This is a genomic window from Sphingomonas sp. TX0543 (assembly GCF_048565505.1).
Taxonomy (GTDB): domain Bacteria; phylum Pseudomonadota; class Alphaproteobacteria; order Sphingomonadales; family Sphingomonadaceae; genus Sphingomonas.
Window position 1 is genome coordinate 3,305,847 of record NZ_JBLZUS010000002.1, and the last position, 46,654, is coordinate 3,352,500.

A 46,654-nucleotide genomic window follows, 5' to 3' on the forward strand; every position below is an offset into this window, starting at 1 on the left:
TGTTGGGCTTGCGGGGCGTTGAACCACAGGAAAATCGGGATGCCGCGCACGACAATGCCGCGCGATGCGACTTGCAGCCCGGTGATCCCGATCGGGTTGGGATCGAGCCCGCCATAAGTTATGATCGACGCGCTGTTCGCGATTAACGGGTCGAGTTCGGTCAACAAGGCACCGGAAACGCAATCGCCCAGGACGGCGAACTGCCGCCCCCCGGTTTCGGCTTCTAGCGTGTTCAACCATCCGCTGGTCGCCGTCGCAAAGAACCGGACGCCGGGTACGAGCTCGGCGGTGCGCCGGGCGGCCGCTTCGCTGCGGGTCAGACCGATCACGTCCAGTCCGGCTTCCCGCGACAGATGCGCCAATATCCGTCCCACTGCTGAGCTGGCGCCCGTCAGCAGGACCGGCCCATTGAGTCCTTGCGCCTGCAGTGCTTCCCTCATCGCGCGGAACACCATGAAAGCGGTGACCGTGTTGACGTACAATTGCGCAGCAACTGTATCGGGTATGTCGTCGGGCGCTTCCAGGATCAGCGCTTCGGGACACTCGACCTGTTCCGACCAGGCGTATGACGCGAGATATGTCGTCACCCTGTCGCCAACCTTGAACCGCGACGTTCGGGCCGCATTCGACCCTATCGCGGCAATTCGCCCAACGGCTTCGTTGCCCCGCATCGCATAGCCCGGGCTATCCGGGATCGCCGTTTCCTTGCGCGACATGAACAGGTCGCCGTGATGCATCGACGCCAGGTCGATATCGATGATCACATTATCGTCGCCGGGATGTTTCGGCGCCGGAATATCGCGTAGTTCGAACGTCGACGGCGGCTCCCCGACCCGCACCTGCACCACAGCTTTCATGCTTCACCTATTCGCTTGCGCCAAGCATCGTTCTCGATGCAGCTGCTCAGAGCCCGCCCGTCACCGTGATCTCCGCGCCTGAAATGTAGGCCGACCGATCGGAGATCAAGAAAGCGATCAAGCCTGCCAGGTCCTCTGCCAGGCCAAGCCGACGCAGCGGGATGCCGTTGATGAAGCTATCAGACCTCACCATCGCATTTCCGTCGAGCATCGCGGTGTCGATCGCGCCGGGATAGACCGAATTGACACGGATACCCATCGGCCCGAGCTCCCAGGACGCTTGCTTGGTCATGCCGCGCACGGCCCATTTGCTCGTCGCATAAGCGAAGATGCCCGGCGTACCGACCTGGCCGGCGAGTGAGCTGATGTTGACGATCGATCCCCCGCCGCTGTCCTTCATAAGCCCGGCGGCGCTTTTCATGCCGAGGAAGATGCTGAGCTGGTTCACCCGATAATGTCGATCCCAAAGCTCGACGCTCGTATCCATCATGGCAGCCGGAATGAACAGGCCGGCATTGTTCACCAGACCGTCGAGCCGACCGAACTTGTTCGCGACGAGGCCCGTGAGCTTTTCCCAGTCGCTCGCTTCGCTGACGTCGTGCTTGAAGAACGTGACGTCGCCGGCGATCGACTTGACCGCGTCTTCCCCCGCTGGATTGAGGTCAGTCACGACGACCGATGCGCCATCCTGGGCCAGCAACTTCGCTTCGGCAAAACCCTGTCCACCCGCGCCGCCGGTGACGATGACAACCTTGCCCTTCATTTAGTCTGCCCTTCCCATTTTTTGGTTCGGCGCCTGCCGCCGCCGATGCATTTGTCGGTACCGTCCGTCCAACGCGCTAACCGAGCGCCTTCGTGAACCAGCCGTCCACGCCATGCTGATCGTGTTCGAAGGATTTGATATCGACGATCTTGTCGCCCGCTTCATTGAAGCGAAACAGGTTGATGCGAAGCCACGAGAATGTTTCGCCGTTCTTCTCGTCACGATAGCGGATCAGGGCCGCGCCGTGAGTGTTGCCGAACATCATGTCGAGCAACTCGAGCCGTTGGCTGCCCTCTGTCTTTTGCATGCGCGTGATGTTGTAGTCGTAATAGGCCTGTTTGCCGCCGGAGAACGCCTGGGGGCCGCGGCCAGGAACGGCGAACTGGACTTCCGGCGCATAAACCGTCTCGGCCATGTTGCGCAGCCGGGTCGGAACGCCGTCCGCGTCGATCGGGTCGCTGCCATCCGCGGGACGCCGGACCATATCGAACATTTTCTGGACAGTGGCCTGCATCATCTCGCGGCTCGCCATTCCAAGAGCTCCTCTCTCAATCAACACGCGCCCGATCCTTGTTGCGGGCATCGATTGTCGCCAGCCAGCTGGCTGGCCGTATAAGTCACCAGGCGCATGAGCGGACTGCCATGCGCTGACTCGAAATCAGTCTACCCATTGCGCCACCCGGCACCCGTCTTTTTTATGCGAAGCGGGCTTGCACAAATCACCGCCAAACCGTGGCGCCACGCTTCGCTGCGACGCGAATTCGCATAAATCTCCATCGCAGCGGGACCAAGACTCCCCCTATCGTTCGGTCGAAGTCGAACGCCCGTGGAAGCAGGTCGCCAAATGACCCACGCGCCGGCTCGATCGATTGCAGGAGATGGATATGTCAGTCGTCGATGAAGTTCCCTGGATCAAAGAGCATATCGCGCTCTACAAATCGGATCCGGAGCGCGCGCACTATTTCGTCATTCCTGGCACGGACGGCAAAGGGCGACCGTCCCTGCTGCTGACGACGATCGGTGCAAAAACCGGCCAGCCGCGCGACATCACGCTGTTTTACGGCAAATCGGGCGGCAATTTCATCATCGTCGCGTCGCTGGGTGGCGCGCCGGTCCACCCGGCATGGTACAAGAACCTAGTCGCGCACCCGACAGCCGAAATCCAAGTCGGCAAGGATCATCACATTGTCAAGGCACGTGATGCGAAGGGCGAAGAACGTACGGCGTTGCTGCAGGTCATGGTCGACCAGGTCATGGATCGATACAACGAGTATGAAAGCATGACCCAGGGGTTTCGAGAGATGCCGATCGTGGTGCTCGAGCCACAAGGCTGAACCGCGGCACCGAGACCCGCCAGCCGAAACGCAGGAGAAGATTGCATGTCGACCCAGAACATCAACCGTGTCGATCACGTCATGTATATTGCTTGGCCGGAAAACCAGGCGGAATACGTCGAGAAACTCTCCAAGCTTTGCCGCGTCAGATTCTACGGCCCAGTCGACAAACCCGAGCTAGGCGTGCGCCTGTACATAAGCTGGGCTGCGGGTCTTGAGGTCGTCTCGCCGATATCCGACACGCTACCGTGGTCGCTGCACATGAAGGATTATCTGCAGCGCCGCGGCGAGGGTGTCATGAACGTCGTTTTCGGCGTGAGAGACATCAACGAGGCAAAGGATCATGCCGCGTCGCTGGGCTATACGCCGAGCGAGCTGATCGAGAACAGCGGCGACGAGCCCTATGCGGCCGAAACCGAGATCATGAAGGAAACCGTCGTCGGCGACTTCATCAACACGATGTTCACGTTCGGGGAGATCAAGCTGGGCCCCGACCCGCTGATCTGAACCGGTTGGGGCCAACGTCGCCGAGCGCGAAATGCCGGGGAAGGCGGGATGCAAATCAAAGGGAAGGTCGCACTGGTAACGGGTGCCAATCGTGGGTTGGGCCGCCAGTTCGCACTACAATTGATCGCGCGCGGCGCCAGCAAAGTCTACGCCGCCGTTCGCGATCCCGCAAAGGCCGACGTGCCAGGCGCCGAGGTCATCGCGCTTGACATCACCGATCCGGTATCGGTCCAAGCCGCAGCAGCGACGGCGGCCGACGTCCAGATCCTGATCAACAATGCCGGCGTCGCGACCTATACCAACTTTCTCGATGGCGATCTGGCAAAGATCCGCCTTGAGATCGACACGCATTATTTCGGCACGCTGTCGATGGTCAGGGCATTCGCTCCCCTCTTGGCAAGCAATGGCGGCGGCGCGGTTCTGAACGTGCTGTCGGGCCTGTCGTGGTTCTCGCTAGACGGCGCGAATTCCTATTGCGCCGCAAAGGCCGCCGAATGGAGCTTGACCAACGGCCTTCGCCTGGAATTGATAAAGCAGGGAACGACGGTCACGGGCGTCATCTTGGCCGCGGCCGATACTGACATGACGGCGGGCTGGGATATCGAAAAAGCCAATCCGCGCGACATCGTCCGCGAAGCGCTGGACGGACTGGTCGCGGGCAAGATGGAAGTGCTGGCTGACGAGCCGGCCAAACAGTCCAAGAGCTTGCTGGCGGCCGATCCCAGCGTCATCTACCCGCAGGCGGTGTTCGCGCACTGATCGCTAGGGTTCAGGCAGCTACGCCGATTTGATCGGCCGTAAAGGCGTAACATGTGTCGTCCAGCGCTTCTACCACGGTCAGCTGATGCTGCGCGGTCGGCAACATGTAATTGAAGCAGTAGCGACACGCCGCCAGCTTCGCCTCGTAAAAAGCACGCTCCGAATCAGCAGTCTCCAGCGCCGTTGTCGCAACGATGGCCTGCCACAGCCACAGCCAGGCGACGACGATCGTCCCCGCCGCATCCAGGTAAAGCGTCGCGTTGGCCAGGCCGCGTTCGGCATCGGCCTCCGACGTCGCTGCCGCCGTCGCCCGCTTCAGATTGTCCAGCGCATTTGCCAACGCCGCGGCAAATGCCGTCAGCGACATGACAGCGGTTGCGGCGGCGATCGTTTCCTCGATGCGTGCGACCAGCAATGCCAGTCCGCGCCCGTCTGCAAGACGCACCTTGCGCCCCAGGAGGTCCAGTCCCTGAATGCCGAACGTCCCCTCGTGGATGTGGTTCAGCCGATTATCGCGATAGAACCGCTCGACCGGGTGATCGAGCGTGTAGCCCGCACCGCCCAAAACCTGGATCGCGAGCTTGTTGGCTTCGAGGCAATGTTCCGAAGGCCACGATTTCGCAATCGGCGTCAAAACTTCGAGCAGCACGCCGATGTCCTCGCGTGCAGCGCCGTGCACAATCGCTTGCTGGTCGACCAACAATGCGCAGAAGTGGGAAAGCGCGAGGCCGCCTTCGACGCATGTTTTCTGTGCAAGCAGCATACGACGGATGTCAGGATGCGCGATCAGCGGCACCTGCGGCGTCGTCAGATCCTTGTGGCCGAGCCGCCGCCCCTGCACGCGCTCCCGCGCATAGTCGCGCGAATATAGATAGCCCGCCAGGCCCGACATGACCGCCATATGGCCGACCGCGATCCGCGCCTCGTTCATCATGTGGAACATGTACCGAAGGCCTTGGTTGGGCTGGCCGATCAGATACCCCGTCGTCGGACCGGCTTCACCGAAATTGAGCATCGTGTTTGTCGTGCCGCGCTGCCCCATCTTGTGGTTCAAACCGACGAGCGTGATGTTGTTGTCAGCGGTCACCGTCCCGGCGGCGTCCACCAGTCGCTGTGGGACGATGAAGAGGGAAATGCCGTTGACCCCGGCCGGCGCTCCCCGAATCTTCGCCAGCACCAGATTGACGATATTTTCGGTCATCCGGTGCGCGGCCCCCGATATCCACATCTTGGTGCCGCGAATATGATAGGTGCCGTCCTCGGCCGGAACGGCTTTCGTGGTGATGTCGGCGAGCGAGGATCCCGCTTGGGGTTCGGACAAGCACATCGTTCCTCCCCACAGACCCGCAATCAAGGGGGGAGCGAAGTGGATTCGCTGATCGTCAGTACCGAATTCCAGCAACAAGTGCGCCGCTGCGCTGGTAAGCGTGGAGTAGTTTGAAATCCCCTGATTTGCTGCGATGAACATCCCGACCGCCGCCATCGCGACGGTGTGCGGCAATTGCAGGCCGCCGTCGCGCATCGAAAAATTCTGCGCGGCAAATCCAGCTTCCGCATAAGCGGTCAGCGCCGTTCGGACGGCAGGCAGGATATCGATTTCACCACCAACGAGAGCGGGCGGACAGGCATCCAGCTGAGCAGCGACCGGCAAATAGCGCTCTTCCGCCAGTCGTTGCGCCGTGTCGAGCAATTGCGCGACCATGGGCCGATCGCAATGCGCATAATGCTCCGTGGCAAGAAGACTCTCGATACCAAGCATTTCGAACAGAACGAAGTCGAGGTTTCGCCGGTCGACGATGTATGTCACGAATTGCTTATACCGTTCAGATGGACCGCCCAACGTTCGCCCAATAAGGCTCCCGCAATTTCCGTTTGAATATCTTGCCCGAATCCTCGCGCGGCAAGTCTTCCACGATCTCGATGTATCGAGGAACCTTATAACGGCTCAACTGCTGTTCAAGCGATGCACGGATTGCGGCAGCGTCAGGTCCGCCGGCATCGACCTGAACATGGGCGCAGATCGCCTCACCGAATTCGTCGTCGGGAATACCGAACACGGCGCTGTCGCGAATGCCAACAATGCCTTGCAGCGTTGCCTCGATCTCGGCTGGATAGATGTTCACGCCACCCGAGATGATCATATCGCGACGACGATCGCGTAGGAACAGGAACCCGTCCTCGTCCACAAACCCCATGTCGCCGAGCGTCAGATACTTGTCGTCCCGGCGGTCGTTTTCCCGGCCGATATATTCGAACGTCGCACCTGGCTCCGAATGGATGAAGATATCGCCGATCGTTCCCGCGGGTACTTCATCGCCAGATTCGTCGAGTACCTTGATCGACACGTTGGGCAACGCCTGTCCCACGCTCCCGGGGTGGGCAAGTGCGTCTTCCGGGCGGCTGATCGAGATCAAGCCGGCTTCGGTCGCGCCATAATATTCATAGATCACGGGACCCCACCATTCGATCATCGCGCGTTTGATGTCCGGCGGGCACGGCGCGGCGCCATGTGCGACATATCGCAGACAAGAAAGATCGTAGCGCCCCTTGACGTCCTCCGGGAGACGGAGGAGGCGAACAAACATCGTCGGCACGATATGCATGTGCGTCACGCGATATCGTTCGATTAGCTGCAACATCTCCTCTGCATCGAAGCGGGGTTGAAGGACGATGTCCGCGCCCGAGGCAAAAGCCATCGTTCCGTAGCTATTGGGCGCCGCGTGATACATCGGCCCGTTCATCAGCACGACCCGGTCCTCGCCGGGCACCAGGCCGTAACCGATCGCGGCGGTGGCGGTTAACGCCGCCTGCGACTCGCCGGGCGCGCGTCGAACCCCTTTGGGGCGACCGGTCGTTCCCGACGTGTAGATCACGGCGCCACGCGGTGCCGTCATGGGCTGAGCGATGGGATCGAAACGGCTCAGCCAACTGTCCCACCCACGATGGATGCCGTTGTGGGGCGCGGACTTGATGCCATAGGCGCGCCGAATTTCGGCAGGCGTATCGACGACCAGGATGCGGAGATCCTCCGGCAGGCCCGCGACGATCTGGGGAAGGAGGTCGGTGTGAACGACCAGCACCTTGGCATCGCTATCGCGAAGAATATATCCCGCCTCTTCGGCGGTTGCGTGCCAATTGATCGCGACGGGATAAGCACCCGCCAGCACGGCACCTTGCATTGCCTCGAAGAACGCGAAATCGTTACGCAGGAACAACGCGACGGTGTCGCCCTCGCGCAATCCCATCTGCCGAAAGCCCTCAGCAGCCAGCGCTGCACGCCGGCGAATCTCGTCATGCGTCCGGACCCGCTCCCCGGCGATCATCACCGGAGCAGTCGCGTCGGGCTGGCGAACGAAATTGGCGTCGAGTGCCGCCTTGGCTGCGATATATTCGCGCGCGAGGCGATCGATATGCTGCGCTGCCGGCATGATGCCGTTGACCGCGCCGATACCTTGCCCGCACCCCCAGATATCGCGCCACGCCTTCTTCTTACTCGATCCGCCCGATCCAAAGCTGATCGAACTAACATCTCCCTCGGCAAGGGCGTCAGGGTCCAGCCCCGCGGCGATGATGGACGGTCGCAGATAGTTGCCATGCACGCCCGTGAAAAGATTGGAGTAAACGATGTCGGCAGCGTTGGAATCGACGATCATCTGCTTGTAGCGATCGTCGGCATTGGCTTCGGCCGCCGTAATGAACAGCGAGCCGACGTAAGCCAAGTCGGCCCCCATCGCTTGCGCGGCCAGAACCCCCCTTCCCGTCGCGATCGATCCCGACAGGGCGATCACCCCATCAAACCATTGTCGCAATTCCTGCACCAGCGCGAGCGGCGAGAGGCGCCCCGCGTGCCCGCCGGCACCCGCGGCAACCGCGATCAGCCCGTCCGCGCCCTTCTCGATCGCCTTTCGCCCGAACCGGTCGTCGATCACGTCGTGCAGGGTGACCCCGCCCCAATCGTGTACCGCTGTATTCAGGTCCTCGCGTGCGCCGAGCGAGGTGATGACGACCGGCACCTTGTATTTGGCGCACAACGCGAGGTCCTGGTCGAGCCGGTCGTTGCTCTTGTGAACGATCTGGTTGACGGCGAACGGTGCCGACGGCTGGTCGGGATGCCGACGGTCCCACGTGGCCAACGCTTCGGTGATCTGCGCCAGCCATTCGTCGAGCTGCCCAATGGGCCGCGCATTCAACGATGGGAGAGCCCCCATGATCCCGGCCGTACACTGCGCAATCACTAGTTCGGGATTGGAGATGATGAACAGCGGCGATGCGATGACCGGCAGCCGCAGCCGGTCGAAGAGCGAGCCCGTCGTCATTCTATCCTTCTCCGAAAAGCGCCCGTGCAGAATGGACGTGACGAAACTAAGCGCGGAGGAAAGCGGCTCGCCAGCCCCTCACGTCAACGAGGCGGAATACCAGGCATCGACACCGTATTGGTCGTGCTCATACGTGCGAATCTGGACGATCTGGTCGCAACTCTCATTGAACTCGAACGCGTTGATGCGCAGCCAGGAGAATGTTTGATCGCCACGCTGGTCGCTGTAGCGGACCAGCGCGGCGGCGTGCTTTTCGCCGACCAGAATGTCGAGCAACTGAAGGTCGAGGTTGCCCTCGGTCTGGCTCGCCAGCCGTTTGTTATATTCGTAATATTGCTTCTTGCCGCCGGTAAAGGCATGCGGCCCCTTGCCCGGAACGTTGAACTTGACCTCGGGCGCATAGACTTCCTCGCCGAGCGCCTTCAACTGCTTTGGGACTCCATCCTCGTCCAGATCCAGCCCCTTGGTGGCCTTGTCCGCCTTCAAGTCGTCGACGAAGCTGAACATCTTGCGGACAGTGGCAAGCATTTTGACGCGATTGGCCTGACTCATCGACCCCTCCTCATCTCCAGCAAGCCTTTCGCCAGCTGGCCCAACCTGCATACAGGTCGATTATCGATGCGCGGACCGTAACCTTGGCTGGATCGGGTCTGAAATTGATTATGTGCGAACCTGATTTGCACTTTTTCCCGCGATAGCTCCCGGTCATTCGCATTATGCCGCTTCAATAGGATCGCCTCGAGCCGATCGCAGGGAGAGAAAGGGCGCTGCATGAATAACGTTGCGGTACAGGAAGCTTCGGACTTCCGTTCGGCCGGCGCCTTGTTGAACGGCGTGATGGCAAGTGGCGCGATACCCGGCGGGATCGTCGGTATCGGCTACGGCGCGGAGCCGGCGACTTATCTTCGTACGGGCACCATCGCGTTCGACGATCCGCGGCCGGTCGATGACGATACGCTGTGGCCGATCTATTCGATGACCAAGCCGGTGGTCGGCATGGCCACTATGTTGCTGATCGAAGAAGGCGGCCTATCGCTCGACCAACCGATCGCCGATTTTCTACCGGCGTTCGGAAAGATGCAGGTTCTGACCGACCCGCTCAACAGCCTCGACAGCCGCCCGGCGCGCACGTCGATCACCGTTCGGCATTTGCTCACCCATACCGCTGGCTTCGGCTATACCTTCAATATCGCCGGCCCGCTGCTCGATGAATATCTGCGGCTGGGCATTACGCCGTCCCGGATGGGCGCGTCAGCCGCAGGCGACAACACGCCGCCGACGGCATCCGGCCTGCTCGAATTCTGTAACCGCGTCGCCTCGCTGCCGCTGCTGAACGAGCCCGGAACGCGGTGGTTCTATTCGATCGCGCAGGACGTTCTTGGCGGCGTGATCGAACTGGCCTCGGGGATGGCGTTTGACCTATATCTGTCTGAAAAGCTGTTTGCCCCCCTCGGCATGACAAGCACCGGCTTTCAGGTGGCGGCGAAAGATGCGGCGCGACTCGCATCGCTGTACATGACGATCGACGATGAAACGCATGCGGCGGATCCGGGATCGGCGTCGGTCTACGCCACGCCGCCCGCCTTCGCCTTCGGCGGAACCGGGCTGGTATCGAGCGCGCGCGACTATGACCGGTTCCTGGTCATGCTGCTGAACGAGGGCAGGTATGACGGCCGCGAAATCATGCCGGCTCGCGCGGTCAAACGAGGGATGTCGAACCTGTTGCCCGATGGCACCGACCTGTCATCATTCATCTGGTGGCCCGATCCCGCGACGATGGGGATGGGCCCCAGTGGCAAAAACGCCGGGTTTGGCGCTTGCGGCCGGGTCGCGCTGGCTGGCCCGGACAAGGGCACCTACTCATGGTCCGGCGCGGCATCGACCAACATGTTTGTCGATCCGGCCCGCAACCTGCGGGGATCGGCCTATATCAATTCGATGAGCACGGCCTTCACGTTCTCGCATCTCGTGAACAAGGCGCTGGTCCGCGACAGCAATGCCTTGAACAGATGAGCTGAACGTCAGTCGGTGCCCCTGGCCGACGTCGTCACGACAGGATTGCTCGGAAGCGCCGACAAGTCGACGCGAAAGCCGTCTTTGACAACGCAATGTAACTTTCCGATATTGGTGATGTCGTCCAACGGGTCGGCGTCAACGATGATAAGGTCGGCTACTTTACCCGGCTCGATCGTGCCGTAATGCTCCGCCTTGCAATAAGCTTTGGCAACGTTGCTGGTGGCGGCCAGAATAGCGTCCATCGGGGTCATGCCCTTTTCGACCATCGCCTTCAGCCAGACGATATGGTCGTGCCCCATCGTCCACGGGCGCTCGCCCTGCTCTTCGATGGGCAGGTCGTTGATGATATCGGGGTCGGGAAACCCGGCGTCGGTGCCGAGAATGATCGAAGCGCCGGCCGCCAGAAGCCGGAAGATATTGTCGTTGTGGACCGCGCCGGCATAGAGAATGGCGGGGTTGTTCGTACTTTCCAGATAACACTGATAAGCAGCCGTCGTCGGTTGGATCACCGACCACCCCGGCCCCTTCGCCATGCGATCGATCAGGTCGTCGGGGATCGGCACCTGTGCCGTCACGTTGACGTGCATCATGGCATCGGTCTCCAGATCGACGGCGGCCTGAAGGCTTTCCACCGACGTGGTGTGGGAAGCGAGCGGAATGCCGGCCCGACGTACTTCATCGGCGATCGCCTCGAGCACGCGCTTGGAAAACACCAGATAGGATGAATCCCATCCCGACACGCCGATCAAATGGTCGCTGATGCCGATTTTGACGAAGTCCACGCCCTGCGCAATATAGTCCCTGATGATAGGACGGATGTCGACGGGGGGCAGCGTGGTGAGGTAACGTCCCACGCCTGCCTCGAATAGGCGATCCATCCGGTCCGCGAAGGTCGTGCTGACCGACTGGCGCGATCGTGCGGAATAGTCCGGTGTGAACGGCCCGCCACGACCGATGATGTTTCCTGCAGCAAAAATGCGCGCGCCGGGGACCTCGCCGGCATTGATCCGGCCTCGCGCGCGAAGCACGGGGCCTAGCGCGTTCCACGTATCGAACAGCGTCGTGAATCCCGATCGCAACGCGATCTGCGCGGCTTCCTCGATGACTTCCTGATACCGCCCCTCGAACCTAACCAGATATTCGATGCCGCCGACATGCGCCATCATCGTGCCGTCGATCAGATGAACGTTTGCGTTCATCAAACCGGGGAGAATGAATTTTCCGGTTGCATCGAGCACTTGGGCGGTCGGCGGCGCCGCGCTCTCGTCATCGGATATCGCCGAGAACTTCCCGTGCTCCACGAGGATGCGCGCGTTTCGCGTCGGTGCGCCGCCGCGACCGTCGATGAGCGTGCCGCCGCAAATGACCAATACGTCGCTGTCCATCATCGATCCCACCTTCAACACGCCTCGATTTCACCGCCAGCCGACAGCGAGGCCTAAGTTTCTATTTTCACAGGCCAGGGGCCACCAACGGATATCTGTGCGAGTGACGGTCGCGATATTTCGCGTTCATCCGGTTCGCGTAGCGATTTAGGTTTCTTGCATCCCGTTATCACCGCAGGCGCTGGGCCGCCGGCGAGAAGGAGCCGCACGATGGGCTATCTCGAAGAACATGCATGGATCGGCGAGCATATCGCTCTCTATCGCAAGGATCCGGCCAAGGCACATGACTGGCAGAGCTTCAGTGGTGGAATCAAACCCACGCTCCTGTTGACGACCAAGGGCCGCAAGACCGGCAATCAGATCGATAGTCCCCTGGTGTACGGGAAACAAGGCAGCAGCTTTGTGATCGTCGGGTCCAAGGGCGGAGATCCGGAGCATCCGAGCTGGTACAAGAACCTGCTGGCGAACCCCGACGCTGAGATTCAGGTGGCGCTCGACCATTATCTCGTCAGCGCCCGCACCGCCACCGGTGATGAACGCGACACGCTGTTCGCCATCATGGTGGAGATCCTCCCGCACTATGCCACGATGGGAAAGGCGGCCGCCGGTTCGCGCGAAATTCCGGTGGTCGTTCTCGATCCCCGATAACCAGCCGTCATTCGGTTCAGTCTGCAGCCTTCCGCATGGCGAACCGCTTGGCCAAGACGGCGCATACGATGAGCTGGGTCTGGTGAAACAACATCAGGGGTAGGACGACGAGCCCCAATTGAGGCCCGGAAAAAAGGATCGACGCCATCGGCAGGCCGCTCGAAAGCGCCTTCTTGGAACCGCAGAATTGTAGGACGATCTCGTCTTCGATCGACAAGTGCATCAGGCGGCGCGCGATGAGCCGCGTGATTATCAAGATGACGGCGAGCAGCGCCGCACTCACGCCGATGAGTTCGACCAGGTCGACCGCATTGACTTGGCTCCATACGCGATCGACCACGCCTTTGGAAAAGGCCACGTAGATGATCAGCAGGATCGATCCGCGATCCGTATAGCCCAGCACGTGCCGATGAGCCTGCACCCATCCGCCGATCCATGGCCGCAGCATCTGGCCGATCAGAAACGGCGCGAGTAATTGCAAGCTTATGTCGCGAAAGATGTCGAACGACAGCACGACGCCGCGCGTCGTCAGCAGCCAGCCTGCCAATAACGGGCTGATGAACACGCCCAATATGTTCGAGGCCGACGCGGCGCAGAGAGCCGCCGGGACATTCCCGCGCGCGATCGACGTGAAGGCGATCGACGATTGGACCGTCGAAGGCATCAGGCAAAGAAACAACAGGCCGGTCACCAGCGGCTGGGGAAGACTGCCCTCGACCGCTTTGGTCAAAACGGTTCCAAGCATGGGGAAGATCACGAACGTGCACAGCAGGACCGCCAGCTGCAATCGCCACTGCATGATGCCGCTCACCGCGGCCTGCGGCGACAACCGAACGCCGTAAAGGAAGAACAGGAATACGATACCGGCGTCGGCAGCGACATCAGCCACTTTCGCGCTGGCGCCATGAGCAGGAAAGATCGCCGATAGGCCGACGGTCAGCAGCATCAGCAGAATATAGGGATCGATGAAGCGGAAGATGCGGTTCATGAGATGTCCCTGCGGCGCGCGGCCAAGCGATCCCACCGCGTAGTGGGCCGCAAGCAACGATGAGGATTTGGCGGCGCGCGATCGCGTCCGACCGATTGCGCAAACCTTCTCGGCCGGAAGCTTGCGCGATCGCGCCCTGTCAGAACCGCGATGTCAGGCTGATGCCGCCATAAGCGTGAAAGTCGCGCGGCAGGTAGCCGGCCGGCAGGCCGACCGAGGCGACCGCGACCCGCGATGTGTAGTAGAATTTATCCAGCAAGTTCTTCCCGAATAGTTCGATCTGCCATCGACCGTCGGCGGTCTTCAACCCGATCGATCCGTTCAACGTGCCGTGCGGTATCAACAGCGTGAGCGGATTGTTGTCCGCATTGGCGTAGCTCGAACTGGTATGCGCATAGTCGCCCCCGGAGAAGAAGCGCAGCTTGGTGCCCGCTATGTCGCTTTGATAATTTGCACTCACCGTAAAGCGAAATTTCGGCGCAAAGATTGCCCTTAGCCCGTCGCCGTTCTGGACGCCCGTCTGGCCGTTGAAGTTCGGACACGTGCCGGTGCCAACCTGGATAGTGTTGCAAGGCAGGATGAACCCGCCATAGGTGGCATCGTTATACGCGCCGGAGAAGCCGAGCTGTAGGCCCCGCGCCGGCATGACGGTGATGTCACCTTCGACACCCTTGGTCAGCTCGCGTCCAGCATTCTTCAAAATCGTGACGACCCCGACGCGGGTCGGATCGATAGCGCTGACCTGCAGGTTTTTGACGGTCTCCGAGAATGCGGCGACGTTGATCACCAGGCGATTGTCCAGCAATCGCAGCTTGACGCCGATTTCGTAGGCCGTAGCGATTTCGGGTTCGAGCGTCACGTTCTGGCCAGGCGCGAGCCCGGTATTGTTGTTGGCCGCTGGCCCTTTGTAGCCTCGCGAGAACGATCCGTAGAAATTGATGTTGCTCGTCGGCTGATATTGCGCGCCGGCGCGTCCAGACAGGTTGCCGATGCGACGCTTACCCGTCAAATCGACGATCGTGCTGGGTGCCGCGGAGATGACCCCGGTAACCGGATTAAACGTTGAATAAGGGGCGAAATACGTATCGCGGTGATAAACCTGGTTCAGCGTCTCATTGGTGTACCGCGCACCGCCGAATATCTTGAACGCCGGCGCCAGCGCAATCGTAGCGTCGGCAAACACGGCGGCTGTCGTATTGGTGTAATGCGACGCGATCCGGTCGGCGCTGATCGCCGGTGCGCCCGCCGGCGGCGAGAAGGCCCCGGCGAATTTGTACGGGGTATATTGGTTGAATTGAAGCTTCACGTGCTGATAAAATCCGCCGACCACGATGTCCGCGGGACCCAGCTTCAAGTTGCCGCGCAGTTCCTCGGAAAAATACTTTGTACGTTGGCGATAGCCGTACCCGATATATTGGCCTTGGAAGGGATAGGTCGCGCCGGGAATGCTCTCACCGATCCCCAGGATCGACCCGAACGGCGTTCCGTCACCATCGATGTAATATTTGTCGGAAAAGTCGGTGTAGTTTGAGATCGACGTAATCGTCAGCGCATCGGACACTGTCCAGTTCAACGTCCCTCGTACCGTTTTCGTCGAGTAAACGTCCGCGGCGGGGCTGTTGGTGTTGACGACGGTCCCGCCCTCGCCGGTAGGAATGAACACCCCTGCAGCGGCGGCCGCAGCATTGAGGCTGCTTTTGCCGACGATCGTGTATTGGTTCTGATTACCCTTGTTGAAATTATACGCGCCGGACAGGATAAACGTCGCGTTGGGCGTTAGATCTACGGCCAGCTTTGCCTGGACGCCATAAGCGCGCAGGCCAAAGACGTCATTGCCCGTGAGATTCTTCACTTGTGGGCTCAGGTTCTGATAAAATCCGTTCACACGCAGACGTATACCCTCTGACAGCGGAATATTGATCATCCCCCGCAGATACGTTTCGTTGTCCGAGGTTTGAGACGCTTGAAACTCGCCCGCGAGATCGGCCGTGGGATTTTTGGTCACCACACTGATCACGCCAGCGGTTGAATTCTTGCCGAACAGTGTGCCTTGCGGGCCGTTGAGCACCTCGACCCGCTCGATATCCCCTAGCCCGGTGATGAATTCAGCCTGATTATAGACGGGGATGCCGTCGACGACCAATCCGACGCTGGGCTGCACGCCAGGCGCCGTCGCCTTCGACGACACGCCGCGAAGGCCGAACGTCGAGACCATGGCACCCGAGCTGTACGCGAAATTAACAGTGGGCGTGAACCGGGCGAGGTCGCGAGTGTCGATCACTTGCTGTTGCGACAGGGCCTGACCACTCAAAACCTGGATAGAGATAGGGACTTTCAGCGCGGATTCGGAGCGTCGCTGCGCCGTGACGACGATATCCTGAATCTGACCGCTGTCCGCATCAGGCGTCGTGGCCTGCGGCTCTACCGCCGGGGGTTTGGCCGCGCTCGGGCTGGTCGAGGCGTCCTGTGCATGCACTACGTTCGGGCAAGCAAGAAACACCACGGCGGCCGATCCCGCTGCCAAATGCCGAAGATACTGTCGGTAGCGTACGCCCTGCAGGGCACCCCTCCTCTGTGTGGGATCAGTCACCGTCTACCGGTCCCGAATGTTGCTGACCTCGACTTGCGCGAGGTTCATCCTGGCAGCGGTTGTTTTCCGGACGTCCCATCAAACAAGCTGACGACGTCAAGGGGTCAGAGAATTCGACAAACATCCATGAGGATTTTTGCGAAATATCGTCGCATCGACCATTTTCCGATGCACGGACGGATTTAGTGTCGAGCAGTTCGACTATATTTCTCAATGTGTTGGTAGGGCATTTGTATCGTCTTGCCGATGCCGTTCTATCACGTCGCTGACCCCTTAGGATAATGACAACTGCTGCTGCCTACGTCGCTTTTTCACGGCGGGATTTGCGCAACGGCTGTTTGCAAAAGAATGATTGGTGCTGTCGGAATAAAGCGACCTAACTCGCCGTGTGGGCGCTACGGACCACCGTGTATGAACGCCCAGACCGGGCCGCTGACCGTGCAACTTACCAATCGGCTGTCGAAAGGCGCCGAAACGAACATATTGCGTCGGAGAGAATTGATGACTGAACATCGTCGCGAAATGCTCGTGAAGCTCGTCGAGAAGATGTTCGAGCTTCGCGAACGCACGGCGGAAGGCGATCGCCTCACCGCTGACGGCGTTCCGCAGAGAGTCGTCAATCTGGCCCAGGAAATCTTCTCCCCAGACGTCCGATTCAATGTGCCTGGCAAAGGACCGCAGGCGTTCAGCGGCGGCTTGGAGGGTTATTTCGGCTATCACGCCGAGCGCGTGACGAAGACCACCGACAAGCTCGACATGAAGCTGCTCGACATTCTGGCGAGCGATGAGAGCGCTGCGGCACTGATCCTCTATCGCGACGAAATCGCCGGCGAGCCGTTCGAGTGGCTACGCATCAACGCATTCACGTTCAACGATGCCGGCGACAAGATCGTCGAGGTACATACGTTCGAGCACGACCAATATGGCGTCGATGCCCTGTTCTCCCAAAACTACGGGAGCGCGAGTTGATCGCGCACGGCTAACTGGCCACAGCACCGTTTGTGTATCCCGTTTTTTTGGGGGCGTCATCATGGGAGAAAATTTGAGGGGCGAGGTCGAGAGGACGTCCCAATGGGCGGAAATCAGGCGCGGATGGCGAGTCTTGCTCGGCTGCACGATCGGCCTCGGCATGGGTGCCTCGATCCTTCTCTATATCAACGGCGTCTTCGTAACTGCTTTCAAGACCGAGTTTGGCTGGACGCGCAGCCAGCTCGCGATGATCAACGTTATCACGGTCCTGACCGTCATACCGCTGGCACCGCTTGCCGGCATCATCGTCGATCGCTGGGGCCCACGCCGGCCCGCTGTCATTAGCATGGCGTTGATCGCCGTCGGTTTCACGGCGACCGGCTGCATGTCAGGCAATTTCCTCGAGTATCTTGCTCTTTATCTGGCGACGAGCGTCACGGGTCTACTGTCATCGCCGATCAGCTATACGCGGGCGATAAACGAGAATTTTGTTGCGGCGCGCGGGTTGGCGCTCGGCCTCTCATTGACCGGGCTCGGTATCACCGGCGTCATTGCCCCGCCCGCCATGGCCGCGATCATGGCCGCTTACGGCTGGCGAATGGCTTATTTCGCGCTGGCGGGGGCGATCTGTCTGGCCATTTTGCCAGTATACCTGTTGTTGAAGCCATCTGTCGATCAGCCCTCCTCAAATCATACAACGTCTGTCGTGGACACAGATGCCGCGCGGATTGCGCGGATACCGTTTCGCCATCTGATCGGCGACAAGCGCCTGTTGCGGCTCATGGCGCTTTTCTTCTTCATGGCGATTGGCGTGACCGGGTTCACCTTGCATCTGATCCCGATGCTGACTGACGGCGGCATGGCCCCAATAAAAGCTGCCGCCATCCAGTCGATTTTGGGCATTGCGATCATATGCGGACGTTTGGTGACGGGCGCCGCAGCGGATCATTTCTTTGCCCCGCGCGTAGCCGCGATTTCAATGTCGATCACGGTGTGCGGTATGATCGCGATGGCAACCGGTGGCATGGCATTCGCACCATTGTTTGTCCTTGGCATCGGGCTCGCCCTAGGCGCCGAGTCCGACTTGATCGGGTATCTGACGGCGCGATATTTCGGAATTAACGGCTACGGTCAGCGGTATGGCGTCCTGTATAGCTCGTATCTGCTGGCCAACGGCTTCAGCCCGCTTCTTATCGCGCTGGTTTCCGAACATTTCGGGTCTTACCAGCCAGCCCTGTTGATGTGCGCGGCGTTCGCCAGCATGGCAACGATATTGCTTCTAACGGCGCCTCGGTTCCCGCCGCAGTCTGTTTAGCGTCGGCTGGAATGAAATAGGCAATCAGCGCGCCGTCCAGCCACCATCGACCGGTAGACAAACGCCGGTCAGGAACGTCGCCTGGGTGGAGCAGAGGAACAGCGCGGCTTGAGCGACTTCCTTAGGCTCGCCCAAGCGATCCATCGGATGGTACGCGTTGACCCGCGCTCGGGCGATGTCGCGTGCCGCCTGATCCAGACCCATCTGGTCGAAGCTGCGTTCGAGCATGCCCGTGTCGATGACACCTGGGCATAGGGCGTTGATCCGAACGCCCTTCGGCGCGCAATCGATCGCAGCCGACCGCGTCAAACCGACGACGCCGTGCTTGCTGGCCACGTAAGCGGCTTGATCAGGGGTACCCCGGACCCCTGCAACCGAGGCGATGTTTACAATAGAGCCTGCCGCACGAGGAAGCATCACACGCAACAAAGCCCGCATTGTCAGCCATGTGCCAGTGAGATTGATCGAGATCACGCGATGCCATTCCTCGAGGGAAATTTCACCGACAGATGTCAGCGTCTGCGCGACCCCCGCACTATTCACCGCGCTTTCGATATGCCCGAACTCGCGTTCTATCTTTTCCACAGCGTCGTCGATCTGCGTTGCATCTGTTACATCGCAGCGATTTGAAAACACCTCTGTGCCGCGATCGCGTAGAGTCGTAGCGACAACATCGATCGCTACTTCGTCAAGATCGAGCAAAGCTACCGAGGCGCCGTCTTGTGCAAAACATTCCGCAACTGCCCTTCCGATGCCACTGCCTGCGCCCGTGATTAACACTACTCTCGAACGTGCAGTCATGCGGAGCCTCGTGTCCATTATCTTCGGATTATCCGAAATTGCCTATCTCGATCACGATCTAAGGACTGCCTTAATGACAGGCCGCCCTATGATCCGCTACGGCCTGAAATTACGAATGACGGTCGCATTCTTGCACGAGCTGACGTGCTCCCCAAAGCTCCTTCACTCATAAGTAGAGTCCGGGGTTGCCAGGATGCCCTGGCGGGCTTGGTTGTGCAACGCGCCTGGCAGCATCGGCGGGCGTCAGCCCGCCTATACCGCTATGCGGCCGCACGTGGTTGTAGTCGTCGCGCCATGCGCGCAGCACCGAGCGGGCATGGCTCAACGAAGCGAACAGCGTCTCGTTCAGGCATTCGTCGCGCAAGCGACCATTAAAGCTCTCGACGTAGCCGTTCTGCTGCGGCTTGCCCGGCGCGATGTAATGCCACTCGATCTGCCGGTCCTGCGACCAGCGCAGGATCGCCAGGCTGGTCAGCTCCGTTCCGTTGTCGCTAACGATCATCAGCGGCTTGCCGCGCACCGCGATAATCGCATCGAGCTCGCGCGCAACACGTGCCCCCGATAGCGACGTGTCCACCACCAGCGCGAGGTTCTCGCGCGTGAAGTCATCTACCACGGCAAGGATGCGGATACGCCGGCTGCAGACCAACGTCACTCACGAAGTCCAAGCTCCAGCGCTGGTTCGGTCCCTGCGGCAGCGTCATCGGCGCCCGCGTGCCCATCGCTCGCTTGCGGCCCCGCCGTCGGCGCACGCGAAGGTTCTCCTCGCGATATAACCGCAGCAGCTTCTTGTGGTTCATCACAATGCCCTCACGCGCCAGCATGATCCCCAGCCGCCGGTAACCGAACCGGCGACGTTCAAGCGCGATCTCGCGAAGACGCGACCGAAGGTCGCCATCGTCACCACGCCGATGCGCATAGCGCATCGACGATCGATCCACGCCAAGAATGGCACAGGCCCGACGCTCGCTGATGCCAAAGGACTGTCGAACATCCTCGACAGCCCTCCGGCGAGCGGCAGGCCTCACCAGTTTTTTGAGGCAACTTCCTTCAGCACCGCATTGTCGAGCATCGCATCCGCCAGCAGCCGCTTCAGTCGCGCGTTCTCGTCCTCGAGCACCTTCAGCTTGCGCGCCTGCGACACATCCATGCCGCCATAGGTCGCCTTCCACTTGTAGAACGTCGCACTGCTCACTCCGTGCTTGCGGCACACGTCCGCCGTCGGAGACCCCGCCTCCTGCTCTCGCAGGATCGCAATGATCTGCTCCTCGGTAAATCTGCTGCGCTTCATCTTCGTCCTCCTTCATGAAGGACTCCAGCTCACACTGGCGGAGTTTCAGGGGAGCACGTCAGCGGCAATTCCCCGCGTGGCTAATGGTTGATATGAAATGCCGCAACGAACGCAACGCTGAAGGGCGAAATTTGGCAATCCTTAAGCTAAATTAAGGGCAACGCGGATATCGACCGGGACAAATCGCCTATCGAGGACGGCGCTGTCTCCGCGCAGGTGCGATGCAAGGAGCAGGAGCGGTGGCGATGCCAACCCAGATTTCCAACCAGTCGCTTTTTTAATGTATCAGGCCGGAGCTTCGCCCGACATTGATCGCGGAAATCCTGTTGTCGACCCCGAGCTTTTCAAAGATATTCTTCAGGTGGAATTTGACCGTGTGATCGGTCATGTCGAGGACCCTAGCTATCTCTTTGTTCGACTGACCCACCGACAGCTCTCCCAGGACATCGATTTCTCGCGCGCTCAGCAGGGGCTTTTGAGCCGCGGCAAGATGTTGTCGCTGCGTAACCGCATTAGCTAGGCAGTCGTTCAGGAACGAAACCTCAAGACGGTTTTCGGGCTTTTCCCGGCCGAACCGGATGGTGGCTCTGACAAGCGCTAGCACATCGTCGGACGTGGTGAAGGGCGACCGCATCGCCATTCGCGCCGCGAAGTGCGCCGCGCTGAGTATGTCGCCGATTCCGGCCTGATTGTCGCGCTTGCTGGTCGATAGCCTCGCCCGCAATACCAGGAGCCTCACGAGGAAGAAATTTGCGCTTCGCTCTTCCGCGACATCGATCAGCCGATCCAGCGCGGACATGTTCGCCGCAGTGAATCGGGTCGCCGCTTCGAGCCGACCCAAGATAATATCGGCTTCGCTGAGAGGGATGAGGTTCGCCGTCTCGCCGAACTGGCCTTCCAAGCGGCTCTGAATCTCGATGCTCTTTCGTTGGGCCACGAGAATGCGGCTCTCGGAGCCTTCGATAACGGCGGCCGAAAGCTCGAAGAGGGGGTGGAGAAGATTTAAACGTGCCAGCTCCCGCCGGCGGCAGCTCGCCCGGCTCAGGTCGACGACCGCATGTGCCAAGTTGATGTCCCGAACGGCGGAACAATGGTCCATGAGGCAGGAGAAGCCGGTATAATAGATGTCGAACCAGCTGTCGGCTTCACACGCGACCTTGAGCCTGGAGAAGAGCAGGTCCGCATCGAGCGTCGAGTGATCTCGCCAATAATTTATCGATTGAAGAACGATGCCGCAATTGGCCCCCAGCCGACTATCGGCACCGAAATTGTCTTCGGCGAGTTGTGCCGCCTCCTGGAGATGCGCGCTCGCGAGTTCCAGATCGCCCTGATAAAAGGCAGCTTGCCCGAGATGCACGTAGCAATAGGCCACCCCCAAGATGGAGTTGGCTCGCCGCATGGCGGCGACGCCGGCATTGCCAGCCTCGACGGCAGTATCGAACTGCCATCGGGCAGTTGCGCTGACTGCAACAGCGGCATGTAGAACTGCAGCACCGCGAGGGTTGTCGGGGGGCCATCCGGCCAGCGTCTCGGCCGAATCTTGGTACCAGGCATCGGAGAAAATCGCATCTTGGTATATGTCGAGATGGACCTTTACCGCGATATAGTCCTGCTTCTCACGCTCCGTGAGATCCTGATAATGTCGGCCGAGTTCGATCATCTCCAACTGGGCCGCGGACTCTCGGATGGCGCCGTCCTTCATGAGCGTGAGAGCATAGGCAAGCCGCAGCCTGGGGTACCGATGCAGCTGGTCCGGCGAGAAGTTGCCGACGAGCGTCTTGAGATAGGAGATGTCCCCATACATGGCCAGTTGCCAGCCGCCCGCGTCGATTACGAGTTGCGCCGCTCGATCGATGTCGCCAGCTTTCGCCGCGTGGGCCACTGCGCTGCCGATATCCCCCTTTTCTTCAAACCAGCGGGAGGCATCGGCATGCAGATCGGCCACCAGATCAGGAAAATCACTATTCAAAATGCCTTGGAGCAGTTCGGAAAACAGATGGTGATAGCGATACCACTGTTCTGCGCTCTCCAGTCGTACCAGCAGCGGCCGGACGATGACCGAGTCCTGGAGGACGCTGTTGCTGGCAGCGCGACCACATAACTGGGCAGCCAGATCGGGCGTAAACTGATCGAGGATCGACGTGTATAGCAGGAAACGTCGTTCATCGTCCGAGCAGTGTCTCAAAATCTGTTGCACGAGGTAGTTGGCGATATGTTCCCGCTCGGTGGTCGGGAGGACTTGCTGGCCTCGTGTGTTCGGTCCGGCAAGCTTGGCAAGCCGGACCGCGACAGCCCATCCTTCGGTTTCCGTTTCGAGTTCCTGCAACCCGGTGGCGTCGAAGGCCTCGCCGGCAAACGATCGCATTTCGTCGGTACTGAAGCGCAGAGTCTCGGCGCCGACTTCGAAGGCCTGACGCGTGGCAAGCAGCGAACTTGTACCAAAGCTGGGAATCGCCCGGCTGCTAATGATGATCTTGAGTTTCCGCGGCGAATAGGAGATGAGCGTCATGAGGAATTCGGCGATGTCGCTGCCGTCGGCCAAGTGGTAGTCGTCGAGAATCAGGACCGTCGTTCCCTCTGGCGCCGATAGCCCTGCGACCAGACGTGGGACAACCGAGGCGATCGGGATTTCGGCAAGGAACTGTTCGGCTGCCAGCTCAAGTTGCCCTAAGCTGATCCCCGACCTTGATAACGCTGCGATGCAGTAGCTCGCGAACTGTCGCAGTTCGCGATCCTTCCGATCGAGCGACAGCCACGCAATATTGAGGCCGGCCCCGCGCGCATGCTGTGCCCATTGCCCCAGAAGTGAGGTCTTGCCGTATCCGGCGGGCGCCACAAGGAAGCCCACCTTGTGGGAGGAAATGCCGTCCAGCGCGGTCAGGACACGCGGCCGGTCGATGAGATCGTCATTCGGAACCGGCGGAGAGAGCTTTGTCTCAATCAGCCAAACGCGATTCGTCACTGGCTCATCCAGAGGGGCGTGAGTGATCCTGGGCCTCCTGACCACCGCCGTTCAAAGCGGCCAACCTGACTATAGCAGGCGGACGGCAGTGCAGGAATCCGCGTATCATCAGATTGAGTGGACCGAGTGGTGAACGTCGATCGCGGAAGGAGCGGCGCGGATTTTCACGACTGAACGCCGATCGAGGCCGTGTCCCGGGAGAGAGCTCGCGAAGCGACAATGAACAATATCGATGCGCAAGCGAGCACAAAGCTGCCGATGAAGGCGATCGAGTCCTGCAGACCGTCTTTGCCGCTGAATATCGAGTCGGAGAAGAACGCAAACACCGTCGGCCCGCACGCCGATCCTGCAATCGCCAAGACCAAGGCGAGCAATGCCGAAAGGCGAGCACGCAGGCCTGCTGGCGCGATCCGAAGCAACAGGCTCGTGCCGACAGTCGAAGACCCATAGAGGAAGAAGGGGATCGACCCCAGAACCACGGCGGCGTATATCCCGGACCGAGCAAATGGCATGGCAACGAAAAGTATTGCGACGAAGCCACAAGCCACGGCCATAAACGGCATGGTGGCGTCTTTGCCGTACTTGGCGGCACGATGAGACAGCCAACCCGCGAAATGTGCGCCGCAGATTCCGGATGCGATCATCGAGCTGCCGAGAATTAGGCCGGCCTCGCCCACGGGCCATCCGTATGAGCGCGTCAGCAATGCCGGTGCCCAGGCGATTGCCCCAAGTCCGACGACGGAGAAAAGAGCGAACCCTGCAGCAAAGGGCGCGAACAACGCCCTTTGCGCTCGCAGGGCCGGCGTCAAAGGTAACGATGAATATGGACCAAGTCGCCGCTGTCGACGTCGCGCCCGGCGCGGTTCATGCAATGTCAGGCAGGCGATGCCCAATAACAGGCCAACAGCTCCGGTGAGTATCAACGTGATCTGCCAAGGCTCGATGCGTATCGCACCCACTTGATACGAGCCGAGCCGGCGCACCCACTCATAGAGTGGCCCACCGAGAAATGATGCCAATCCAAGCCCCACGGGTGCGGACGACACTACGATTGCAACCGCCAAGCTGCGTCGCCGATCGTCAAACAACTCACCAAGCAGCGAAAACGTGGTCGGCACGATGATGGCTTCGCCAAGACCAACGCCGAGCCGACTGATAAAAAGATGCGTGAAGTCGCCTGCGAAGCCGCCATAGACCGTCATCGAGGACCAGAGCGCGACGCCCCCACTAAGCAGATGGACCCGATCGTAGCGATCGGCGAGAATGCCGGCCGGTATCATGGCCACCGCCACACAAAGACCAAAGGCGAGGCCGGTCAGCAAGCTTAGCTGAACATCAGATAGCGCAAGGTCCGCCTTGATCGGCAAAGCCAGCACAGCAACGATCTGGCGATCGAAATAGGCATGGACAACAATAAGGCCGATGACCAGCAGGGCCCAAGAAGTCGGTAGACCGACCGATCGGCGGGACAGCGCCGACGAACGCAACGATTCCTCGTGAACGTCGGCGTTCGACGTCAGCTCGCATGACCCAGCAGCGTCCGAGGGGGCCCGCGAGGGCCATTCGCGGCTCAAGAGGTCACTTCCGTTTGGCCATTTCGTCGGCCGCCATCTTCTTGATTAGCGGAACGAACTCATTCTGCCACTTCGATGTCGGTGTCGCGTAGTCAAAGCGCTTGTCACCCCATTTCGAAGTCTCGAGCGCCTGCGCCTCTGTCGTGCCCTTCGGCAGACGCTCCGCGTGCTGCAATACCGCGGTCACCGTGGTTTTACCGGCATACTCGCCGAAAACGACGACGGAAAAGCCGGGGCTTATGCCACCGCTGCCGCCGTCGGCGGGAATGGTTTCGTACATACTGAGCAGTTGCCCCGGAATGACTTTGATCACCTGCGCGGGAGCCGAGAGCTGCCCACCTGCCCGCGGGCCATATCGGAATGTCTTTTCGCCAAGCTCAAGGGTTTCGCTTGTGTAGCTGTCGCCCCACGGCGCCGTGTAGTGCATGACCGAGCCTTCAAAGGTATTGAAGTCCTTCATGATCTTCCAGACCACCTCCGACGGAGCATCTACCGTGAAGCGGAGGTTAGCGGTGATTCCGACAACCGGGCCCTGGTCGGTCATGAAGATGAAATGGCGCAGATGATAACCGAAATCACCGCTTTCGGTGTCGCGTCCTTCGATCCAATTAGGGTCAGTAACGGTACCCACGCGAACTGCGGGCGTCGCGGTCCGCGCGCAGGTCAAGCTTGGCGTGGCGAGCAGAGAAAAAGCGGCACCAAGCAGGATCGCAATGCGGCCAGCATTTGGATTGGTCAAGCCGAAAGGCCATGATCTCGCGCGCTCGCGCGCTGCAGGGAGCTCGGCGTTTTGGCGGCTGCAGTTCGAAGCCGCTGGAGAGGTACAAAAAGGATTTATCATAGCGGAATCTGACCGTTCGGCTGATAGAAGATGACGAAGGTCAGAAAGCGAGTTGCCTCAGCCATCGTCTGGAAAGATGCGCGGACAGTCCAAGCATCGAGCCGTTCGATCCATGGGAGGTAGCCGAGCAGTTCGGGCGCGACCTGGCTGGTCATCTCTAGTTCGATCATGAAGAGCGGCTCGACGACAAATGGAGGCCCCCTAAGCCCGGCAAATGCTTCGGCGGCACTTTTGCGAAGATCGCGACGAACCTGGCTCGGTGGAAGTGACATCTGCGATCTGAAGCCGAATGAGGCCTTCGTCACTAAAAGAGCGGCTTCAGGGGCGTATCGACGCGCGTCCGCAAGCGCGTGGTGGTCACCGGTTACAAGCAATACGGCCTTGCCGAACGAGCCGGCTAACGCGGCGTTGAGATAGCCTTCGGAGGCCACTTCCCCATTCAGCCGGATCGACCGAAGCGCCGTACCGGAGAAACTGTGGGCGAGCAGGCCATCGGCTGTTCCGGCGGGTGCGTGGTATCCGACAAAGGCACAGGCATCCACGCTTTCATCGTCGATCATCTCCATCTGCAGGAGAGGACGAGGCCAGGAACGGATAAGCTGGACATTGTCGATCAGGAGGTCGGGATCTATGTTTTGCGCGTTGCCATGCGCGTCGGAAGCAATGACCTCGTCATAGCCGGCCTCGAGAGCGGCCGCAGCAACGGCGTTGAGTTCTTCCGTCATCCAGCGTCGATAGGCCGAATATTCCCAGCCCGAAGGGACCAGAGAAACGGTCGACGCGACGCCCGCGACACCTTCCATGTCGATCGAAATCAGCAGTCTGCGCACCGTCCCCCCCTCCCATTCGCCTGACGGCTTCAAAGGTTGACCAAACCGAGAATGACAATCTGCATTGCTCGGCAGCGCGGATCCGGGGGGCGTTATCAATCCCCCGGACCCGCAATTCAGAAGGCCCTGGAAAGATCGACGCCGATCGTGCGAGGCCTGTTGATGATCAGCCCGAAGCGGGGATTCCCCGGCGAGATTTGATCTCCACCGACCGGGATACGCTTATCGAAGATGTTCGACACGAACGTCGAAAGCTTCCAGCCTGCTCGCTGAAGTGAAGCGCGGACATCCGCCGTGGTGTAGGACGGATAGGTGACTTGACCGTAGTCCATGAAGCCTCCTCGACGCTTGTCGAGGTAGTTGACGCCAAACCCTAACGAAGCTTTTGTTTGCGCGCCAATGGTGAAATCATAGTCCGCGCTAAAGCTTGCCGACCAAGGCGCCGAGAAGGGCAAACGATCGCCTTTCATCGGACTTCCAGGCACTCCAGGGATGTCGTCGCGCAACTTCGCGTCCGTATAACCAACCGTCAGTCCAAGTGTTAGCGGTCGGACAGGCCGCAGCGTGCCGGAAAGCTCGACCCCTTGGCTACGCGCTCTTCCACCGTTAGTGAAATACGGGAAATTGGTGTTCAGATCGAGAACTTGTAAAGCGATGTCTTTCCAGTCTATGCGATAAACCGCTGCATCGATCGAAAGTTTATGATCGAACAGATTAGCCTTGTAGCCAATTTCATAGTTCAGCGTGCTGTCGGAATGGTAAGTTGGTGGCAAACCTATAATTCCCTGATTGGGACCCCCTGGGCGATAACCGGCCGCTAGCCGCGCGTAGAGTGTCTGCGTCGGGCTAATCCGGAAACGCGGCGTGACGGAATATGTGAAAACATTCTCGGAAGACCTTCCGCTAGTTTCGCCCGCGAAAGGCCCACTAGTGACGATGTTCACCTGGCTCTGGTTATTGTGGCCATACCGGCCGCCGGCTTGAAGATCGAAACGGTCGGTAAAATGATATGTCAGTGAGGCAAACGCCGCATATTCCCTATAGCTGCCGGGTCCCACGCCTGGATACATATCCTCTATTGTCTTACCAGTCGTTCGCTCTACCGCAAGGAAGGACGACGATATACTTGACTTTTCATAAGTGTAAAAAGCTCCGACCAGCCACTCGAGCGGTTGGTTTGTTCGTGATGCTATATGAAATTCCTGCGAAAACTTTTTCAATAGCCCGTTAAATATGACATTAACGCCAACATCACTTCGCCCGATAGCAATTGGCGGGGGGTAGCTTAGATAATCAGTACCATCTTGCGAATAAACGTTATGCGAGACACTATAGCCGGTAACCGAAGTCGCGGTTGCAAAGCCCATGTCGAGATTGATTACCCCGGTAAACAGCTCAATTTTATTCGAATACGCGCCCGTACCGATCAGTCGAGTCTGATTATAGGGCCGAAGAATATTTAGGTCACGGTCAGCATCAATCTGGGCAGAGCCGTCACCCGTTGTCTTTTGGACCAGAGCAGCCAGTTTGACGGAGAGTGTATCAGTGACGCCCAGGCGCAATGCTGCGCGCCCGCCATAATTGTCAGCGCGGTTGACGTTTTTTAGGCCAAGCGCCGCATCGTCGACATATCCCGGATCGCGACGAAAGAAGCCGTTGACTAAAAGAGCTGCGTTAGAGGCCACAGGCAGGTTGAGAACCGCGCGGGTGCCAAAACCAACGTCCCCATGGTCGACACTGGTCGAGCTCACCGCGACGCTACCGCTCGTAACGCCAAAGCGTGGATCAGCGGTTACATAACGCAGCAATCCCCCAAGACTGGATGCGCCATAGAGCGTTCCTTGTGGACCGCGAAGCACTTCGATCTGCTGGAGCACGCCGGGGTCTAATTCGGGAACGAATAGGTTGCCATAAGACGCAATCGTCGTACCACCAACCGGCACGTCGTCGACGGTGACACCGACAGTGCTGTTGTTTAGACCGCCGGTCGTCACGCCACGGACGGCGATTTGAACTTGGCCGAACTCCGCAGTATTGGTTGCCAAGCCAGGCACTCGCGCCACGATATCTTCCAGCTTGACTAGGTTCTGCGACGCAATCGTCGCTGACTGGACAACCGAGATTGAAAGCGGAACCTCGATCAATCGTTCGCTGCGCTTCTGCGCAGTTACTACGATATCGTCGGCCTGCGCCTCGCCACTGTTAGCGGCCTGCGGCGGGGGTGCGCTCTGCGCGAAGGCCACAGAAGAAAATCCAAGCGGCACACAAGCGCTACAGAGCATAAGCAAGTTTTTCACGGATGGGCTCACTTCACTCCCCCTCTATTTATCATGCGCTTATCCGCGCACTCTCGGAAAATCGCTTTGTCTCGTTTCGAGTGGTCAGGATTGTCTGAACGTATTTTCCGACCGGCGATGCATGGTTGGATTTTCTGGGCGATTGCTCTAGCGCGAACAACTGCCCAGTCGGGGAGGTGTCGATCTTATTTCGATGGATTTGACGATGACGGATGGATCGTCCACTTTGCCAAGAGTGTGTTGATTTCCGCTGAGAGTTGACCCGGGATTTTCATCGAGAAGTGACCCGGGTTGAAGATATGTCCCGCGATGCGGGTGATGGGTCAAGCTGGCGATTTTTCCTTTCGTGGTTTGGGCGCCGCGGCGGCGGTGCTGGCTCTGAAGCGGAAGCTGTCGTTTCCGGTCTCCAGGATGTGGCAGTGGTGCGTGAGCCGATCGAGCAGCGCGGTCGTCATCTTGGCATCGCCGAACACGCCGGCCCACTCGCTGAAGCTGAGGTTGGTGGTGATGACGACGCTGGTGCGCTCGTAGAGTTTGCTGAGCAGGTGGAACAGCAATGCCCCGCCTGACGAGCTGAACGGCAGGTAGCCGAGCTCATCGAGGATCACGAGGTCGAGACGCAGCAGCCGATCGGCCAGCTGGCCGGCCCTGTTCATGGCCTTTTCCTGCTCGAGCGCGTTGACCAGGTCAACGGTGGCGAAGAAGCGGACCTTCTTGCGATGATGCTCGACCGCCTGGATGCCGAGCGCGGTGGCGATGTGGGTCTTGCCGGTGCCCGGCCCGCCGATCAGCACGACGTTGTGGGCGCCGTCGATGAACTCGCCGCGGTGCAGCTGGCGAACCATGGCTTCATTGATCTCGCTGGAAGCGAAGTCGAAGCCGGCGAGGTCCTTGTAGGCCGGGAAGCGGGCGGCCTTGATCTGGTAGGCGATCGAGCGGACCTCGCGCTCGGCGACCTCGGCCTTGAGCAGCTGTGACAGGATCGGCACCGCGGTATCGAAGGCCGGCGCCCCCTGTTCGACGAGTTCGCTGACGGCTTGGGCCATGCCGTACATCTTCAGACCGCGAAGCATGACCACGACGGCGGCGCTGGCAGGATCATGACGCACGGGCGGTCTCCTTGTTGCGGAGCGCGTCGTAGCGCTCGACGTTAGCCCTGGGCTCGCGGACCAGGCTCAGCGCCTGTGGGGCGTCGATTCTCGGCGGGGTGCCAGCTTTGCCGTCGGTCAGCCGGTGCAGGATGTTGAGGATGTGGGTCTTGGCCGGAACGCCGGCTTCGAGCGCCAGCTCGACGGCGCAAAGCACCGCCTGCTCGTCGTGCTGCAGGACGAGGGCGAGGATCTCGACCATCTCCCGGTCGCCGCCGGGGCGCTTGAGAAGATGGCCCTGCAGCCGCCGGAACGCATCAGGCAGCTCGGCGAAGGGCGCGCCATTGCGCAGGGCGCCAGGCTTGCGCTGGATCACCGCCAGATAGTGCCGCCAGTCATAGACCGTCCGCCCCGGCAGGTGGTGCGAGCGTTCAATGATCCGGTCATGCTCGCACAGGATCTGGCCTTCGGCGGCGATGACGATTCGGTCAGGGTAGACGCGTAGGCTGACCGGCCGGTTGGCGAAGGATGCCGGCACGCTGTAGCGGTTGCGCTCGAAGTGCACGAGGCAGGTCGGCGAGACCCGCTTGGCGTGCTCGACGAAGCCGTCGAAGGTCCGCCCCAACGGCATCAGGCTGACTACCTCGTCGGCCCAGGCATCGCCGATCGTGCCGGGCAGGACGCCATGCTGGATCTGGCCCCATTGCTCGATGCAGCGCTGTTCGAGCCAGGCGTTGAGTGCCGCCAGATCGGGGAAGCTGGGCAGCGGCTGCCACAGTCGGCGCCGGGCATCCTGGACATTCTTCTCAACCTGTCCCTTCTCCCAACCGGCGGCCGGGTTGCAGAAATCCGGCTCGAACAGGTAGTGGCTGGCCATCGCCGCGAACCGGGCATTAACCTGCCGGACCTTGCCGGCACCGATCCGGTCGACCGCGGTCTTCATGTTGTCGAAGATCCCGCGCCGGGGGACGCCGCCGAGAACCCGGAACGCCTGGGTCAGCGCATCGAACAGCATCTCGTGGGTCTGGAGCAGATAGGCTCTGACGATGAACGCCCGGCTGTGCGACAGCTTGCTGTGCGCCACCTGCAGCTTGGTCCGCTCGCCGGCAATGATCGCCCAGTCCTCGCTCCAGTCGAACTGGAACGCCTCGCCCGGCGCGAACGCCAGCGGGACGAAAGTACCGCGGCCGCTGGTCTGGGCATCACGCTGCCGCTCGGCCTTCCAGGTGCGAACGAAGGCCGCGACGCGGTTGTAGGATCCGTCATAGCCCAGCACGACCAGATCGGCGTGCATCTGCCTGGCGGTGCGCCGCTGCTTACGCGACCGGCCCGCCTCGATCCGTAGCCATGCCGACAGCTTCTCGGCGAACGGGTCCAGCTTGCTTGGCCGCTCGGGAACCTTGAACTTCGGCTCTACCGTGCCGGCGCGCAGGTACTTGCGGATCGTGTTGCGCGACAATCCGGTGCGTCGCTCAATCTCCCGGATCGGCATCCCTTCGCGGAAATGCCAGCGCCGGATTACGCTCAATAACGCCATGTCGATCACTCCTTGATCCCCCGACGCAAATGCCAGGGGGAAGCTCAGAACATGGGTCACTTCTCAGTGGAAACTTTGGACCTTCCCGGGTCAGCTCTCAGCGGAAATCAACAACCCCGGCCTCTCTCCGATCGGCGGCAGTCCTCGCGGCGTGGCCGATGTTCTCGAGGTCTAGCCGGCAACGATCCAGGTTGCAAAGCAGGCGCGTGAGCTCCGATTGGTGGACTTGCACGCGCCTTATGCGGCGCCGGTCCCTTTCCTCACATATCAAGTGTGGCTCGCCTCTCCGCGGATCCGCGCTGATGCCGGTGAGCCCGTGGACGACGAGATTGCGCTGCCGCCGAACCTGATCGATACGGCCGGAGAGGTCGACCAACGCGTTTTCGAGTTCCGGCCTTCCCCGTGACACCTCCTCCACGCGTGTCCGGAAAACCGAGTATCTGTCCGCGAAGGTGGCGTCGGGCTTTCGGTTGAGTCCCCTAGTTGCGCGTGGCATTGCCTCGTCGAGCGCAGCTTCGAGCCGGCACCAGCACAGCATCAAGCTGCCCAGGCCCTCCTTGAGGCAGCTGAACGAACGTCCCGGATCGCTACCGTCATCCATGGCCGGTGGATGCCATCGTGCGTAAGGCACGACAATACCGTACGCCAGCGCAACGGCCGGATGGCCCAGGCGGGGAGTTGGTCCGCTCGCCGCAAATTCGCCCTATACTGGGTTAGTTTTCGCCGCTCCCCCACGACGCTTCACGAGAGACCTTCCCGCGTCGTGTTTGCACCGGGGGATAGCAGTAATCTGGGTTAGTGCGAATCCGGGCATCTGCACCGGCCGTCGCCGCGTTCAACGCGCTCCACCCCGAAGAGGACGGAAATTGGAGAGCTTCTTATTAAGCGCGAGGCGCGAGGAAAGTGACCTGGACGGCACGATCTCGCATGTCTCCGGCATCACGATCGTAGAGCGGGCGATCTATCGTGGACCCAACATCCACAGTCGGCGGGCGATGGTCCGGATCAGAATCGACCTGGGGCCTCTTGAAACGCGCCCGACCGACACGCTCCCTGGATTTGCGGCGGCACTCCTGGATCTGCTTCCAGGGCTCAGGCGGCATCATTGCAGCAAGGGTCGCGCGGGCGGGCTCGTCGAGCGGATGGCCGAGGGGACCTGGCTGGGCCACGTGGCCGAGCACGTGGCCCTTGAGCTGCAGTCGCTGGCAGGTGCCGACGTGACCCGGGGCAAGACCCGCTCCGTGGCGGGCCGTCCCGGCTTCTACGACATCCTATTCGAATACCGCGACGAGCAGGCCGCCTTGCTCGCCGGCCTGCACGCGCTCCGCATCGTCAGCAACCTGCTTCCGGGCGAGTTCCGGGAGCTTCGCGGGGAGCGGGTCCTCCCCGCGACCAGCGTCCCGAACGACGCCCCGCTGGCCGCGGTCGTTGCCGAGCTCGGCTCGGCCATCCGCAAGACGAGTCTCGGACCGAGCACTCAGGCCATCGTTGACGCCGCCAAGCAGCGTGGCATCCCCGTCAGCCGCCTCGACGATCGCAGTCTCATACAACTTGGCATTGGCCGCCGCCAACGCCGCATCCGGGCGAGCGTGACGGGTCAGACGTCGCACGTCGCGGTCGAACTAGCTGGTGACAAGCAATTGACCAGGCAGTTGCTTCGCGACGCCGCCCTGCCCGCCCCACGCGGAGCGGTCACGCGTTCTCTCGACGAGGCGATCCGAGAAGCCAAGCGCCTCGCAAGCCCATGGGTAGTCAAGCCGTTGAACGCCAACCATGGGCGAGGTGTGTCCCTCAACGTGAGCGGCGAGGCTGCGCTCGCAAGGGCGTTCGAGACCGCCAGGGATCACTCGCCACGCGTGATCGTCGAGGAACAGATCGTCGGCGAAGACCACCGCTTCCTCGTGGTGGGCGGGAAGGTCGTCGCGGTGGCCCGGCGCCTGCCGGCGGCGGTACTGGGCGACGGTGCTAGCGACGTCGCAGCGCTCGTGGCCCGCGCGAACGAGGACCCCCGTAGAGGTGTCGGCCACGAGAACCTGCTCACGCGTATTGTGATCGACTCCGCCGTCGAACGCGTGCTCGAAGACCAGGGTCTTTCCAGCACATCCATTCCTGAAGCAGGCCGCTTGGTGCGGCTCCGCGAGACGGCGAACCTCTCGACCGGGGGAACCGCCGAGGATTGCACGGACGACGTGCATCCGGAAAACATCTTCGTCGCCGAGCAAGCGGCCGCGGCGATCGGCCTCGATGTCGCCGGCATCGACTTCCTGTCCCCGGATATCACGAGGCCAGTTTCGGAAACGGGCGGCGGAATCGTCGAGGTAAACGCCGCGCCGGGGTTGCGCATGCACCTCGCGCCATCCTCGGGAAGCCCCCGCGACGTCGCCGGGCCGATCGTGGACCTGCTGTTCCCACGCGCTAGCGCCAGTCGGATCCCGATCATCGCGATAACGGGCACGAACGGTAAGTCCACAACCGCCAGGATGGTGGCGCGCATCCTTCGCGAAAGGGGAATGACCGTCGGCCTTACGTCCACGACCGGCATCTACATCGGCGACCGGCTCATAAAGTCGGCCGACGCGAGCGGGCCAAAGAGCGCGCGCATGATCCTGGGCAATCCCACCGTCGACGCCGCCGTCCTCGAGACCGCGCGCGGCGGGCTTCTCCGCGAGGGTCTCGGCTTCGATCGGTGCGACGTCGGCTGCGTCCTCAACGTCACGGAGGACCATCTTGGTCTCAAGGGCATCAACAGCGTCCAGGACCTCGCGAACGTGAAGTCGGTCGTAGTGGAGGCCGTCGCGCGACGCGGATGCAGCGTCCTCAATGCCGATGACCCGCTGACTCGGCGCATGGCGCGGAGCGCCCGTGGCCGGCTCTGCTGGTTCTCCATGGCGGCGCCCACAGACGAGGTGCGCGACCATGTCGCCGCCGGCGGCCTCGCGGTGACGCGCGAGCCAGAGGCCGGTGAGGATGTCATCGTCCTCTACCGCAACAATCTGCGGGAGGTCGTCGTTCCGGTGGGCAGCATCCCCGCGACCCTCGCCGGGGCCGCCGCCTTCAACACGGAGAATGCCTTGGCGGCTACGGCCATGGCCGTCGCCCTCGGGGTCGAGACGGCCATCATCGCGGCGGCGTTGTCGAGCTTTTCGAGCAGTTATTCCGAGAGCCCGGGGCGGCTCAACATCGTGGACCGCGGAGGCGTGACCGTGATCGTGGATTACGCACACAATCCCGCCGCCGTCACGGCACTGAGCAAATTCCTCGACACCCTCCGAAAACCGGGAAGGAGATTCATCGGGGTGTACAGTGTTCCCGGCGACCGGCGGGACGAGGATCTTGTCGGCATGGGCAAACTCGCCGCCTCCATATTCGATGAACTGGTGTTCCGGGAGACGCCCGACGGTCGCGGTCGACCACGAGGCGAGATCAATGCGATGATGTCCAAGGGCGCACTGTCCGCGGGGCTCTCAGGTGATCGCATCCATAGGATCGTGGACGAAGCCGAAGCAACCGCGTTCAGCCTCAGCCTAGCGAAGCCTGGCGATGTCGTGGTGCTTAGCCCGTCGCAGGTCGATCTGGTCTGGAAGATCGTCTGTGCCTTCGAACCGGCGAAAGACGATGAACTGGTCAACGCCGATGGATGATCCCCGTTGGTCAATCGTGGTGCACGGAGGCGCGCGCACGATCACCGCCCGCGACCAAGCGGCAAACCGTGCAGGATGCCTCGCCGCGGCGCGGATCGGCGCCGAGATCCTCGCACAGGGCGGAAGCGCCCTCGACGCCGTCGAACAGGTCGTCCGCCATCTGGAGGACGACCCCACATTCAACGCCGGCAGCGGGTCCGTGCCCACGTGCGAAGGTGCGGTCGAGACGGACGCCGCGATGATGGATGGAAGTACGCTCGCGATCGGCGCGGTGGCTGCGCTGTCCGGGGTCCGCAATCCGGTTAGTGTCGCAAGACTTCTCTTGCCAGAGCAAACGGTTCTTCTTGCGGGATCCGGCGCGATTGAGTTCGCGCGTTCTCGGGGAGTCGAGGAATACGATCTGCCGGCTTCGGCAGCGGCGGACGGGGAGCACGATACGGTTGGTTGCGTCGCCATCGACCGCGAAGGCCGTATTGCCGTGGGGACGTCGACGGGCGGACTGCCGGGTCAGTTGCCTGGGCGCGTGGGCGACGCACCCATACCGGGCTGCGGCTTCTACGCGGACAACGAGGCCGGAGGCGTGGCTATCTCCGGGGACGGCGAGAGCATTCTCCGCGTGCTTCTGGCGACACGGGTGATCGACGCTTTGAAGGTGGAAGAGGCGCCGAACGCGGTATCCCGCGCGCTACGCCAGCTTTCGCGCGTCGGCGGAGAAGCGGGCATCATCGCGATCGACTGCAAGGGAAGGTTCGGCATCGACCACAACAGCGAGCACTTCGCCGTCGCACTGGCCGCCAGCTGGCTGCCCGACGGGGTCGCCGGCGTGCATCTGGACGAAGTGAAAGGATATCTGACACGTGGTTGATAGCACTGGGCCACTCATCATCATCGGCGGCCATGAGGACAAGGATGGAGATCGGACCATCCTGAAGGAGATTGCCGACCGACTTGGAAGTGGACGGCTGGTGATCGCGACCGTCGCAAGCCATGAACCGGACGGCTATTTCGACGCCTACAAGGCGGCGTTTGGCGCGCTAGGCGTCAACGACCTCGTCGAACTCTACGTGAACGAGCGAGACGAGACGCGTTCGCCCGAGACCAAAGCCATGCTCGCCGACGCGGCAGGATTGTTCTTCACGGGCGGAGACCAGCTGCGGATCTCGAGCCAGATAGGCGACACGCCCATCGAGGAGATGGTCCGTGCCATCCACCGCCGTGGCGGGTTAATCGCCGGCACGTCCGCAGGCGCCTCGGTGATGAGCGACACCATGCTTGTGCGCGGCTCAAGCGCGGAATCGCACCGCATCGGCGACCTCAACATGGCCCCTGGTCTGGGTCTGATCAAAGACGTCATCATCGACCAGCATTTCGCGGAGCGCGGCCGGATCGGGCGGCTGCTGGGCGCGGTCGCGCAAAACCCTCGCGTACTTGGGATCGGGATCGACGAGGACACGGCGATCGTCGTCGAGAACGGTCGTTTCAAGGTGATCGGCGCGGGCGCCGTATATGTCGTCGACGGCACGGACGTCTCGCATTCGAACATCGCGGAGGCTCGGCGCGACGAACCGCTCTCGATGTTCGGCGTGCGCCTCCACGTAGTCGCCGGAGGTAATTCCTTCGACCTGACAACGAGAACGCCCAGCAGCGCATAGTGTAGTCGTCTGGGCAAGGGTCCTTCAATCTGACCCGCAGAAGCCCCCGAAATCGCCCTATCTTGGATTAATTTTGGGAACGGCGCGCCGCAGCGCCGCGTAATATCGCCATGGCCGCACCCCCGACGCCGCTCTTTCGCTGGCATCACCCAACACAGCTGGAAAACGAGAAAGCGCTGGCCGAATATGTGTCGGACCCGGCGTTCCCGTGCGTGGGCGCGAAGGCCGCGCTGGCACGCGGAACGCTCTCGGTCCTCGCCTGCAAGAACATCGAGAGCTCTTGGGACGACCTCCGCATACATGACGCCATTTCCCATTTCGCCACGAGCTACCAGGCCGACCCCTCTCTCTTCCGCAGCCTCGCGATCACGTTCGACGGGCCCAAGGACCTCGACGAGATCCAGTTCGAAAGGGCGCTGTGGACGCGGCTGCAATCGCTGTCCGACAAGGACGCATGGCGCGGCTACGAGTACGATGCAAAGGTGAGCAGCGATCCAGACGATCCGCACTTCTCTCTGAGTTTCGGAGGAGAGGCGTTCTTCGTCGTCGGGCTGCATCCCCACGCGAGCCGGCCCGCACGCCGCTTCCATGTTCCCACGCTGGTGTTCAACCTCCACGATCAGTTCGAGCAGCTACGCGCCGAAGGAAAATACGAGACGATGCGCGAGAAAATCCTCGTGCGGGACGAAGCGCTCGCGGGCACGCGCAACCCAATGCTCTCGCGACACGGCGAGACGAGCGAAGCGCGTCAGTACAGCGGCAGGAAGGTCGGACAGGAATGGACCTGCCCGTTCAGCGTCCGTGGGTCACCGGCGTTATGCCCGACGTAAAAGAAATCCCGCCGCGTAGCGGCGCCGCGTTCCGGCTCATGGCTGGCGACATGCTCACCGTGATCGATCCGCAAGGTGTCCAGGTAGCCGACCTGCTCGCCTTCAATGCGGATGATACCGATGAGGTAATCTCCTCCGGGCGGACGCTCGACTATGCTGAAACGATTCGGCTGACGCCTGATCTTCGCTAGGTACGGACCTTATGGAAAACCGCCCTGTAAGTCTTGGTCACCGACCGCCCAAGGTCACGCAGCTCACCCCGACCCTCGTCAAGACAATCGGCTACGGCGTCTCCACCGTCAGCGTGCTGCTGCTGGGCGTCGTTTCCTGGAACTCAGTAAAGTCAAATCCAGTTCTTCTCGCTTGCCTCCTGGGAGGCATGGCCGCGTCGGTGATTGGAATGATGCTGCGTTGGCTATCCTATCGGATCGAGAAGGCTCAGGGCGAATGATCCGATCCGGCGATGGAACTGGCGAGAACTAACCCAAGTTGGCACGAATCCGCGGAACGGTGAGACCCGACAACCTGTTATTCGACCAGAGAGACACCGTATCCCGGGAGAAACCAATGTCACTGCTGGACAAAGCGATCGCAGCCGTAACGCCACCGGAAAGCGACGAGGCACGGGCAAAGGCGCGTGCGAAGGCAGAGGCGGCAGCTAAATCCGGTGACTGGCTCTCGCAGATACTCCAACACCACCGCCAGATCGAGGCCGCATTCGCGGAACTCAAAACGACGTCGGATCCAGACGCGCGTCGGGCCGCACAAAAGAAGCTCGGGTTGATCCTGACCGGTCACTCGATAGCCGAGGAGGCAGCGATCTACCCTGCGCTCGCCGCCGAGCATCAGGTGGGGCACGCCGAACTGGCCTATCAGGAGCAGTCGGCCGCAAAGATGGAGATGGGCCTGCTTGAGCGGCTCGATCCAATGAGTGAGGATTATCTCGACAAGCTCGGCCACATCGAAGGGGCTGTCGCCCATCACATGTACTCCGAGGAAGGCACCTGGTTCCTGAAGCTCGCTGAAGAGGCGGACGCCGCCGAACAGGCGCTCATCGCAAAGAGGTATTCCGAGGCATACGAACGCTACATGGGTGTGGAGCGCTAGGAACGGGCGCGCTAGTGCCGACGTATCGAGCATGCCCAGCTGACGAACCTCACGCGATCGGTTGCTGAATGACGATTTCCGATGAGACGCCTCCGTCGGCCGCGCGTCGGCTGAGGCGTCTGGATGAAAGACTGCGTCAGAGGTTGAGCGAGTGGGACCCCCAGTGGGAAGCACGCGCGGCCGATGCCATGGTCGACGCCAATACCCGCCGCCGACGCGCCGGCCGACGCTTCACCGATGAGGAGACATTTCAGGCGGTCGTGCGCGCGGCAATATCCGGAAACACCAAGGCCACTACCATCGAACGAATATCGTCCGAGTTGGCAGTTCCTTTTCTTCAATTCGACATGTCCGCGTTCGCCGACCGCCCACTGGCCGAGGTCGAGACCAGCGTGAACCAATGGTTTCTGGGGAGGAAGGCGGGCTCAACGGGTTTGCGGCGCACCATCCGCGGGATCCACGGCGCTGCGGCGATCCTTGCGCAATACTCGTGCGGTCGCGATGGTGCCGAAGGGTACTTCGCGGATTGCATCGCAGATTGCCTAGGCGTCGTCGAAGATGCCGCCGTAGCGCTCGGGACATCTCCGAAGTGGAAACTGCCTGGGTTCGGGGTAGCGCTCTCCGCCGAATTGCTGAAGCTGCTCGGACATGACATCTGCAAGCCGGACCGCCACGTCCTCCGCTGTGTCGGGGCATGGTGGCTGGTGGCATTCCGCAGATGGCCGGCGCGTGGCGAATTCACGCCGCCCACCGCCAGCGTCGCCGAACTACGTGCGACGATGCTGGCAGTGAGGGACCTCGCGTCCGCGGCGAATACCACGGTGAACGAAGAAAACTCAGTGATCTGGCTGGCGGGAGCGCTGTCGGGCGCCCGTCTGACGACGGCGCAGTTCGAGGAACTGACAACGTGACGAGATCCGGCCGAGCTGCTCGATTGAGCAACTCCTAGGGGCCCTCGCGCCAAGACGCGAAGACGCGTCTAAATGGTCAATCCGTTCGGCCGAAGGCGCCGCCCGCCGTCGCGCTCAGCGCTTCCGGTTCATGCTTCCGCCCCCTTCCCCAATCGCAACCACGGAGGTCCGCTATTTAGGCCCAGATCAACACCGGCACCCATCGGGCACCCCCCGGCCTTAGACCTGACCCCTATTTCACGGCACCCGCTTCGCGTTGGATAGCGGGCTGGGAGCGGTCCGACAAACCGCTGGGGCCAAGCTGCAACCGAGCGCACAGGACAATCGATGCCGTTGTATCGACCAATCCGCCGAGCCGCGGCCATGCCGCGTGGCTACTTCATCAGACCCGCAGCCCGCAAAGCGTCTTCAATGATCCTGCCGACACCCGAAGGCGAGCCGACTGCATCGAGCGGTTCTGATGCAGGGCGCGACCTTCGCTCACCTACCTGTGCGGACTGACGTAGCAGCTCCGTCGCAGCAGGCTTCCGATCGGCCGCAGCCGGCACGCCCGACGCCGCTATCTCCCAGAACTCCGCGATCCGAAGCGTCGAGGAGATGCCAACATCCAGCATATAGGGAGCGGCGTTTCCGTAACCGTCCGCGCCGGACGTCTTTAGGGGCGTGCCGTGCCCCATGCCTGGAAGGATGTACTCCTCGATGAGGTCGACGCCATCGGGCCCCTGCCAGGTGCGGCGCGGGAAATTGTCGACCTGATCAATCCTGGCTGCGCTTGCGGCCAGCCCGTGAACGCCCCGCCACTGTGCCAGGATCGCATCGGCATTCCTGACGCTGACCGTCGCGTCCGCGCCGCCGTGCCAGATGGAGATGCGCGGCCAGGGTCCGGAATGAGCCGACGCCCCGCGCAAGGCCGCGCCCAGCCGGTCTTCGTCGGGGAGCCCATGCCCGCGCATGCGGTCGAGCGCCTGGCTAACCCCCGCGGCAACACCGTGCGGAAGTCCCGCGATTATGGCTCCGCCGGCGAAGACCTCCGGATACACCGCCAACATCGTCGCCGCCATGGCTCCACCTGCCGAGAGACCAACGACGAAGATCCGTCGCTCATCCACGCCGTGCCGCTCTCGCATCGCGGCGATCATTTGACGGATCGACGCAGCCTCTCCGGATCCGCGCCGCGTATCGGCAGGCTCGAACCAGTTGAAGCACCCGTTTGCGTTGTTGCCACGCTGCTGCTCCGGATAAAGCACGGCGAACCCCGCCTTCTCGGCCAGCTGCGACCAACCTGAAGCGCGATCGTAGCCTCCGGCAGATTGCGTGCATCCATGCAGGACGACCACCAACGGCACCCCAAGCGATAAGTCGGCGGGGATATGAACAAAGGCTCGGAGCGCGCCCGGATTGCTTCCGAAGTCGGTCAAGGCATCGAGCTTGGACGGTGTGCCGACGCCAGCCAGGCCTTGCTGGTGCGCAGCGGCGGAAAGACGTGCGATCGTGTCTGACATGCGCCGCAAACTGCTTCTCCGCGCCGCTGGATGCGACGATATTCAACGGTCCAGCAGAGATTATGTTGCAGTGCACAAATCATGGTGCCCGTTCTGAGGTTCCTTACTTGCGGGCCGAAGTAGATCTGACGGGCAACGTGCATCGCGAACGATGGCCATGAAGCCTCGAGGAAAATCCTCGCCTTGCGCTGCGCTCGAGGAAAACGCCCAGCTCGAGCGATGGCCACGCCGGCCGCCGGCCGCAGCCTCCCGGCGCGGCAACGCGCTGCGCGCGATAAGCACTGCTGTGCTTTCTGAGTGCGAAGCAGGGAAGATGGGAAAAAGCGGAGGCCGGGCCCGGCCCCGCAGGCTTCGCCTAACTCGGAAGGATTTAAGAAATGATGAACGAGACAGACGAAATGCGTGAAGCGCGCCATGAGCTGGAACTGCTTTCGGCGAACGATCCGGCCGCAAGCGCGAACATGCTACGGCACGTCGCCGCCTACAACCTATTGATCGCGGGGCGCCGCGGAACGGAGTGGCTCGGCGATGAACCAGTCATCAACGCGGGCTTCCGACTCCTCGGCGGCGACGAGAACCTGTACGCCGCCGTCACGCGGCGCGCCGAACGCGAACACCTCCACATCGCGTTCGACGTCGACGACGCCTCCGGGCCTGCGATCGGGTTTGGCCTTTTCCGCGTCGAGGACGATCACGTCGTCTGCTACGGCCGTTGCCTGCTCTGGTCGCCTTCCAACGACGGGCGTGCATTGATCGTCCCGGTCGGCGAGGACAAAGCCGACGTGCAGGGCTACTTCGCGTTCCGCCGCGGCCAGCCGCTCCGAAAGGTTGGCAAGCCCCTGCCCGGGGACCTCATGGCCGGACTGCGGCGCGCGCGCTCGCGCCTGAACACCCTCCTCCAGTCGGACGATCTGACCGACCGCGGTAGCGGCGGCTTCATGACGACCTTCCGCAACGAGGGGCAGGAAGTCTTCGCCGAAATCCGGCGGGCGGCCTGACCGCCAGGGGGGGGCGGCGTGGCCGCCCCGCAACCCTGCCGCCGCGACCGCACCGGGCAGTCGGCTCCGGAGCAAATGACGATGGGTCGTGATGTCAGCCAGGGCGCCGTCGCCATCGCGGCCAGCCGCACCGAGACCGAATTTCGTGAGACTTCTTTGCAACTCGCACGTGGGATCGTCCGAGATTACCGGCGCACGCGACCGGAGCTGCTGGCCACCTGCGCAAATTGACGAATGAGGAAACGAACATGGAAGACCCCGACGAAATCCTGGACCCACGGCTGCGCCTTCAGATGCTCACTGTCTCCGACCGGCAGGCGCGGGCGAACATGATGAGATATTCCGCGGCGCTTCGGATTATGCTGATGGGCCAAAGGGACGAAACCCCCGATCTGCGTGTGCTGATCGGGATGGGCTTCGGCATGTCGGACGCCACCGATCTGAAATATCAGATGCTGACGCGTACGGACGGTTGCGATCGCATCTACGTGAGGTTCGACGTGGACGACGCTTGCGGACCACCGGACGGACTTGGCGTGATCCGCCTAGAAGGCAACAGGGCGGTGCTTTACGGGCAGTGCCGCTTGTGGGCGCCCGCCGGAACGGGACGACCCGTGGTCATCTTCGGCCATGAGGGAAAGTACGGTCACTTCACGTATAGACCACTGAAGACGCTCACACGGGTCGATAGTCTTCCCGCAAAGGACCTGATGCCGGGCTTCCGCCGCGCCGACGCGCGCCTTGCCAAGCTCGTGAGTTCGGAAAGGCTGCTAGACATCGGCGAACCGATCATCAGCATCACGCTTGAGGACTTCGACAAGCATTGATGGCCGTAGGCCAAGCGCGCTTGCTCCACACAGGTGTTAGGGCTCTTTGCCGGTCCGCCAATAACGATCGAGCGCCTCGACGTCGTTGAACTCCAGAATCTTTGCCAGTCCCTCGCTGATCAGCGCGACTGCCCGGCCACCAGAATCGAACCTTGCAAGCTCCCGACTGGACTCCCGGCCGGATTCGAAGCGGGATAGCGTCGACACACTGACGCCTGCAGCCACCGCGCACTGGTCCAGCCTAAGACCGAGCTTGCGCCGCCGGTCGCGCAGCAGAGTCAGTTCGGGGTAATGCGCGAAAGCGTCTGTTGCCGGTTTGTCGTATTTGAACTTAGCACGGTCGATGCCGAGCACGTCGCAGACGCGTCCCAGCACGTCGGCTGTGGCCATGCGACCACCCTCCAGACGGTAGATCGTCTCCCGCGTGACACCGACCCGCTCCGCCAGACGAGCTTGCGTCATGTTCTTCCGGGCGAGCCTCGCCTTGCGCACCTCGCGCCCAATCTTCCTGCCAATTAGGGTCGTCATCGCACAAATATGAGACTTTCTTGCAGAACCTGCAACGAAAAAAAAGCCTATAGTGTCCGTGAAAACGAAGGACCGTCATCCTGCCGCCGTGGCCCGCGTGATGCAGTCGACGCCTAGCGCGTCGGTGCAGGCTGCGGAGATCGCGCTCGTGCGGCTGCTCGCCCGACAGGCGGCGGCGGAGCACGTCGCGTCGTTGCGCGTCGGCCGGCGGGAGGTCTAGCATGGCGCAAGGAGTCATAATGCCGGCACCCCGGGTCGCGATCTATTCGCGCCACAGCTGCGACAAGCAGAATCCCCAATCGATCGATGACCAAGCGGCGGCTTGCCGGACTTTGGTGGAACGGCTCGGCGGCACTGTCGTGGCTACATTCACGGACCACGATGTCAGCGGCTATCGGCGCGATCGCCCCGGCCTGATGCAACTGCTGACCGCCGTCAGTGCAAGACAGATCGATATCGTCGTGTGCGAACGTCTCGATCGGATCGCCCGCGTCGGCGAGGACATCGGATGGGTCGGCAAGAAGCTACGCTCTGACCGCGTGCGACTGATGACCTGCGACCAGGGCGAGATCAACGAGGTTAAGCTGGCGATGGAAAGCCTGCTCGGTTCCGTGTTCCTGACCGAGGCCCAATGGGAGACCTTCCGCAGAATGAACGCAGCCGCGGATCAAATCGCGTCGTTGCGTACTGGCCGGCGGGAAGTCTAGCATGGCGTCAGGAGGCATCATGCAGGCAGCCCGCGTCGCGATCTATGCGCGACACAGCACAGACAAACAGAACCCGCAGTCGAGCGACGACCAGACCGCGGCGTGCCAGTCTCTGGTCGAGCGCATCGGAGGCACCGTCGTAGCCACCTATGCGGACCCCGAGGTCAGCGGCTATCGGCGTGACCGTCCAGGCCTGATGCAATTGCTGAGCGCGGTCAGCGCAGGACAGATTGACCTCATCGTATGCGAGGGCCTGGACCGTATCGCCCGCGACGGTGAGGACATCAGTTGGATCGGCAAGAAGCTGCGCTTCGATCGCGTGCGTCTGATGACGTGCCACGAGGGCGAAATAGACGAGGTGAAGCTGGCAGTGGCCGGGCTACTCGGTTCGATGTTCCTGACCAAACTGCAAAGGCAGACCTTTCGCGGAATGAAGGCCGCCGTGCTCGCCGGGCGCCTCGCCGGCGGAAAGGCATACGGCTACCAGCGTGTGGACAGGATCGGTGCAGACGGCCTGGCGGTGAAGGGTGTGTTCGAGGTCGTCGAGAGGCAGGCCGAGGTCGTGCGGCGCATTATGCGCGATTTCGCCGCGGGACGATCGGCCATCCAGATCGCTACTTCGCTGAACGAAGACGGCATTCCGAGCCCCCGGGGCGGCGAATGGAACGCCTCCACGATCCGCGGCGACCCGAAGAAGTTCGTCGGCATACTTCATAACCCGCTCTACCGCGGCACGATCATCTGGGGCCGCCGTGAGTGGCGCCGGGATCCGGACTGCGACCGACGCGAGCGGCGCTACCGCCTGCGTGACAAAGAGGACTGGGTCACCGTGAAGGTGCCCGACATGCGCATCGTGGATGACGAACTATGCGCCGCGGTCGATGCCGAGGTGGCCAGGCGTGCAAGCCCGGGGATCGGGGCGGCGCTGGCCTCGACCAACCGGAAGCGCCATCTCCTGTCGGGCCTGATCAAGTGCGGGTGCTGCGGAGCGAACTACACGATCGTCGGAAGCGACTACTACCGGTGCGCGCGGAACCGCGAACGCGGAACTTGCGAGAACTCCCGGAGCGTACGCGTAGCTGCGGTGGAAGACGCTGCCCTGAACGCGCTGCAGTCGCGGCTTCTTACCCCCGAACTGGCGGAGGTGTTCGTAAAGGAGTTCAACCGAGAGATGACCCGGCTCTCGAGCACGCGCGACGAACGGGAACAGTCAATACAGCGAAGGCTCGCCGAACTCGACATCGAGCTCGAGAACCTGTCGAGGAATTTGCTGGCTGGGGTAGTCAGCAGCACGCTGGCCGCGTTGCTCACTCAACGCGAACAGGAGCGCGAAACCCTGCTCGCGCGGCTCGGCCCCGACCGGCTGGAAGAAGCGAAGATTCTGCCGCATCCGGCATTAGTCCGACGCTTCGAGGAGAAGATCGCGGGAATCCGCACGGCTCTGAACGAGCAGGGGCTCCGATCGGAAGCGGCCGAGATTATCCGGTCATTGATCGAAAGCGTCACCATCGAGGTCGAGGACGGCGAAACCGTGGCCGACGTAGTCGCTTCCGCCGCCAACCTCATCGACTTTGCCCAAAACGCAAAAAGCCCCCAGAGATTTCTCTCGAGGGGGCGTTCTGTGGCGGTGGTTGCGGGGACAGGATTTGAACCTGTGACCTTCAGGTTATGAGCCTGACGAGCTACCGGGCTGCTCCACCCCGCGTCACCATGTTGCGGCATTTGAGCCGCGCCTTCCGCTGGAAGACGAGCGCCTCCGACGACGTGATGTGTCGTGCGGAGGCGGGTCGCGCCCTCGCGGGGCAGGAGATGTAAATGGGTTCTGTTTTTTTCCGTGCGCTCACCGGCTGCAATGCCTGGCGACGACCTACTCTTCCATCGCTTAGGCGATAGTACCATCGGCGCAGTCGGGTTTCACGTCCGAGTTCGGGATGGGATCGGGTGGGACACCGACGCTATGGCCACCAGGCAATGAAGCCGGTGAGGCGCGGAGAAAACGGTTCTAAAATCGATGCACCTTTGCATATTCGTCATCATCTGGCGTCGAGCTTATCATCCAACCACGATGCCTGGCGCTGGATCATCCAGTGCTGTCATTGATGGTGGGACTCTCAAGCGCGAATAGGACAATTAGTATCGGTTAGCTCCATGCGTTACCGCACTTCCACATCCGATCTATCAAGGTGATGGTCTTTCACCGTCCTAAGAAATCTTATCTCGAGGGAGGCTTCCCGCTTAGATGCTTTCAGCGGTTATCCCGTCCGTACATAGCTACCCTGCTGC

The 46,654-nt window shown here is 61.4% G+C and carries 38 protein-coding genes, 1 tRNA gene, 2 rRNA genes and 4 pseudogenes (2 of these 45 only partly in view); 19 read left to right on the forward strand and 26 right to left on the reverse strand.

From position 1 onward, the window contains the following. From ACM61V_RS16455 to ACM61V_RS16465, 3 genes are all read right to left on the reverse strand, one after another. A protein-coding gene (locus ACM61V_RS16455) for an alcohol dehydrogenase catalytic domain-containing protein (RefSeq protein WP_419714167.1) crosses the window boundary here: on the reverse strand, positions 1–857 show its 5' portion. 154 nt of this gene lie to the left of the window's left edge; the window shows 857 of its 1,011 coding nt (coding positions 1–857); its start codon is at positions 855–857; its stop codon lies off the left edge, out of view. A gap of 46 nt (positions 858–903) precedes the next feature. Continuing rightward, positions 904–1,620 carry an SDR family NAD(P)-dependent oxidoreductase gene (locus tag ACM61V_RS16460; protein WP_419714168.1) on the reverse strand — a complete coding sequence of 239 codons (717 nt, stop codon included), beginning with the start codon at positions 1,618–1,620 and terminating at the stop codon, positions 904–906. Positions 1,621–1,696: 76 nt separating this feature from the next. Then, on the reverse strand, positions 1,697–2,152 hold the full coding sequence (locus tag ACM61V_RS16465) for a hypothetical protein (protein ID WP_419714169.1): 456 nt from the start codon (positions 2,150–2,152) through the stop codon (positions 1,697–1,699). A gap of 352 nt (positions 2,153–2,504) precedes the next feature. On the opposite strand from ACM61V_RS16465, the gene ACM61V_RS16470 reads away from it, so the two are divergent. The 3 genes from ACM61V_RS16470 to ACM61V_RS16480 are packed head-to-tail and all read left to right on the forward strand — an operon-like array spanning position 2,505 to position 4,220. Beyond that, positions 2,505–2,954 (forward strand): nitroreductase family deazaflavin-dependent oxidoreductase, encoded by a 450-nt coding sequence (locus ACM61V_RS16470; RefSeq protein ID WP_419714170.1) that lies wholly within the window; start codon positions 2,505–2,507, stop codon positions 2,952–2,954. A gap of 45 nt (positions 2,955–2,999) precedes the next feature. Continuing rightward, a complete protein-coding gene (locus ACM61V_RS16475) occupies positions 3,000–3,461 on the forward strand; it encodes a hypothetical protein (RefSeq protein WP_419714171.1) in 462 nt (153 codons plus the stop codon). Positions 3,462–3,509: 48 nt separating this feature from the next. Next, positions 3,510–4,220: an SDR family oxidoreductase gene (locus tag ACM61V_RS16480; RefSeq protein ID WP_419714172.1), complete on the forward strand. Its 711-nt coding sequence runs from the start codon at positions 3,510–3,512 to the stop codon at positions 4,218–4,220. Between the two features lie 10 nt (positions 4,221–4,230). Here the strand turns inward: ACM61V_RS16480 and ACM61V_RS16485 are convergent, their stop codons facing one another. The 4 genes and pseudogenes from ACM61V_RS16485 to ACM61V_RS16500 form a co-directional block, all read right to left on the reverse strand. Then, positions 4,231–6,027: an acyl-CoA dehydrogenase gene (locus ACM61V_RS16485; RefSeq protein WP_419714173.1), complete on the reverse strand. Its 1,797-nt coding sequence runs from the start codon at positions 6,025–6,027 to the stop codon at positions 4,231–4,233. A 16-nt stretch (positions 6,028–6,043) separates the two neighbouring features. Beyond that, positions 6,044–7,606 carry an acyl-CoA synthetase gene (locus ACM61V_RS16490; protein ID WP_419714277.1) on the reverse strand — a complete coding sequence of 521 codons (1,563 nt, stop codon included), beginning with the start codon at positions 7,604–7,606 and terminating at the stop codon, positions 6,044–6,046. Beyond that, positions 7,586–8,536 (reverse strand): annotated as a pseudogene (locus tag ACM61V_RS16495) (NAD(P)H-dependent flavin oxidoreductase); the annotation flags it as partial. The gene ACM61V_RS16490 and the pseudogene ACM61V_RS16495, both read right to left, overlap by 21 nt. 78 nt (positions 8,537–8,614) lie before the next feature. Beyond that, entirely contained in the window at positions 8,615–9,088 is a 474-nt protein-coding gene (locus ACM61V_RS16500; RefSeq protein WP_419714174.1) for a hypothetical protein, read from the reverse strand. Positions 9,089–9,307: 219 nt separating this feature from the next. Here ACM61V_RS16500 and ACM61V_RS16505 point away from each other — a divergent pair, with 219 nt between their 5' ends. Then, positions 9,308–10,549 carry a serine hydrolase domain-containing protein gene (locus ACM61V_RS16505; RefSeq protein ID WP_419714175.1) on the forward strand — a complete coding sequence of 414 codons (1,242 nt, stop codon included), beginning with the start codon at positions 9,308–9,310 and terminating at the stop codon, positions 10,547–10,549. A gap of 8 nt (positions 10,550–10,557) precedes the next feature. Here ACM61V_RS16505 and ACM61V_RS16510 read toward each other — a convergent pair whose 3' ends face one another. Continuing rightward, entirely contained in the window at positions 10,558–11,940 is a 1,383-nt protein-coding gene (locus ACM61V_RS16510; protein ID WP_419714176.1) for an amidohydrolase family protein, read from the reverse strand. A gap of 207 nt (positions 11,941–12,147) precedes the next feature. On the opposite strand from ACM61V_RS16510, the gene ACM61V_RS16515 reads away from it, so the two are divergent. After that, on the forward strand, positions 12,148–12,585 hold the full coding sequence (locus tag ACM61V_RS16515; protein ID WP_419714177.1) for a nitroreductase family deazaflavin-dependent oxidoreductase: 438 nt from the start codon (positions 12,148–12,150) through the stop codon (positions 12,583–12,585). A 16-nt stretch (positions 12,586–12,601) separates the two neighbouring features. Here the strand turns inward: ACM61V_RS16515 and ACM61V_RS16520 are convergent, their stop codons facing one another. Both ACM61V_RS16520 and ACM61V_RS16525 read right to left on the reverse strand, forming a co-directional pair. After that, positions 12,602–13,573, reverse strand: coding sequence for a bile acid:sodium symporter family protein (locus ACM61V_RS16520; protein WP_419714178.1), 972 nt, complete (start codon positions 13,571–13,573; stop codon positions 12,602–12,604). Positions 13,574–13,712: 139 nt separating this feature from the next. Further along, positions 13,713–16,076: a TonB-dependent receptor gene (locus ACM61V_RS16525; RefSeq protein WP_419714179.1), complete on the reverse strand. Its 2,364-nt coding sequence runs from the start codon at positions 16,074–16,076 to the stop codon at positions 13,713–13,715. 588 nt (positions 16,077–16,664) lie between these two features. Between ACM61V_RS16525 and ACM61V_RS16530 the strand changes: the two genes are divergently transcribed. Beyond that, positions 16,665–17,132 carry a hypothetical protein gene (locus ACM61V_RS16530; RefSeq protein ID WP_419714180.1) on the forward strand — a complete coding sequence of 156 codons (468 nt, stop codon included), beginning with the start codon at positions 16,665–16,667 and terminating at the stop codon, positions 17,130–17,132. A 133-nt stretch (positions 17,133–17,265) separates the two neighbouring features. Continuing rightward, a complete protein-coding gene (locus tag ACM61V_RS16535) occupies positions 17,266–18,447 on the forward strand; it encodes an MFS transporter (RefSeq protein WP_419714181.1) in 1,182 nt (393 codons plus the stop codon). Between the two features lie 24 nt (positions 18,448–18,471). Here the strand turns inward: ACM61V_RS16535 and ACM61V_RS16540 are convergent, their stop codons facing one another. The 10 genes and pseudogenes from ACM61V_RS16540 to ACM61V_RS16585 form a co-directional block, all read right to left on the reverse strand. Further along, complete coding sequence (locus tag ACM61V_RS16540; RefSeq protein WP_419714182.1) at positions 18,472–19,248, reverse strand: SDR family NAD(P)-dependent oxidoreductase; 777 nt, start codon at positions 19,246–19,248, stop codon at positions 18,472–18,474. Between the two features lie 166 nt (positions 19,249–19,414). Next, positions 19,415–20,539, reverse strand: a pseudogene (locus ACM61V_RS16545) (IS3 family transposase). A gap of 277 nt (positions 20,540–20,816) precedes the next feature. Next, a complete protein-coding gene (locus ACM61V_RS16550; RefSeq protein ID WP_419714183.1) occupies positions 20,817–23,501 on the reverse strand; it encodes a LuxR C-terminal-related transcriptional regulator in 2,685 nt (894 codons plus the stop codon). 164 nt (positions 23,502–23,665) lie between these two features. After that, positions 23,666–24,988 (reverse strand): MFS transporter, encoded by a 1,323-nt coding sequence (locus ACM61V_RS16555; RefSeq protein ID WP_419714184.1) that lies wholly within the window; start codon positions 24,986–24,988, stop codon positions 23,666–23,668. Positions 24,989–25,079: 91 nt separating this feature from the next. Further along, positions 25,080–25,814, reverse strand: a complete 735-nt coding sequence (locus ACM61V_RS16560; RefSeq protein ID WP_419714185.1) for a hypothetical protein — start codon at positions 25,812–25,814, stop codon at positions 25,080–25,082. A gap of 98 nt (positions 25,815–25,912) precedes the next feature. Beyond that, positions 25,913–26,746 carry a M55 family metallopeptidase gene (locus ACM61V_RS16565; protein ID WP_419714186.1) on the reverse strand — a complete coding sequence of 278 codons (834 nt, stop codon included), beginning with the start codon at positions 26,744–26,746 and terminating at the stop codon, positions 25,913–25,915. A gap of 116 nt (positions 26,747–26,862) precedes the next feature. Then, positions 26,863–29,043 (reverse strand): TonB-dependent receptor, encoded by a 2,181-nt coding sequence (locus ACM61V_RS16570; RefSeq protein ID WP_419714187.1) that lies wholly within the window; start codon positions 29,041–29,043, stop codon positions 26,863–26,865. A gap of 323 nt (positions 29,044–29,366) precedes the next feature. Next, positions 29,367–30,152 (reverse strand): IS21-like element helper ATPase IstB, encoded by a 786-nt coding sequence (gene istB, locus ACM61V_RS16575; protein WP_419713736.1) that lies wholly within the window; start codon positions 30,150–30,152, stop codon positions 29,367–29,369. Then, positions 30,142–31,668, reverse strand: a complete 1,527-nt coding sequence (gene istA / locus ACM61V_RS16580; protein WP_419713735.1) for an IS21 family transposase — start codon at positions 31,666–31,668, stop codon at positions 30,142–30,144. The genes istB and istA overlap by 11 nt, the downstream gene beginning before the upstream one ends. Before the next feature lie 97 nt (positions 31,669–31,765). Next, positions 31,766–32,209, reverse strand: coding sequence for a hypothetical protein (locus ACM61V_RS16585; protein ID WP_419714188.1), 444 nt, complete (start codon positions 32,207–32,209; stop codon positions 31,766–31,768). A 325-nt stretch (positions 32,210–32,534) separates the two neighbouring features. Between ACM61V_RS16585 and cphA the strand changes: the two genes are divergently transcribed. From cphA to ACM61V_RS16625, 8 genes and pseudogenes are all read left to right on the forward strand, one after another. Then, positions 32,535–35,309 (forward strand): cyanophycin synthetase, encoded by a 2,775-nt coding sequence (cphA, locus tag ACM61V_RS16590; RefSeq protein WP_249341703.1) that lies wholly within the window; start codon positions 32,535–32,537, stop codon positions 35,307–35,309. Then, the gene (locus tag ACM61V_RS16595; protein ID WP_419714189.1) at positions 35,284–36,174 is read left to right on the forward strand and encodes an isoaspartyl peptidase/L-asparaginase family protein; all 891 of its coding nucleotides are present in this window, start codon (positions 35,284–35,286) and stop codon (positions 36,172–36,174) included. Before cphA ends, ACM61V_RS16595 begins: the two co-directional genes overlap by 26 nt. Continuing rightward, positions 36,167–36,961: a cyanophycinase gene (locus ACM61V_RS16600; protein ID WP_137788072.1), complete on the forward strand. Its 795-nt coding sequence runs from the start codon at positions 36,167–36,169 to the stop codon at positions 36,959–36,961. Before ACM61V_RS16595 ends, ACM61V_RS16600 begins: the two co-directional genes overlap by 8 nt. Before the next feature lie 110 nt (positions 36,962–37,071). Then, on the forward strand, positions 37,072–37,791 hold the full coding sequence (gntA, locus tag ACM61V_RS16605) for a guanitoxin biosynthesis heme-dependent pre-guanitoxin N-hydroxylase GntA (RefSeq protein ID WP_419714190.1): 720 nt from the start codon (positions 37,072–37,074) through the stop codon (positions 37,789–37,791). Further along, positions 37,779–37,967, forward strand: a pseudogene (locus ACM61V_RS16610) (DUF1989 domain-containing protein); the annotation flags it as partial. The gene gntA and the pseudogene ACM61V_RS16610, both read left to right, overlap by 13 nt. Positions 37,968–37,993: 26 nt before the next feature. Continuing rightward, positions 37,994–38,242: a hypothetical protein gene (locus tag ACM61V_RS16615; RefSeq protein ID WP_137788074.1), complete on the forward strand. Its 249-nt coding sequence runs from the start codon at positions 37,994–37,996 to the stop codon at positions 38,240–38,242. 116 nt (positions 38,243–38,358) lie between these two features. Continuing rightward, the gene (locus tag ACM61V_RS16620; protein WP_419714191.1) at positions 38,359–38,898 is read left to right on the forward strand and encodes a hemerythrin domain-containing protein; all 540 of its coding nucleotides are present in this window, start codon (positions 38,359–38,361) and stop codon (positions 38,896–38,898) included. A 143-nt stretch (positions 38,899–39,041) separates the two neighbouring features. Beyond that, positions 39,042–39,809 carry a hypothetical protein gene (locus ACM61V_RS16625; protein WP_419714192.1) on the forward strand — a complete coding sequence of 256 codons (768 nt, stop codon included), beginning with the start codon at positions 39,042–39,044 and terminating at the stop codon, positions 39,807–39,809. Positions 39,810–40,183: 374 nt separating this feature from the next. On the opposite strand, the gene ACM61V_RS16630 is transcribed toward ACM61V_RS16625, so the two are convergent. Continuing rightward, positions 40,184–41,311, reverse strand: a complete 1,128-nt coding sequence (locus tag ACM61V_RS16630; RefSeq protein ID WP_137788076.1) for an alpha/beta hydrolase family esterase — start codon at positions 41,309–41,311, stop codon at positions 40,184–40,186. A gap of 377 nt (positions 41,312–41,688) precedes the next feature. On the opposite strand from ACM61V_RS16630, the gene ACM61V_RS16635 reads away from it, so the two are divergent. Together ACM61V_RS16635 and ACM61V_RS16640 are read left to right on the forward strand one after the other, a co-directional pair. Then, positions 41,689–42,309, forward strand: a complete 621-nt coding sequence (locus ACM61V_RS16635) for a hypothetical protein (protein ID WP_137788077.1) — start codon at positions 41,689–41,691, stop codon at positions 42,307–42,309. A 248-nt stretch (positions 42,310–42,557) separates the two neighbouring features. Further along, positions 42,558–43,136 (forward strand): hypothetical protein, encoded by a 579-nt coding sequence (locus tag ACM61V_RS16640; RefSeq protein ID WP_137788078.1) that lies wholly within the window; start codon positions 42,558–42,560, stop codon positions 43,134–43,136. A 36-nt stretch (positions 43,137–43,172) separates the two neighbouring features. On the opposite strand, the gene ACM61V_RS16645 is transcribed toward ACM61V_RS16640, so the two are convergent. Continuing rightward, entirely contained in the window at positions 43,173–43,664 is a 492-nt protein-coding gene (locus ACM61V_RS16645; protein WP_137788079.1) for a helix-turn-helix transcriptional regulator, read from the reverse strand. A gap of 239 nt (positions 43,665–43,903) precedes the next feature. On the opposite strand from ACM61V_RS16645, the gene ACM61V_RS16650 reads away from it, so the two are divergent. Beyond that, positions 43,904–44,371: a recombinase family protein gene (locus ACM61V_RS16650; protein ID WP_171007667.1), complete on the forward strand. Its 468-nt coding sequence runs from the start codon at positions 43,904–43,906 to the stop codon at positions 44,369–44,371. 19 nt (positions 44,372–44,390) lie between these two features. Then, a pseudogene (locus ACM61V_RS16655) lies at positions 44,391–45,470 on the forward strand (recombinase family protein); the annotation flags it as partial. A 111-nt stretch (positions 45,471–45,581) separates the two neighbouring features. Here the strand turns inward: ACM61V_RS16655 and ACM61V_RS16660 are convergent. The 4 genes from ACM61V_RS16660 to ACM61V_RS16675 form a co-directional block, all read right to left on the reverse strand. Further along, positions 45,582–45,761 carry a hypothetical protein gene (locus ACM61V_RS16660; RefSeq protein ID WP_249341707.1) on the reverse strand — a complete coding sequence of 60 codons (180 nt, stop codon included), beginning with the start codon at positions 45,759–45,761 and terminating at the stop codon, positions 45,582–45,584. Between the two features lie 238 nt (positions 45,762–45,999). Further along, a tRNA-Met gene (locus tag ACM61V_RS16665) sits at positions 46,000–46,076 on the reverse strand. Between the two features lie 149 nt (positions 46,077–46,225). Further along, a 5S ribosomal RNA gene (gene rrf, locus ACM61V_RS16670) occupies positions 46,226–46,340 on the reverse strand. Between the two features lie 141 nt (positions 46,341–46,481). Continuing rightward, positions 46,482–46,654, reverse strand: a 23S ribosomal RNA gene (locus tag ACM61V_RS16675) (it continues 2,619 nt past the right edge of the window).

Bases quoted from the DNA above. Each gene is read 5' to 3' on its own strand.
- ACM61V_RS16460 (WP_419714168.1), bottom strand. From the start codon at position 1,620: ATGAAGGGCAAGGTTGTCATCGTCACCGGCGGCGCGGGTGGACAGGGT.
- ACM61V_RS16465 (WP_419714169.1), bottom strand. From the start codon at position 2,152: ATGGCGAGCCGCGAGATGATGCAGGCCACTGTCCAGAAAATGTTCGAT.
- ACM61V_RS16470 (WP_419714170.1), top strand. From the start codon at position 2,505: ATGTCAGTCGTCGATGAAGTTCCCTGGATCAAAGAGCATATCGCGCTC.
- ACM61V_RS16475 (WP_419714171.1), top strand. From the start codon at position 3,000: ATGTCGACCCAGAACATCAACCGTGTCGATCACGTCATGTATATTGCT.
- ACM61V_RS16480 (WP_419714172.1), top strand. From the start codon at position 3,510: ATGCAAATCAAAGGGAAGGTCGCACTGGTAACGGGTGCCAATCGTGGG.
- ACM61V_RS16500 (WP_419714174.1), bottom strand. From the start codon at position 9,088: ATGAGTCAGGCCAATCGCGTCAAAATGCTTGCCACTGTCCGCAAGATG.
- ACM61V_RS16505 (WP_419714175.1), top strand. From the start codon at position 9,308: ATGAATAACGTTGCGGTACAGGAAGCTTCGGACTTCCGTTCGGCCGGC.
- ACM61V_RS16510 (WP_419714176.1), bottom strand. From the start codon at position 11,940: ATGATGGACAGCGACGTATTGGTCATTTGCGGCGGCACGCTCATCGAC.
- ACM61V_RS16515 (WP_419714177.1), top strand. From the start codon at position 12,148: ATGGGCTATCTCGAAGAACATGCATGGATCGGCGAGCATATCGCTCTC.
- ACM61V_RS16520 (WP_419714178.1), bottom strand. From the start codon at position 13,573: ATGAACCGCATCTTCCGCTTCATCGATCCCTATATTCTGCTGATGCTG.
- ACM61V_RS16530 (WP_419714180.1), top strand. From the start codon at position 16,665: ATGACTGAACATCGTCGCGAAATGCTCGTGAAGCTCGTCGAGAAGATG.
- ACM61V_RS16540 (WP_419714182.1), bottom strand. From the start codon at position 19,248: ATGACTGCACGTTCGAGAGTAGTGTTAATCACGGGCGCAGGCAGTGGC.
- istA (WP_419713735.1), bottom strand. From the start codon at position 31,668: ATGGCGTTATTGAGCGTAATCCGGCGCTGGCATTTCCGCGAAGGGATG.
- ACM61V_RS16595 (WP_419714189.1), top strand. From the start codon at position 35,284: ATGAACTGGTCAACGCCGATGGATGATCCCCGTTGGTCAATCGTGGTG.
- gntA (WP_419714190.1), top strand. From the start codon at position 37,072: ATGGCCGCACCCCCGACGCCGCTCTTTCGCTGGCATCACCCAACACAG.
- ACM61V_RS16615 (WP_137788074.1), top strand. From the start codon at position 37,994: ATGGAAAACCGCCCTGTAAGTCTTGGTCACCGACCGCCCAAGGTCACG.
- ACM61V_RS16620 (WP_419714191.1), top strand. From the start codon at position 38,359: ATGTCACTGCTGGACAAAGCGATCGCAGCCGTAACGCCACCGGAAAGC.
- ACM61V_RS16630 (WP_137788076.1), bottom strand. From the start codon at position 41,311: ATGTCAGACACGATCGCACGTCTTTCCGCCGCTGCGCACCAGCAAGGC.
- ACM61V_RS16635 (WP_137788077.1), top strand. From the start codon at position 41,689: ATGATGAACGAGACAGACGAAATGCGTGAAGCGCGCCATGAGCTGGAA.
- ACM61V_RS16640 (WP_137788078.1), top strand. From the start codon at position 42,558: ATGGAAGACCCCGACGAAATCCTGGACCCACGGCTGCGCCTTCAGATG.
- ACM61V_RS16645 (WP_137788079.1), bottom strand. From the start codon at position 43,664: ATGACGACCCTAATTGGCAGGAAGATTGGGCGCGAGGTGCGCAAGGCG.
- ACM61V_RS16650 (WP_171007667.1), top strand. From the start codon at position 43,904: ATGCCGGCACCCCGGGTCGCGATCTATTCGCGCCACAGCTGCGACAAG.
- ACM61V_RS16660 (WP_249341707.1), bottom strand. From the start codon at position 45,761: ATGCGGCAGAATCTTCGCTTCTTCCAGCCGGTCGGGGCCGAGCCGCGC.